This window comes from Neisseria sp. HMSC075C10 (genome assembly GCF_001815615.1).
In the GTDB taxonomy this organism is placed as follows: domain Bacteria; phylum Pseudomonadota; class Gammaproteobacteria; order Burkholderiales; family Neisseriaceae; genus Neisseria; species Neisseria subflava_A.
Genome location: NZ_KV821234.1, coordinates 1 through 41,530, shown reverse-complemented (window position 1 = coordinate 41,530; position 41,530 = coordinate 1). Strand labels below are relative to the sequence as shown.

General features: G+C 49.2%; 35 protein-coding genes and 2 pseudogenes. 19 read left to right on the top strand and 18 right to left on the bottom strand.

The window, feature by feature from the left end:
- Nucleotides 1-48: 48 nt before the first annotated feature.
- The 6 genes from aroD to gshA form a co-directional block, all read right to left on the bottom strand.
- Nucleotides 49-798 carry a type I 3-dehydroquinate dehydratase gene (gene aroD, locus HMPREF3047_RS00995; RefSeq protein ID WP_070711945.1) on the bottom strand — a complete coding sequence of 250 codons (750 nt, stop codon included), beginning with the start codon at nt 796-798 and terminating at the stop codon, nt 49-51.
- Nucleotides 799-825: 27 nt separating this feature from the next.
- On the bottom strand, nt 826-2,667 hold the full coding sequence (uvrC, locus tag HMPREF3047_RS00990) for an excinuclease ABC subunit UvrC (RefSeq protein ID WP_070711944.1): 1,842 nt from the start codon (nt 2,665-2,667) through the stop codon (nt 826-828).
- A gap of 64 nt (nt 2,668-2,731) precedes the next feature.
- Entirely contained in the window at nt 2,732-5,503 is a 2,772-nt protein-coding gene (gene gyrA, locus HMPREF3047_RS00985; protein ID WP_070711943.1) for a DNA gyrase subunit A, read from the bottom strand.
- Between the two features lie 127 nt (nt 5,504-5,630).
- The gene (locus HMPREF3047_RS00980) at nt 5,631-6,113 is read right to left on the bottom strand and encodes an acyl-CoA thioesterase (protein WP_003686444.1); all 483 of its coding nucleotides are present in this window, start codon (nt 6,111-6,113) and stop codon (nt 5,631-5,633) included.
- Nucleotides 6,114-6,227: 114 nt separating this feature from the next.
- Nucleotides 6,228-7,298, bottom strand: a complete 1,071-nt coding sequence (gene corA / locus HMPREF3047_RS00975; protein ID WP_070711942.1) for a magnesium/cobalt transporter CorA — start codon at nt 7,296-7,298, stop codon at nt 6,228-6,230.
- 108 nt (nt 7,299-7,406) lie between these two features.
- Complete coding sequence (gene gshA / locus HMPREF3047_RS00970; RefSeq protein ID WP_004520351.1) at nt 7,407-8,765, bottom strand: glutamate--cysteine ligase; 1,359 nt, start codon at nt 8,763-8,765, stop codon at nt 7,407-7,409.
- A 264-nt stretch (nt 8,766-9,029) separates the two neighbouring features.
- Here gshA and leuC point away from each other — a divergent pair, with 264 nt between their 5' ends.
- The 7 genes from leuC (at nt 9,030) to leuB (ending at nt 14,538) form a co-directional block, all read left to right on the top strand.
- On the top strand, nt 9,030-10,439 hold the full coding sequence (leuC, locus tag HMPREF3047_RS00965; protein WP_070711941.1) for a 3-isopropylmalate dehydratase large subunit: 1,410 nt from the start codon (nt 9,030-9,032) through the stop codon (nt 10,437-10,439).
- Nucleotides 10,440-10,563: 124 nt separating this feature from the next.
- The gene (locus HMPREF3047_RS00960; protein ID WP_070608961.1) at nt 10,564-10,818 is read left to right on the top strand and encodes a hypothetical protein; all 255 of its coding nucleotides are present in this window, start codon (nt 10,564-10,566) and stop codon (nt 10,816-10,818) included.
- Between the two features lie 103 nt (nt 10,819-10,921).
- Nucleotides 10,922-11,287: a VOC family protein gene (locus tag HMPREF3047_RS00955; RefSeq protein ID WP_049331002.1), complete on the top strand. Its 366-nt coding sequence runs from the start codon at nt 10,922-10,924 to the stop codon at nt 11,285-11,287.
- 45 nt (nt 11,288-11,332) lie between these two features.
- On the top strand, nt 11,333-11,974 hold the full coding sequence (gene leuD / locus HMPREF3047_RS00950) for a 3-isopropylmalate dehydratase small subunit (protein ID WP_003677355.1): 642 nt from the start codon (nt 11,333-11,335) through the stop codon (nt 11,972-11,974).
- Between the two features lie 64 nt (nt 11,975-12,038).
- Entirely contained in the window at nt 12,039-12,500 is a 462-nt protein-coding gene (locus HMPREF3047_RS00945) for a NanQ anomerase/TabA/YiaL family protein (protein WP_049322093.1), read from the top strand.
- A 38-nt stretch (nt 12,501-12,538) separates the two neighbouring features.
- Nucleotides 12,539-13,402: a DUF1444 family protein gene (locus HMPREF3047_RS00940; protein ID WP_070711940.1), complete on the top strand. Its 864-nt coding sequence runs from the start codon at nt 12,539-12,541 to the stop codon at nt 13,400-13,402.
- A 65-nt stretch (nt 13,403-13,467) separates the two neighbouring features.
- Nucleotides 13,468-14,538 (top strand): 3-isopropylmalate dehydrogenase, encoded by a 1,071-nt coding sequence (gene leuB / locus HMPREF3047_RS00935; protein WP_070711939.1) that lies wholly within the window; start codon nt 13,468-13,470, stop codon nt 14,536-14,538.
- A 57-nt stretch (nt 14,539-14,595) separates the two neighbouring features.
- Here the strand turns inward: leuB and HMPREF3047_RS00930 are convergent, their stop codons facing one another.
- Both HMPREF3047_RS00930 and HMPREF3047_RS00925 read right to left on the bottom strand, forming a co-directional pair.
- A complete protein-coding gene (locus HMPREF3047_RS00930; RefSeq protein WP_070711938.1) occupies nt 14,596-14,877 on the bottom strand; it encodes a hypothetical protein in 282 nt (93 codons plus the stop codon).
- 170 nt (nt 14,878-15,047) lie between these two features.
- Nucleotides 15,048-16,457 carry a DEAD/DEAH box helicase gene (locus tag HMPREF3047_RS00925; protein ID WP_070711937.1) on the bottom strand — a complete coding sequence of 470 codons (1,410 nt, stop codon included), beginning with the start codon at nt 16,455-16,457 and terminating at the stop codon, nt 15,048-15,050.
- Nucleotides 16,458-16,793: 336 nt separating this feature from the next.
- Between HMPREF3047_RS00925 and HMPREF3047_RS00920 the strand changes: the two genes are divergently transcribed.
- From HMPREF3047_RS00920 to gloB, 8 genes are all read left to right on the top strand, one after another.
- Nucleotides 16,794-17,738, top strand: coding sequence for a class I SAM-dependent methyltransferase (locus HMPREF3047_RS00920; protein WP_070711936.1), 945 nt, complete (start codon nt 16,794-16,796; stop codon nt 17,736-17,738).
- Nucleotides 17,739-17,850: 112 nt separating this feature from the next.
- Nucleotides 17,851-19,032, top strand: coding sequence for an aspartate aminotransferase family protein (locus tag HMPREF3047_RS00915; protein WP_070711935.1), 1,182 nt, complete (start codon nt 17,851-17,853; stop codon nt 19,030-19,032).
- A gap of 225 nt (nt 19,033-19,257) precedes the next feature.
- The gene (locus HMPREF3047_RS00910; protein WP_070711934.1) at nt 19,258-20,193 is read left to right on the top strand and encodes a dihydroorotate oxidase; all 936 of its coding nucleotides are present in this window, start codon (nt 19,258-19,260) and stop codon (nt 20,191-20,193) included.
- 90 nt (nt 20,194-20,283) lie between these two features.
- Nucleotides 20,284-22,284, top strand: a complete 2,001-nt coding sequence (gene rep / locus HMPREF3047_RS00905; RefSeq protein WP_070583946.1) for a DNA helicase Rep — start codon at nt 20,284-20,286, stop codon at nt 22,282-22,284.
- A gap of 308 nt (nt 22,285-22,592) precedes the next feature.
- Nucleotides 22,593-26,519 (top strand): phosphoribosylformylglycinamidine synthase, encoded by a 3,927-nt coding sequence (gene purL / locus HMPREF3047_RS00900; protein ID WP_070711933.1) that lies wholly within the window; start codon nt 22,593-22,595, stop codon nt 26,517-26,519.
- A gap of 222 nt (nt 26,520-26,741) precedes the next feature.
- Nucleotides 26,742-27,545: an HNH endonuclease gene (locus HMPREF3047_RS00895; protein WP_070711932.1), complete on the top strand. Its 804-nt coding sequence runs from the start codon at nt 26,742-26,744 to the stop codon at nt 27,543-27,545.
- A gap of 184 nt (nt 27,546-27,729) precedes the next feature.
- Entirely contained in the window at nt 27,730-28,815 is a 1,086-nt protein-coding gene (locus tag HMPREF3047_RS00890) for a hypothetical protein (protein WP_070711931.1), read from the top strand.
- A gap of 23 nt (nt 28,816-28,838) precedes the next feature.
- Nucleotides 28,839-29,588, top strand: coding sequence for a hydroxyacylglutathione hydrolase (gene gloB / locus HMPREF3047_RS00885; RefSeq protein ID WP_070711930.1), 750 nt, complete (start codon nt 28,839-28,841; stop codon nt 29,586-29,588).
- 70 nt (nt 29,589-29,658) lie between these two features.
- Here gloB and guaA read toward each other — a convergent pair whose 3' ends face one another.
- The 3 genes from guaA to dut all read right to left on the bottom strand — a co-directional run bounded on the left by guaA (nt 29,659) and on the right by dut (nt 32,338).
- The gene (gene guaA / locus HMPREF3047_RS00880) at nt 29,659-31,224 is read right to left on the bottom strand and encodes a glutamine-hydrolyzing GMP synthase (RefSeq protein ID WP_070461856.1); all 1,566 of its coding nucleotides are present in this window, start codon (nt 31,222-31,224) and stop codon (nt 29,659-29,661) included.
- 148 nt (nt 31,225-31,372) lie between these two features.
- On the bottom strand, nt 31,373-31,699 hold the full coding sequence (locus HMPREF3047_RS00875) for a hypothetical protein (RefSeq protein WP_039862324.1): 327 nt from the start codon (nt 31,697-31,699) through the stop codon (nt 31,373-31,375).
- A gap of 186 nt (nt 31,700-31,885) precedes the next feature.
- Nucleotides 31,886-32,338 carry a dUTP diphosphatase gene (gene dut / locus HMPREF3047_RS00870; RefSeq protein WP_003680707.1) on the bottom strand — a complete coding sequence of 151 codons (453 nt, stop codon included), beginning with the start codon at nt 32,336-32,338 and terminating at the stop codon, nt 31,886-31,888.
- A gap of 111 nt (nt 32,339-32,449) precedes the next feature.
- Here dut and pdxH point away from each other — a divergent pair, with 111 nt between their 5' ends.
- A complete protein-coding gene (gene pdxH / locus HMPREF3047_RS00865) occupies nt 32,450-33,082 on the top strand; it encodes a pyridoxamine 5'-phosphate oxidase (protein ID WP_070711929.1) in 633 nt (210 codons plus the stop codon).
- 159 nt (nt 33,083-33,241) lie between these two features.
- Complete coding sequence (locus tag HMPREF3047_RS00860; protein WP_070711928.1) at nt 33,242-34,300, top strand: pseudouridine synthase; 1,059 nt, start codon at nt 33,242-33,244, stop codon at nt 34,298-34,300.
- A 75-nt stretch (nt 34,301-34,375) separates the two neighbouring features.
- Here the strand turns inward: HMPREF3047_RS00860 and HMPREF3047_RS11485 are convergent.
- The 7 genes and pseudogenes from HMPREF3047_RS11485 to HMPREF3047_RS00830 form a co-directional block, all read right to left on the bottom strand.
- Nucleotides 34,376-34,447 (bottom strand): annotated as a pseudogene (locus HMPREF3047_RS11485) (dioxygenase); the annotation flags it as partial.
- Between the two features lie 402 nt (nt 34,448-34,849).
- Nucleotides 34,850-35,488, bottom strand: coding sequence for an RloB family protein (locus HMPREF3047_RS00855; RefSeq protein WP_049322076.1), 639 nt, complete (start codon nt 35,486-35,488; stop codon nt 34,850-34,852).
- Nucleotides 35,489-35,492: 4 nt separating this feature from the next.
- On the bottom strand, nt 35,493-36,809 hold the full coding sequence (locus HMPREF3047_RS00850; protein ID WP_049322073.1) for an AAA family ATPase: 1,317 nt from the start codon (nt 36,807-36,809) through the stop codon (nt 35,493-35,495).
- Nucleotides 36,810-37,058: 249 nt separating this feature from the next.
- Nucleotides 37,059-37,369, bottom strand: a pseudogene (locus HMPREF3047_RS10825) (DUF4143 domain-containing protein); the annotation flags it as partial.
- 68 nt (nt 37,370-37,437) lie between these two features.
- The gene (gene rlmB, locus HMPREF3047_RS00840) at nt 37,438-38,187 is read right to left on the bottom strand and encodes a 23S rRNA (guanosine(2251)-2'-O)-methyltransferase RlmB (RefSeq protein ID WP_003680716.1); all 750 of its coding nucleotides are present in this window, start codon (nt 38,185-38,187) and stop codon (nt 37,438-37,440) included.
- A gap of 62 nt (nt 38,188-38,249) precedes the next feature.
- Nucleotides 38,250-38,558, bottom strand: a complete 309-nt coding sequence (locus tag HMPREF3047_RS00835) for an AzlD family protein (RefSeq protein ID WP_070711927.1) — start codon at nt 38,556-38,558, stop codon at nt 38,250-38,252.
- Nucleotides 38,555-39,265, bottom strand: a complete 711-nt coding sequence (locus HMPREF3047_RS00830) for an AzlC family ABC transporter permease (RefSeq protein WP_070711926.1) — start codon at nt 39,263-39,265, stop codon at nt 38,555-38,557. Before HMPREF3047_RS00830 ends, HMPREF3047_RS00835 begins: the two co-directional genes overlap by 4 nt.
- A 102-nt stretch (nt 39,266-39,367) precedes the next feature.
- On the opposite strand from HMPREF3047_RS00830, the gene HMPREF3047_RS00825 reads away from it, so the two are divergent.
- Both HMPREF3047_RS00825 and HMPREF3047_RS00820 read left to right on the top strand, forming a co-directional pair.
- Complete coding sequence (locus HMPREF3047_RS00825) at nt 39,368-40,342, top strand: PhoH family protein (protein WP_004520317.1); 975 nt, start codon at nt 39,368-39,370, stop codon at nt 40,340-40,342.
- A gap of 121 nt (nt 40,343-40,463) precedes the next feature.
- Nucleotides 40,464-41,450 (top strand): malate dehydrogenase, encoded by a 987-nt coding sequence (locus HMPREF3047_RS00820; protein WP_070711925.1) that lies wholly within the window; start codon nt 40,464-40,466, stop codon nt 41,448-41,450.
- Nucleotides 41,451-41,530: the final 80 nt, after the last annotated feature.

The window sequence follows — 41,530 nt, the reverse complement described above, 5'->3', positions numbered from 1 at the left end:
GCCGTCTGAAAAATATTTTTCAGACGGCCTTGAATATTAATAATTAAACTATCCCAAAATCGCTAAGATTTTCCTTAATTCGTTGGCATCAATTTGGCCGGGGGCCGACGTTTTTCCTGCAGCACCAAAGGTAACGGCCGAGCCGAAAGTCGAGCCGGCCAAGCGGCTGACGGCTCCGGTTTGACCCATGGACATAGTAATAATCGGGCGGTCGATAATTTGTGAAACATCATATGTTGCCTGCAATAAAGTCAATACATCTTGCGGCGATTGCGGCATGACGGCAATTTTGCAGATATCCGCGCCCCACTCGGCCATTGTTTTCAGACGGCCTGTAATGTCTACTAAAGACGGCGTGGCCTGGAAATCGTGATTGCAAAGTAAGGCGGCAGTCTGATACTCATGCGCCAAAGCAATGGTTTGTTTTACGCCGCCTTCCTCGGCAAAAAGCTCGATGTCGATAATATCGGCTTGTTTGGAACGGATGATTTTTTCCAATAATTCAAAATAATAGTCGTCAGAACAAGGCATATTACCACCCTCTTGCGCCCTTCTAAACGTAAACAGCAAAGGCTTGTCAGGAAAAGCCTGTCGGACAATGCCTAATTGCTCGACAATAAAATCGGCATTAAGCGCTTTTTGGAAAAAATCCGCACGAAATTCAATAATGTCAAAAGCCGTCTCTTTCAATACGCGCAAAGCCTGCTCCAATTCCTGCGTATTGGCAGCCACCAGCGGCACGGCAATTTTAGGCAGACCTTTGCCGATCTCGATATTTTTGATGATGACAGATTTCATATTGTTCCTTTTTGCTGTTCAAGCCAATCAGTGCAGATGCTCGTAAATGGTTTCCGCCAAGGCTTTGCTGATACCTTCCACTTTTTCTAAATCCTCGCGGCTGGCTGCAATCACGCCGCGCAGGCCACCGAATCGGGTAAGCAATGCTTGGCGGCGTTTGCTACCGATACCGGGGATTTCGCTGAGTGAGGAAGTAACGCGCGCTTTGTCGCGTTTTTTGCGGTGGCCTGTAATGGCAAATCGGTGCGATTCATCGCGTACGGTTTGCAATAAATGTAAAGCCGGGCTGTTGGGCGGCAGGCGGAAAACTTCTCCGGTAAAAGGCAGAATGAGTTCTTCCATGCCGGCTTTGCGCTCGGGGCCTTTGGCGATACCGACCAAAGGAATGTGTAGCCCGAGTTCTTCCCATACCGATACGGCTACGCCGATTTGCCCTTTGCCGCCGTCAATCAACACGACATCCGGCCATTTGACGGCCTCGCCGTTGGCTTCGGCTTCCTGCATTTTGCCGTAACGGCGCGTCAACACTTCGCGCATGGCGGCGTAGTCGTCGCCGGGTTTGGCGGTGGTGATGTTGTAGCGGCGGTATTGCGAAGGCTGGATGTTTTGTTCATCGTACACAACACAAGACGCAATCGTGGCTTCGCCTTGCGTGTGGCTGATGTCGAAGCATTCAAGGCGATTGAGGCCGTCTGAATCCATGCCGAGGATTTTGGCCAGTTCGTCGATGCGGTGTTGCTGGCTGCTTTGTTGCAGGCGGCGTTGGGCAATCGCCATTTGTGCATTTTGCTCCGCCATTTTCAACCAGACTTTGCGTTCGCCTATGGTTTTGGTGACAAATTGCATCTGTTTGCCGTGTTCGCCTTCCAAAGCCTCTTTCAGCGCATCGGGAATGGGAAAGTTGCTGATGATGATGTCGGGTTTGCTTTTGCCCAGATAATGTTGGGCGACAAAGGCTTCGGCGTAATCTTGTCCGTTTGGTTCGGGATCGTTTTTGGTGTCGGGGAAAAAGCTTTTATCACCGACGTGCCGCCCGCCGCGTATGCTGACCCAGTGTACACAGACCAGGCCGTCTGAAACCGCCAGTGCGAGCAAATCGATATCGTTTGGATTGTTCGGATTTTTGCTGTCGATAAACTGATTACTCTGCATGATGCCGAGCGCTTGGATTTGATCGCGGTAACGGGCGGCTTCTTCAAACTGTAAATTCGCGGCGGCAGTTTGCATTTTGTGTTGCAAGGTGCGCGTCAATTCATCAGTTTTGCCATTGAGGAAAGTCGCGGCTTCACGCACGCTGTCGCGATAATCTTCTTCGCTGATGTGGCCGACACAAGGCGCGGTACAGCGTTTGATTTGGTAAAGCAGACAAGGACGGTCGCGATGCTCGAATACGCTGTCTTCGCAGGTACGCAGCATAAAGACTTTTTGCAACACCTGAATGCTGTCGCGCACGGCGTTGCTGTTCGGATACGGACCGAAATATTGATTAGGCTTTTTCAGCGTGCCGCGGTAATACGCCATTTGCGGATATTGATGGCCGCTGAGCATCAAATAAGGATAGCTTTTATCATCGCGGAAAAGGATATTGTATTTCGGCGACAAGGCTTTGATGAAGTTGTTTTCGAGGATCAGCGCTTCGGCTTCGGAACGCGTGATGGTGGTTTCGATATGGTGAACCTGTTTTACCATCAATGCGATGCGCGGCGAATGGTCGTTTTTTTGGAAATAGCTGGAAACGCGCCGCTTGAGATTGACCGCTTTGCCGACATACAAAACATTGTTGTCTTCGTCAAAAAAACGGTACACGCCCGGCAGATTGGGCAGATTTTTCAGAAAAAGAGGTAAATCGAACGGTTCGGTTGCGCTCACGGGATTTTCTTTTGGAATAAGCAGGCCGTCTGAAAACTTTTCAGACGGCCTTTTTCATTGACGTTTAAGATTCTTGAGACGAAGTATCTTCAGCTTCTACCACTTGGTTTTCGGCTGCATCGCTTTCTAAAGGGGATTCATCTTCAGCCTCTTCGGCCACACGCTCCAAGCTGACCAAGGTTTCGCCTTCATCCAGATTAATCAGACGCACGCCTGCGGCAGCTCGGCCGGTCTCGCGGATTTGCTCAACTTTGGTACGAATCAGGACACCGCCGCTGGTAATCAGCATCAGGTCGTCAGTTTCGCTGACCAAAGTGGCGGCAACCAAATCGCCGTTGCGCTCGCCGGTATTGATGGCGATATTGCCTTGGCCGCCTTTGTTTTTACGGCTGTAATCGGCAATCGGGGTACGTTTGCCATAGCCGTTTGCCGTAGCGGTCAATACTTGCAAGTCGCTTTGCTCGGCCTCGGGGGCGAAGGTAATCAAGCTGACAATCTTGCCATCGGCCGGCAGGCGCATACCGCGCAAACCGCCGCTGCCGCGACCGGACGGACGGACACCGTGTTTGCCGCTTGGCAATGCGTTTTCGGCATTTTCATCATCCAGGCCGTCTGAATCTTCGTTTTCGGTTTCGATATCTGCATCTTCTGCTTCATCGTTACCGGATTTTTCCCAATATTCGTTAAAGCGGATGGCTTTGCCCAAGTTGGAGAACAACATAATGTCGTCCGCACCGCCGGTTTGCGCTGCGCCGACCAAGTAATCGCCTTCTTTAAGCGCGATGGCTTTGATGCCTTGGCTGCGGACGTTTTTAAACGCAGACAGCTGGACTTTTTTCACCATGCCTTGTGCAGTAGCGAAGAAGACGTATTGGTCTTCCGGGAACTCGCGGACGGCCAAGATGGCGCTGACTTTTTCGCCTTCTTCCAATTGGATAACGTTGTTAATCGGACGTCCGCGGCTGTTGCGGCCACCTTCCGGCAGTTTGTACACTTTAATCCAATGGCACTTGCCCAAGTTGGTGAAGCACATCAAATAATCATGCGTGTTGGCAACAAACAGGGTTTCGATAAAGTCTTCGTCTTTGGTTGCCGCTGCCTGTTTGCCGCGGCCGCCGCGACGTTGCGCCTGATAATCGGTAGTCGGCTGGGTTTTGATGTAGCCGCCATGAGTCAGGGTAACGACCATTTCGCGTTGCGGAATCAGGTCTTCATCGGCGATATCGCCGCCAAACGGATTGATTTCGCTGCGACGCTCATCGCCGAAGTTGGCTTTGATGTCTGCCAATTCTTCGCGGATGATTTGGGTAACGCGCTCTGGTTTGGAAAGAATATCCACGAAATCAATGATTTTACTCATCAGGTTTTTATATTCGCCGACAATTTCTTCCTGATCGAGGCCGGTCAGGTTGCGCAGGCTCATGCGCAGGATGGCATCGGCTTGCAATTCGCTCAGATAATAACCTTGACTGTGCAGACCCAAATTTTCAGGCAAGCCTTCAGGACGCATCATTTGCAGGTCCAAATCCGTACGGCTGAGCATATCTTCAACCAAGCTGCTGCGCCATGGGCGGGACAGCAATTTTTCTTTGGCTTCCGGCGCATTGGCAGATTCTTTGATCAGACGGATGATTTCGTCGATATTGGACAAGGCCACCGCTTTACCTTCGGCAATATGGCCTTCATGACGCGCTTTTTTCAGGCGGAACAAGGTGCGACGGGTAACGACTTCGCGACGGTGGCGCAGGAATTCTGACAGAATTTGTTTCAGGTTCAGCAAACGCGGCTGGCCGTCAACCAAGGCCACCATGTTGATACCGAAGCTATCTTGCAGCTGGGTCAGTTTGTAGAGTTGGTTCAAAACGACTTCGGCATTCTCATTGCGTTTTAATTCGATTACGACACGCATACCGGATTTGTCGGACTCGTCGCGCAGGTCGGATACGCCTTCCAGCGTTTTTTCGCGCACCAATTCGCCGATTTTCTCAACCAGCTTGGCTTTGTTTACTTGATATGGGATTTCATCAATTACAATGGCTTCGCGCTCGCCGTTTTTGCCGATAGGCTCGATATGGGTTTTACCGCGCATGACCACGCGGCCGCGGCCGGTTTTATAGCCTTCGCGCACGCCGCTCAATCCGTAAATAGTTGCGCCGGTCGGGAAATCGGGCGCTTGGATGATGTTGATCAGCTCGTCGATTTCAGTTTCAGGCTCATCCAACAAACGCAGGCAGGCATTGATGGTATTGCCCAAATTGTGCGGCGGGATATTGGTTGCCATACCGACGGCAATACCGGATGAACCGTTTACCAACAATGCAGGGAAACGGGTCGGCAATACCAGCGGCTCATGTTCGCTGCCGTCATAGTTGGGACCGAAATTGACGGTTTCTTCTTCGATATCCGCCAGCATTTCATGGGAAATTTTTTCCATGCGGATTTCGGTATAACGCATGGCTGCTGCGGCCAATCCGTCGACAGAACCGAAGTTGCCCTGACCGTCAATCAGTACATAACGCATGGAGAAGTCTTGCGCCATGCGGACGATGGTGTCGTAAACGGCTATATCACCGTGGGGGTGATATTTACCGATAACGTCGCCGACGATACGCGCCGATTTTTTATAGGCGGAATTCCAGTTATTTTTCAACTCGTGCATCGCGTACAACACGCGACGGTGTACCGGCTTGAGACCGTCGCGGACATCCGGCAGGGCTCGACCCACAATCACGCTCATGGCGTAATCGAGGTAGCTCTTGCGCATTTCGTCTTCAAGGCTGACAGGCAGGGTTTCAAGTGCAAATTTATGGTCGTTGCGGATGGTTGCGTCGGTCATGATTATCTGTAATTTCGTATGGCAAAAATCTTGTTGATTCTACCACAAAACAAGCGGTTTATGGCTTTTGCGTGAAGGCCGTCTGAAACAGGATTTCAGACGGCCTTCGTTATTTAATAAATTTAATTTAGTTGCAGCCAGAATCTTCGTTCGCAGCCTGCAAACTCAACTCTTTACGCTTTTTAGCCCTTTCATAACGGCAGCGTTGGCGCTGTGTATTGATTTCCAAAGGTGGTACAGGAACCGGCTTACCGTCTTCAACGGCAACCATGGTGAAGTAGCAGCTGTTGGTATGACGCACTTCGCCTGTGTGGATGTTTTGCGCCTCCACACGGATACCGACTTCCATAGAAGTACGGCCGGTGTAGTTGATACTGGCGTAAAAGGTTACCAGTTCGCCGACATGGATAGGCTCTTTAAACAATACTTTATCAACAGACAGAGTAACGCAATAGGTACCGCTGTAACGGCAGGCGCAGGAATATGCTACTTGGTCGAGCAGGCGCAGAAGATCGCCGCCGTGAACATTTCCGCTGAAGTTTGCCGTATAAGGCATCATCAGTTCGGACATAATCAGTTCATGGGAAGGTAGTTGGCGTTCCGGTTTCATCGTTTATTCTCCTTTTGATATTTATTTTAAAATTGTCTGAAAACTTCAGACTGCACGTGTGCAAAATCATTCTACCGTTTTTAATCGTTGAATTTCAACCCATTGCCTTCCTGTTTACAGCCATTTTCTACGTGAGAAGAAAATCAGCAGTCCGATAATAATGCACAGCATCATACCCAAAACCATGAAGTAGCCGTAATGCCAATGCAGCTCGGGCATATTGTCGAAGTTCATGCCGTAGATGCCGGTGATGACGGTCAGCGGCATAAAGATGATGGTGATAACCGTCAACACGCGCATTTGCTGGTTCATGCGGTTGGATTGGAAGGAAAGGTAAATGTCCATCATGCTCAACACCATATCACGCGAGGCATCAAGCGATTCGATAAGTTGCATATTGTGGTCGTACACGTCGCGCAGATAGACGGTCGACTCGCCTTTGAAAATGGCAAAATCGCCGCGCACGGCCAGTTGATAGAACACATCGCGCAATGGTAAAAGCGTGCGTCGCAGACGGACGGCATCTCGCTTGAGGCGGTGAATCTTACTGAGAATATCGCTGTTTTCATTTTTAAACAGGGACTTGTCTATGACTTCGACGCGGTTGTTGTATGACTCCAAAACAATGAAATAGTCGTCCACAATACGGTCAAGCAGGCAATAAGCAAGAAACGCCGTATTTTTGTTCAAAATATTGTGCGGATTTTCGTGCATCTGCCGACGGAGATGGCTGAACAAGCCCAACGGTTTTTGTTGGAAAGACAACACAAAATCTTTGCCGATAATCACATACACTTGGTCAGAATGGAGTTCGCCCGTAGAGGTATAGTGGTATACCTGTGCGGCAGTAAATACATAGTTGCCGTAGTCTTCGATTTTCGGACGCTGCTTGCGGCTGAGAATATCTTCAATAACTAGCTCATGAATACCATAAGGTTCAAGCGCGTGTTTGAGCAAGACGACATCATTAATACCGACAAAATGCAGCCAGTTGATTTGACCTTCTTGCGGATGGGCAATATCGGGCAAATTTTTTCCGGCAAGATAATCATGCTGAACAAAGGTATCGGCGGAATACAAGGTTTGATGGATAGCAGAACGCGGCGCATTGTCGGTATTGCTGCGCTGCATGGTTTGGTCTTGCAGATTGTCGGTTGTCTCAACTGGATTGGCTGGTTTGCTCATAAAAATAAATCATGTTTTTTAGTTAGAATGAATTGTACAGACAGAAAAGGCCGTCTGAAAACAAATTTTCAGACGGCCTGACAATATCGATCAACGCTTTATGCTTTATTAGGCTTGAGGCGCGGTTTTCTCCAATTCCAATGCGGCAGCAAGCAAGGACAGGCGCGCCATTACGCCGTAAACGTAGAGGCGGTTGTGTTCATTGTCGACGTCGCAGTCTTTTTCAGAACGTGGCATGCCGAGCGAGTCCCATTGTTCAAATACGCGCTTGCAGGCTTCGGGCGCTTCTTGGGAATTGTCGCCGCTGCCGGTGGGGATGCTGTTGGACAGCGGGACGAATACCATGCCGCCGGCGTTGAGGTTTTCGTCTGCACCACGGCCTTCGTGTACACGGAAGAAACCGCCGATAACGAAACGGTCCATCATATAAACGACAGGTTCACACACGGCGCCGTTCATGGTTTCGTAGGTATAAATACCTTCTTGGACAATGACTTCGCTAACTTCTAAACCCTCTTTGACTTTCGCCATTTTGTTGCGGTTTTTACGGTTCAAGCCGCGCACTTCATCCGCAGATTTAACGCTCATCACGCCCATGCCATAAGTACCTGCATCGGCTTTCACAATAACGAAAGGCTGGTCGGTAATGCCCAATTCATCGTATTTGGCTTGAATTTTCGCCAATACGCGTTCTACCGCGTCTGCCAACGCATCCTCGCCTTCACGCTCTTGGAAATCCAAACCGCTGATTTTTTCAAAATAAGGATTGATTTGCCATTCGTCGATATCAATCAACTTGGCAAAGTCGGCAGCAACTTGGTTGTACGCGCCGAAATGTTCGGTTTTACGGCGAGTCGTCCAGCCGCCGTGCAATGGAGGCAAAACGGTTTGGTTGATACCTTTAAGGATTTCAGGAACACCCGCAGACAAGTCATTGTTCAACAAAACAACGCAAGGCGAGAAACCGTCGGCAAGATGTACACGCTCACGGGTACGCAATAAAGGTTCAAGCAAAATTTTGTTGCCTAATGCGGTTTCAAACTCGGTTGGCTCAGTCACTTCAGGATTCAAGCTGCCCAAGCGCACTTCGTATCCTGCCGAACGCAAAATCTCGCTGAGGGCGTAAACGTTTTGCAGATAGAATGTGTTGCGCGTGTGGTTTTCAGGAATAATCAATACGGATTTTGCCGTTTCACATGCGCGCTGTACCGCATCTTGCGCGGCAACCGCCGCCAGCGGGATAAAGTTGGGATTCAAATTATTGAAGCCGCCCGGAAACAGGTTCATATCGATAGATGAAATTTTGTAACCGGCATTACGGATGTCAACCGAGCCATAAAACGGCGGACGGTGTTCGTTCCAATGCGAACGGAACCATGCTTCGATTTTGGCATGATTGGCAAGGACTTTTTTCTCAAATTCCCGTAATTGAGTCAGATGCTCAGGAGCCATTACCGGTAATTTCATTCTCTATACCTCTTGGTAAGTGTGGATGTTGAGTGAGAATGATAGAACTTTTTAGTGCATTTCGACAAGCATTCTTTCAGATAAAATGCATCTTTTTGTCAACAATTCTACAATTTGTCTAATTTTTAATAAGAAATTTTGAAACTTTACGACAAATTTTAAAAATTGGACAAATTTCTATTGCACAGCCCCTATAAAAAGCCTAAAATCCGCCCATAAACACAAACCATCATTCATACTTACCAATTAGCAAAGAAACTCATCATGAGCGCACAAACCCTTTACGATAAACTTTGGAACAGCCACGTCGTCCGCGAAGAAGAAGACGGCACTGTCCTGCTTTACATCGACCGTCATTTGGTTCACGAAGTTACCAGCCCGCAGGCATTTGAAGGCTTGAAGATGGCCGGCCGCAAACTCTGGCGTATCGATAGCGTGGTTTCCACCGCCGACCACAATACCCCGACCGGCGACTGGGATAAAGGCATCCAAGACCCGATTTCCAAACTGCAAGTCGATACTTTGGACAAAAACATCAAAGAGTTTGGCGCACTCGCCTACTTCCCGTTTATGGATAAAGGTCAAGGCATTGTGCACGTCATGGGCCCGGAACAAGGTGCCACCCTGCCCGGTATGACCGTCGTTTGTGGCGACTCGCACACCTCTACCCATGGCGCATTCGGTGCATTGGCTCACGGTATCGGTACTTCCGAAGTCGAACATACCATGGCAACCCAGTGCATTACCGCAAAAAAATCCAAATCCATGCTGATTTCCGTTGAAGGCCGTCTGAAACCCGGTGTTACCGCTAAAGACGTAGCGCTTTATATCATCGGCCAAATCGGTACGGCCGGCGGTACAGGCTACGCCATCGAGTTTGGCGGCGAAGCCATCCGCAGCCTTTCTATGGAAGGCCGCATGACCTTGTGCAATATGGCGATTGAAGCCGGTGCGCGCTCAGGCATGGTTGCCGTCGACCAAACCACCATCGACTATGTAAAAGGCAAACCTTTCGCACCTAAAGGCGAAGCATGGGACAAAGCTGTCGAATACTGGCGCACGCTGGTGTCTGACGAAGGCGCAGTTTTTGATAAGGAATATCACTTCAAAGCCGAAGACATCGAGCCTCAAGTAACCTGGGGTACCTCGCCCGAAATGGTTTTGGACATCAGCGGCAAAGTGCCGAACCCTGCCGAAGAAACTGATCCGGTCAAACGCAGCGGCATGGAACGCGCCCTAGAATACATGGGCTTGGAAGCGGGTACGCCATTGAACGAAATCCCTGTCGATATCGTCTTTATCGGCTCTTGTACCAACAGCCGTATCGAAGATTTGCGCGAAGCCGCCGCTATCGCCAAAGGCCGTAAAAAAGCGGACAATGTACAACGCGTATTGATTGTTCCAGGCTCCGGTTTGGTTAAAGAACAGGCCGAAAAAGAAGGCTTGCACGAAGTATTTATCGAAGCCGGTTTTGAATGGCGCGAGCCGGGCTGCTCTATGTGCCTCGCCATGAATGCCGACCGCCTGACCCCAGGACAACGTTGCGCCTCCACCTCCAACCGTAACTTTGAAGGCCGTCAAGGCAACGGTGGACGCACCCACCTCGTCAGCCCTGCCATGGCAGCTGCAGCCGCGGTTACCGGCCACTTTACCGACATCCGCACTATGGCTTAAAGTATTTTCAGACGGCCTTTATTGATCAGGCCGTCTGAAACAATACCTTGCTCAAGTAAGTTTTCCTATTGCGCAAAACGTCCGAAAACCTTCTTAATCATTGATAACTTGAAAGGAATCTAGTATGAAAAAACTGTTTGCATTAGCTGCCGCAGCCCTCATCCTGTCAGCTTGTTCCAGCACTTGGTCCGGCGCAAAAAACGATACCAACCGCAATTGGGACAAAACCAAAGAGACTGCCGAGCGCGTAGCCGATAAAACCAAAGAAACCGCGGAACACGTTGCCGAAAAAACCGGCGAAGCCGTTAAAAAAGGCGGCAATGCAGTAGGCCGCGGCATGAGCCATGTTGGAGAAAAAATCGAAGCCGCTACCGAATAATTCGGTAAATCAGGCCGTCTGAAGCTCCTGACTCCGTTTCAGACGGCCTGATACATTATTAATTTTTCAGACATTTTCACGATTCCAAGCAAAGGAAGAAACAATGAGTAATCCGTCAAGCTGGTTTGGTATTCACGCTCATGATTTGGATCGCGCCAAAGCCTTTTACGAATCCGTATTCGGTAAGCCCCTGCAAGACGTTGGCGGCAACGGATTCCGTTTCATCATTTTCCCAGCCGATTACACCCAACACGGTACGGCCGGCATGATTTGGCACGACAGCAATGCCCAGCCCGGCCACGGCGGTACAACCATTTTCTTCAATTGCCCGGATTGTGCCGAAACAGCAGAAAAAGCCGTTGCAGCAGGCGGCAAACTGTTACAAGAAAAATTCCGCATTGCCAACGGCTTTGCAGCATTTATCGAAGACACAGAAGGCAACCGAATCGGTTTGCACAGCACACGCTAACCCGAATAGCCATAAAATTTCCCATTATTACTATAAGAATCTGACATGAAAGCCTTTACCAAAATTACCGCCATCGTCGCCCCGCTCGACCGCAGCAACGTCGACACCGATGCCATCATCCCCAAACAATTTCTGAAATCCATCAAACGCAGCGGCTTCGGCCCCAATGCTTTTGATGAATGGCGTTACCTCGACCACGGCGAACCGGGCATGGACAACAGCAAACGCCCGTTGAATCCGGATTTCTCCCTGAACCAGCCACGCTATCAAGGCGCACAAATCCTGTTGACGCGTAAAAACTTCGGTTGCGGCTCTTCACGCGAACACGCCCCTTGGGCATTGGACGACTACGGCTTCCGCGCCGTCATCGCCCCCAGCTTCGCCGACATCTTCTTCAACAACTGCTACAAAAACGGCCTTTTGCCTATCGTTTTGACAGAAGAACAGGTTGACCAGCTTTTCAAAGAAGTTGAAGCCAACGAAGGCTATCAGCTCTCCATCGACCTTGCCGAGCAAACCCTGACCACCCCTAGCGGCGAAACATTCACATTCGACATTACCGAACACCGCAAACACTGCCTCTTAAACGGCTTGGACGAAATCGGCCTGACCCTGCAACATGCTGACGAAATTCACGCCTTTGAAGAAAAACGCCGCCAAAGCCAGCCTTGGCTGTTTAACGGTTGATATAAAAAAGGCCGTCTGAAAAATTTAAGTGTTTCAGACGGCCTTTAATCTACAAAAATATACCATGATTACCGACACCATAAGCAATGCCACCCGCTACGCTGCCTTGCATCCCGACTTTGCCGAAGCCTTCCACCTATTGCAGACCTTGGATTTTGCCAAGCTGCCGGACGGCCAGGTGCCATGCGAGAATCCCAATATCCGTATTTTTATCGGCAGCGAGCCGATGAGGACGCAGGGAGAAGCCCAGCCTGAAGCGCACTTAAAACATATTGATATTCAAACGCCGATTGATGGCAGCGAAACATATGGCTGGATAGACAGAGGCCGTCTGAAAAACGGTTTGGGCTACAACGAAAAGCGCGATATCGAGTTTTTCGACTGCGAGCCGGAAACCTGGCTGACCTTGGAGCCAGGTGAATTTGCGCTATTTTTCCCGAATGATGCGCATGCCCCATTGGTCGGCGACAGGGCGAACATACGCAAAGTTGTTTTTAAAATCCGTGTTGAAACCGAGCGTCTATAATTTTTCAGACGGCCTTATCCCCTTATTCAGGACACAATATGTCTTTTTTCAGCAGGTTGTTCCGCTCCAAACCTAAATTAATGACTTGGCAGGAATTTGTCGAATACTTTGCCCGCCGTATCCAAGAAGAATTGGATCTTGAGGCAAAAATCGACTGGGGCGAAAATATTGCGTCTTCGCCGATTATCGTCCATTTTTCCGAAGACGATGAAGCATCATTCAGCACATATTTGAACAACCATTACACAAGTTATCTGCAAAATCCCGAGGCCTTGGAGGCTATTGTTGCAGCCAATTTAGCGGTTATCTATAAGATTCAGGACGCTGATGCCAGTGTTTCAGCACAACAAATTCTTCCGACGATTAAAAATACGATTTATCTGGAAAACGCCAGACTGATTACAAATACGGACGAAGCCGAACCTGCCGATTATCTGGTATACAAACCGATTGCGGGCGATATCATGGTGCTTTATATGGTGGATACGGAAGAATCCATGCATACGCTCAATCGTGAGCATATGAAAGAGGCCGGTATTGAAGATGAGGACGCCTTGTATCGTACCGCCATGGATAATCTGCGCCAACGAATGAATGGACGTGTTCAAATTCATCATGCCGAAGGTTGGTCATTGGCTCAAATCCATTTGGACAACGACTATGATGCTTCCCTGATTTTGCTTTTGGACGAAGTACTTAAAGACGATCCTATGCTGCCGGCCAACCCCGTTTTTGCAGTCCCGGCGCGCAACGCCCTGCTCGTTTGCAGCCCATCCGATGAAGAAGCTTTGCAGACGATGGCGAATATTGCCCTGCAGGCATTTGAAGAATCTGCCTACGCGATTTCTACCCAGCTTTACCAGTACCATAATGGTACAATCAGCATTTTCAGAGCAAATTGATTTAAGGCCGTCTGAAAAACAGACGACCTACCTTTACCTAAAACCTTCCCATAAGGAAACCCGAAATGACCAAACATATCGCTATCTTGCGCGGCGACGGCATCGGCCCTGAAATCGTTGCAGAAACCGTCCGTGTACTCGACAAACTTATCGAACAAGGTTTGGATGTCAGCTACGAATACGCACCTTTGGGTGGCGAAGCCTATGACGAATACGGCCATCCTTATCCAGAATTCACGCAAAACCTTTGCCGTAAAGCCGATGCGGTCCTGCTTGGTGCAGTCGGTTCTCCTCAATACGACAATCTCGACCGTCCGCTGCGCCCTGAACGCGGCTTGTTGGCCATCCGTAAAGACTTGAATCTGTTTGCCAACCTGCGTCCTGCCATTTTGTATAAAGAGCTGGCCAATGCTTCCACTCTGAAACCGGAAATCGTCGCCGGCCTCAACATCCTCATCGTACGCGAACTCACCGGCGATATTTACTTTGGCGAACCGCGCGGCATCCGTGTTTTGGAAAACGGCGAACGCGAAGGCTACAACACCATGAAATACAGCGAAAGCGAAATCCGCCGTATTGCCCACGTTGCCTTCCAATCTGCCCAAAAACGCAGCAAAAAAGTCTGCTCCGTAGGCAAAGCCAACGTTTTGGAAACCACCGAACTGTGGCGCGAAATCTTTGAAGAAATCGGCAAAGAATACCCTGATGTCGAGCTTTCCCATATGTACGTTGATAACGCAGCCATGCAGTTAGTACGCGCACCTAAACAGTTTGACGTGATTGCCACCGGCAACATCTTCGGCGATATCCTCTCCGACGAAGCTTCCATGCTGACCGGCTCTATCGGTATGCTGCCTTCCGCTTCTTTGGACGAAAACGGCAAAGGCCTGTACGAACCGTCTCACGGCTCTGCTCCTGACATTGCCGGTCAAAACAAAGCCAATCCGCTGGCGACCGTATTATCTCTTGCCATGTTGTTGCGTTACAGCCTGAACGACGAAGCACGCGCTCAACAAGTTGAAAACGCTGTACAAAAAGTACTGCAACAAGGCTTGCGTACCGGCGACATTTACGAAAAAGGTACTAAACTGGTTTCCTGCTCCGAAATGGGCGATGCCGTATTGGCCGCTTTGTAAGAGGCCGTCTGAAAAAAGCGTGAGTTTTAACTCACGCTTTTTTATTATTAATCTATTTTATTTATATCCATCAGGTACAACTGGTGCAGAAACAACAACTCCATCTTTCACAACCATTGACAGAGTTTTAATAGATCCTGTCATTCCATTAACATGTGTCCAAACATAAATCAGTCCTTCAGGAGATGACCTTACTGCACTTGGAGTACCCATTAATGCAACAGCTTCCTTTTCATTCATTCCCTGCTTAATTTGCCGTGCATTATCCCAATTAAAATTAGTACCAGCACATCCTGCTAATAAGACAGAAACAAAAGCAGTCAAAAATAATTTCTTCATTTGTTCATCCTTTTTAAAATATAGTAAATAGTAATATAATTATGCCACAGTATTTAAAATTTGCCATATATTCTTCATAATCGTATCATCTATAATTCTTTATTTATAAAAAAAGGGCGTGTTTTCACACGCCCTTATATCTTTTTCAGACAGCCTTAAGATTGAAGCAATCAACCTTTTTTATGTTTGCCGCCAAAGCCGTCGTTAGACTTACGTTTGCCTTTAAAGCCTTCGCCGCCTTTTTTGAAACCGTCAGCTTTTTTGAAACCGTCTTTTTTAAAGCCATCTTTCTTGAAACCGTCTTTTTTATGGCCTTCGCCGCGAGCTTTACCGCCGAAACCTTCTTTAGCCGGTTTCTTATCGCCGCGCCAGCCGCCGGATTTACGATCGCCCCAGCCGCCTTTGCCTTTCGGTTTGCCGCCGGCAGATTTGCGTTTGCGTGTCGGCTCCATGCCTTCGATGGTCAGCTCAGGCAATTTGCGGCCGATGTATTTTTCAATTTTGTGTACTTTGACGTATTCGTTCACTTCGGCAAAAGTAATCGCAATACCGGTACGGCCTGCGCGGCCGGTACGGCCGATGCGGTGAACGTAGTCTTCTGCCTGTTTCGGCAAGTCGTAGTTGATAACGTGGGTAATGGTCGGTACGTCGATACCGCGTGCGGCTACATCGGTGGCAACCAAAATTTTGCAGCGGCCTTTGCGCAAATCCATCAGCGTGCGGTTACGCCAGCCTTGCGGCATATCACCATGCAGGCAGTTGGCGGCAAAACCTTTTTCGTACAATTCATCCGCGATGACTTCGGTCATGGCTTTAGTGGATGTAAAAATCACACATTGATCGATATTGGCATCGCGCAAGATGTGGTCGAGCAGGCGGTTTTTATGGCGCATATCGTCGCAGTACAATAGCTGCTCTTCGATTTTGCCTTGATCATCCACACGCTCAACTTCGATGGTTTCAGGGTCTTTGGTCAGTTTGCGCGCCAGTTTGCCTACTGCGCCGTCCCAAGTGGCAGAGAACAACAAAGTCTGACGATCGCTCGGCGTTGCTTCCACGATGGTTTCGATGTCGTCGATAAAACCCATGTCCAACATACGGTCGGCTTCGTCCAGAATCAGCACTTCCAAACGATCAAAATCAACTTTACCGCTCTGCATCAAATCCATCAGACGGCCCGGAGTAGCGACAATCAGGTCAACCGGTTTGCTCAAGGCGCGGGTTTGGTAACCGAAAGATGCGCCGCCGACAATGCTGACAGTACGGAACCAACGCATATTTTTAGCATACGCCAGCGCGTTTTTTTCCACCTGAGCCGCCAGTTCGCGGGTCGGGGTCAATACCAAAGCGCGCGGGCCTTTGCCCGGTTTTTCGCTGCGCTTGGTCAGTTTTTGCAAGGTAGGCAGCAAGAAGGCTGCGGTTTTGCCTGAACCGGTTTGTGCCGAAGCCATAATGTCGCGGCCGTCCAAAGCAAACGGAATTGCTTGCGCCTGAATCGGGGTTGGGCTTTCATAACCCTCGCCGCGTACGGCAGACAAAATGTTTTTATCAAGGTTCAAATCGGCAAATTTAATAGACATATCTATCCTAAGAGACAACAACGCGCACGCCTGAACAATTTCAGACGACCTGAAGCAAAGGAAAGTAACGATACGGGAAATGTGAAGTTACAGGGTTGTCGCAAGCATCTTGCTTGTGGTTAACATCGACGACAACCTGCACAGAAAAGGCTTTGCAAATATGCAAGCAATAAAAGAAACGCGCCCGAAACGGCGGTTTAGGTTGGATGACGATGGCTTCGTATCAAAAGACGAACGGCGGATAATATAGATTTTATGGATAACAGTCAAGCAAAAAGACATCAAGTACGTTAAAATCCAAACCCTTCCCAATACTTATTCAGGCCGTCTGAAACCATGACCGACATTACCCCCTTTGCCAACCGCTTGGGCAAAAACATCAAACATCTTATGAAATGGGCCAAACGCAACAATATTGAAGCCTGGCGCATTTACGACCGCGATATTCCCCAATTTCCCTTTGCCGTCGATGTTTACGGCGACCAAATCCATCTTCAGGAATACGATACCGGCTGGCTGATGCAGCCCGAAGAGTATGAAGCATGGCTTGCCGATGTATTGGAAGCCATCGGATTTGTTACCGGTTTTGCGCCCGAACAAATCCACCTCAAACGCCGCGAACGCCAAAAAGGCTTACAACAGTACGAAAAAACCGGCAAAACCGGCGATGATTTCGTCATCACGGAAAACGGCCGCAAATTTTGGGTCAACCTCGACAAATACCTCGATACCGGCCTTTTCCTCGACCACCGTAACACGCGCAAAAAAGTCGGCGAAACCGCAGCGGGCAAACGCTTCCTCAACCTGTTTTCCTATACCGGCAGCTTCACCGTCTATGCCGCCACCGGCGGCGCAACGTCCAGCGAAACCGTTGATTTATCGAATACTTATCTCGATTGGGCGAAACGCAATTTCGAACTCAACGGCATCAGCCTCGAACAACACAAAATCGTCCGCGCCGATGTGTTCCAATATCTGCAAAATGCCGCAGACGAAGGCAAAAAGTTCGACCTGATTGTCATGGATCCGCCCAGCTTTTCCAACAGCAAAAAGATGCTCGACATTCTCGACATCCAGCGCGACCATAAAAAGCTGATTGACGGCGCGATGAACCTACTCGCTTCAGACGGCATTCTGTATTTCTCCAACAACCTGCGCAGCTTTGTGTTGGACGATTCGGTCGCGGAACAATACGCAGTCAAAGATATTTCCAAGCAGTCCGTTCCCGACGATTTCCGCAACAAAAAAATCCATCAATGCTGGGAAATCAAGCATAAATAAGCATCAGGCCGTCTGAAAGCCAGTTTTCAGACGGCCTGATTACCATATTGAATCTCTCAATCAATAGGCGCATAATTGAAGAGATTGTTGACAATATCAAAAGGAAAAGAACATGCAAAACTACCTGACACCCAATTTCTCATTCGCCCCCATGATTCCGGAACGCGCGCTCGGCAGCCGGGTTTGGGATACCGAAGGACGAGAATACATTGATCTGTCAGGCGGTATTGCTGTGAACGCGCTGGGTCATTGCCATCCCGATTTGGTCGCAGCCTTGGCCGAGCAGTCGCAAAAACTCTGGCACATTTCTAATATCTATACCACCCAACCGGCTCAAGAATTGGCCAAAAAATTGGTCGAAAATACCTTTGCCGACAAGGTGTTTTTCTGCAATTCCGGCGCAGAGGCCAATGAAGCCGCGCTGAAACTGGCGCGCAAATACGGCCGCGATCATTTTGGCGAGCATAAAACCGAAATCATCTCCTGCCTCAACAGCTTCCACGGCCGCACCCTGTTTACCGTATCCGTCGGCGGCCAGCCCAAATACAGCAAAGACTACGCGCCGCTGCCGGCCGGCATTACCCACGTTCCCTTCAATGATGTTGTCGCATTAGAAGCAACCATCAGCGACAAAACCTGCGCTGTGATTATCGAGCCGATTCAAGGCGAAAGCGGCATCCTGCCTGCCACCCAAGAATATCTGCAAGCCGCACGCCGTTTATGCGACAAGCACGGAGCATTGCTGATTTTGGACGAAGTGCAAACCGGCATGGGGCATACGGGCAAACTGTTTGCCTACGAGCATTACGGCGTAACACCCGATATTCTCAGCTCCGCCAAAGCCTTGGGCGGCGGCTTCCCGATTGGCGCAATTCTGACCACCGATAAAATCGCCCCAACCTTCGGCCCCGGAACACATGGCTCAACCTTTGGCGGCAATCCGATGGCGTGCGCAGTCGGCAGCCGTGCATTTGACATCATCAATGCGCCCGAAACATTGGCACACGTTAAACAACAAGGCCAAAAACTTCAGACAGCCTTGCGTGAAATAGGCGAAAAGACCGGCGTATTTAAAGAAGTCCGCGGCATGGGCTTACTGCTTGGCTGCGTGTTGGCAGACGAATACGCAGGCAAGGCATCGGAAATCACCGCCGCCGCTTTGAAACACGGCCTGATGGTACTGGTTGCCGGCGCCAATGTCGTGCGCTTCGCCCCCAGCCTGCTGCTGAACGATGAAGATATGGCCGAAGGCTTGAAACGTTTTGAAGCGTCTTTAACCGAATGGTTGGCCTGATTTTTAAAACCCAATATCCAAATCAGCCGACAGCTTTTGGTTCTATTAATGCCATATAGTGAAAGCCGTCTGAAAGACCGTTTGAGTTTTTCAGACGGCCTTTTTTTAATATTGAAAACAACATCCGCCTACATGCTTTGTCATTTGATGTTTGTTAAAAATCGTGACACCTCTTCGTGCTACGCTTGTCAAACAATTTGATTTTACGAAGAAAAGGAGCAGGAGATGATATCGTTGAAAACCCAAATTGCCGGTTTTTCTTTTGACAACTGTCTGATGAATGCGGCAGGTGTTTTATGTATGACTGTTGAGGAATTGGAAGCGGTCAGACAGTCTTCGGCAGGCACTTTCATTACCAAGACCGCAACGCTTACCCCGCGTCAAGGCAACCCAGAGCCGCGTTATCGGGACGTGCCTCTCGGCAGCATCAATTCGATGGGTTTGCCGAATCAAGGCATTGATTACTATCTGGATTACCTGCTTACCCTTCAAGAATCTGAGCCGGAACGGACATTTTTCCTATCATTGGTCGGTCTATCGCCCGGCGAAACACATATCCTGTTGGAAAAAGTGCAAAATAGCGGGTTTAACGGCATTACCGAACTCAACCTATCCTGCCCAAACGTCGCCGGCAAACCGCAAATCGCCTATGACTTTGAAACAACCGAGATGATTTTGGATAATACGTTTACCTACTTCGACAAGCCCTTGGGCATCAAATTGCCGCCGTATTTCGATATAGCCCATTTTGATCAAGCGGCGAAAGTGTTCAACCGCTATCCCCTAAAATTCGTCAACTGCGTTAACTCCATCGGCAACGGCATGTATATCGAAGACGAATCCGTCGTCATCCGCCCGAAAAACGGCTTCGGCGGCATAGGCGGCCAATACATCAAACCGACTGCGCTCGCCAATGTCCACGCGTTCTATCAAAGACTGGATCCGTCTATCCAAGTTATCGGAACGGGCGGCGTTTACAGCGGCCGTGATGCGTTTGAACACATCTTGTGCGGCGCAAGCATGGTGCAGATCGGCACGGCGCTACACCAGCAAGGCGTAGACATTTTTGAACGGGTTTCCCTTGAATTAAAAGCCATCATGGTGCAAAAAGGCTATGAGAAGCTGGAAGACTTCAAAGGCAAATTGAAATATTTTGCATAAGGTTTACTCTAAAAAACGCCCAAGGCCGTCTGAAAATTTCAGACGGCCTTGTTGTATAATTGCTCCCCACATTACCCGTCTTCCCCTTCAATGAAACTCAACCCCCAACAGCAAGCCGCGGTCAAATATCTAGGCGGCCCCCTGCTCGTCCTTGCCGGTGCAGGCAGCGGAAAAACCGGTGTGATTACGCAAAAAATCAAGCATTTGATTGTCAATGTCGGCTATCTGCCGCATACCGTCGCCGCGATTACCTTTACCAATAAAGCAGCTACGGAAATGCAGGAGCGCGTCTCCAAAATGTTGCCTAAGTCGCAAACGCGCGGGCTGACGATTTGCACCTTCCACTCTTTGGGTATGAAGATTTTGCGCGAAGAAGCCGATCAAATCGGTTACAAAAAAAACTTTTCCATCCTCGACTCTACCGACAGCGCCAAAATAATCGGCGAGCTTTTGGGCGGTACGGGCAAAGAAGCCATATTCAAAGCGCAACATCAAATTTCCCTTTGGAAAAACGATTTAAAAACGCCTGAAGAAGTAGTTCAGACGGCCGCTAATGTGTGGGAACAACAAACAGCGCACGTCTATGCGAGTTATCAGGAAACCCTGCAAAGCTATCAGGCAGTGGACTTCGACGACTTAATCCGCCTACCAGCCGTACTCTTGCAGCAAAACAGCGAAGTGCGCAACAAATGGCAGCGGCGGCTGCGTTATCTGCTGGTTGACGAATGCCAGGACACCAACACCTGCCAATTTACCCTGATGAAGCTCTTGACCGGCGCGGAAGGCATGTTTACCGCCGTCGGCGACGACGACCAGTCCATCTACGCATGGCGCGGCGCAAACATGGAAAACCTGCGTAAAATGCAGGAAGACTATCCGCAGATGAAGGTCATCAAGCTGGAGCAAAACTACCGCTCCACCGCGCGGATTCTCAAAATCGCCAACAAAGTCATCGAAAACAACCCCAAACTCTTTACCAAAAAACTTTGGTCGCAGTTCGGCGAAGGCGAAATCGTCAAAGTCGTTGCCTGCCAAAGCGAGCAGCACGAAGCCGACTGGGTCGTCAGCCAAATCGTCAAACAGAAGCTGGTCGGCGGCGACAAAACCCAATACGCCGATTTCGCCGTGTTATACCGCGGCAACCATCAGGCGCGGATTTTTGAAGAATCCTTGCGCAGCGCGCGTGTTCCCTACCAACTCTCCGGAGGACAAAGCTTTTTCGACAAAGCCGAAATCAAAGACGTTTTGTCCTATTTGCGCCTGCTTGCCAACCCCAACGACGATCCCGCCTTCCTGCGCGCCGTGACCACGCCTAAACGCGGCATCGGCGACGTTACATTGGGCAAGCTCAACACCTACGCGCACGAACACGAATGCAGCCTATATGAAGCCGCGCAAACCGAAGAAGCGCTTGCCCTATTGAACCATACCAACCGCCAACACCTGCAAGCCTTCATGGATATGATTGAAAACTACCGCACCAAAGCCGAAACCAGCGAAGCAGGCGAGCTTATTCATAACCTGCTAAAAGAAATCGACTACGAAAACCACCTGTTGGCCAATGAGGAAGGCAAAGCAGGTGAAATCAAATGGCGTAACGTTACCGACCTGACCGGCTGGCTGGAACGCAAAGGCGAGCAAGACGGCAAAAACATCATCGAGCTTGCCCAAACCATCGCCCTGATGACGCTTTTGGAGGGCAAAAGCGAAGAAGAAATCGATGCCGTCAAACTCTCAACCCTGCACGCTTCCAAAGGTTTGGAATACCCCTACGTTTTCCTTGTCGGTTGCGAAGAAGGCATCTTGCCGCACAACGACAGCATAGAAGAAGACAATGTCGAAGAAGAACGCCGTCTGATGTACGTCGGCATTACCCGTGCCAAACGCCAGCTTATACTGACCCACTGCCTCAAACGCAAAAAGCAAGGCACATGGCAGTTCCCCGAGCCGAGCCGCTTCATAGACGAAATGCCGCAGGAAGACATCAAAATCCTAGGCCGCAAAGGCGGCGAGCCGATTGTGAGTAAGGAAGAAGGAAAAAGCAATCTGGCAGGATTGCTGGACATGTTGGGAAACAAAAGAAAAGGATAAAGCAAGGCCGTCTGAAAGTAAGGTTTCAGACGGCCTTATTGTCAGCAAAATATCAAAGACAACAATTAAATAATTTTTACTTTATTCCTTTATGCCTATCCGTCCCCATTCCTCCCGATTCTTCAAAAAAAAAACAAAAATAATCGAATAATCAGGTGCAAAAATAAAAAAGCAGGTGACACGATTGCCTTATTCCCCTTCAATTCACACGCAAAAATTGTCAACACTTGAAGTATAAATTCACAAGCAAAATTGCATTTTTCAGGTATAATAATGGATTCCCCAACTGCATTTTGTGAGCTGAATCCATGTCTGTTGTTCTGCCCTTGCGCGGTGTAACCGCCCTTTCCGATTTCCGTGTTGAAAAACTCTTCCAAAAAGCAGCCGCCCTCGGCCTGCCCGAAGTCAAATTAAGCAGCGAATTTTGGTATTTTGTCGGTAGCGAAAAAGCACTTGATGCCGCGACAGTCGAAAAACTGCAAGCCTTACTGGCAGCGCAAAGCGTTGAACAAACGCCCAAAGCGCGCGAGGGCTTGCATTTATTTTTGGTAACGCCCCGTTTGGGCACCATTTCTCCTTGGGCTTCCAAAGCAACCAATATCGCCGAAAACTGCGGTTTGGAAGGCATTGAACGTATCGAACGCGGCATGGCCGTATGGTTGGAAGGTGCGCTTACCGACGGGCAAAAACAACAATGGGCAGCCCTGTTGCACGACCGCATGACCGAAAGCGTGTTGACCGACATCGATGCGGCGGCGCAACTGTTCCACCATATCCAATCGGAAACCTTCTCCAGCGTAGATGTATTGGGCGGCGGTAAAGAGGCATTGGTCAAAGCCAATACCGAAATGGGCTTGGCGCTTTCAGCCGACGAAATCGATTATCTGGTCGAAAACTACCAAGTTTTAAACCGCAATCCGTCCGATGTGGAATTGATGATGTTCGCGCAGGCAAACAGCGAACACTGCCGCCACAAAATCTTCAACGCCGACTTCATCCTCAACGGCGAAAAACAACCGAAATCCCTTTTCGGCATGATTCGCGACACACACAATGCGCATCCCGAAGGCACGGTCGTTGCCTATAAAGACAATTCGTCCGTGATCGAAGGCGCAAAAGTCGAACGTTTCTATCCAAATGCGGCAGAAAACCAAGGCTACCGTTTCCACGAAGAAGACACCCATATCATCATGAAAGTGGAAACACACAACCACCCGACCGCCATCGCGCCGTTTGCGGGCGCGGCAACGGGCGCGGGCGGTGAAATCCGCGATGAAGGCGCAACAGGTAAAGGCTCACGTCCGAAAGCAGGCTTGACCGGCTTTACCGTCTCCAACCTGAATATCCCTGGCTTGGAGCAACCTTGGGAACAAGCTTACGGCAAACCCGGCCATATTGCTTCTCCTTTAGACATCATGATTGAAGGCCCGATCGGCGGCGCAGCGTTCAACAACGAATTCGGCCGTCCGAACCTCTTGGGCTACTTCCGTACTTTTGAAGAGAAGTTCGACGGTCAGGTTCGCGGCTATCACAAACCGATTATGATTGCCGGCGGCTTGGGCAGCATTCAGGCACAGCAAACACACAAAGACGAAATCCCCGAAGGCGCATTGCTTATCCAACTGGGCGGCCCGGGTATGCTCATCGGCTTGGGCGGCGGCGCAGCCTCTTCCATGAACACCGGCACAAACGACGCATCTTTGGACTTCAACTCCGTACAACGCGGCAACCCCGAAATCGAACGCCGCGCGCAAGAAGTCATCGACCGTTGCTGGCAGCTTGGCGACCAAAACCCGATTATCTCCATCCACGATGTCGGCGCAGGTGGCTTGTCCAACGCCTTCCCTGAACTCGTCAACGATGCCGGCCGCGGCGCGGTATTCAAACTGCGCGAAGTACCGCTGGAAGAACACGGCCTCAGCCCATTGCAAATTTGGTGTAACGAATCGCAAGAGCGTTATGTGTTGTCGATTTTGGAAAAAGATTTGGACACCTTCCGCGCCATCTGCGAACGCGAACGCTGCCCATTTGCCGTGGTCGGCACGGCGACCGACGACGGCCATTTGAAAGTGCGCGACGACTTGTTCTCCAACAATCCTGTCGATTTGCCGTTGAACGTTTTGCTTGGCAAACCACCCAAAACCACGCGCACCGACAAAACAGTTACGCCGTCTGAAAAACCGTTTAACGCCGGCGATATCGACATTACCGAAGCCGCCTACCGCGTTCTGCGTCTGCCTACCGTAGCTGCTAAAAACTTCCTAATTACCATCGGCGACCGCAGTGTCGGCGGCATGACCCACCGCGACCAAATGGTCGGCAAATACCAAACCCCCGTAGCCGACTGCGCCGTTACCATGATGGGCTTCAATACCTATCGTGGCGAAGCGATGTCTATGGGAGAAAAACCGACTGTCGCCCTGTTTGACGCGCCTGCTTCGGGCAGAATGTGCGTCGGCGAAGCCATCACCAACATCGCGGCAGTCAACATCGGCGACATCGGCAATATCAAACTCTCCGCCAACTGGATGGCGGCATGCGGCAACGAAGGCGAAGACGAAAAACTTTACCGCACCGTCGAAGCCGTCTCCCAAGCCTGTCAGGCATTGGATCTGAGCATCCCCGTAGGCAAAGACAGCCTGTCAATGAAAACCGTGTGGCAGGACGGCGAAGAGAAAAAATCTGTCGTCTCGCCGTTGAGCCTGATTATCTCCGCGTTCGCGCCAGTTCAAGACGTACGCAAAACCGTTACGCCCGTATTAAAAGACAATGCCAATTCATTCGCTATTCTGCTGATGATTGACTTAGGCAACAACAAGTGCCGTATGGGTGGGTCTGCACTGGCTCAAGTGTATAACCGAAGCGGCGGCGAAGCACCTGATATTGATGCAGGCCATCTGAAAGCGTTTTATCAGTTAATTCAGCAACTCGTTCAAGAAGATAAGTTGCTGGCCTACCACGACCGCAGCGACGGCGGTTTGTTTGTGACTCTGGCAGAAATGGCATTTGCTTCTCGCCGTGGCATGAATCTCGACCTGCTGACAATGGTAAGTAAAAATATTAACGTTCAAAACGAGTATTACTCGTCTCAAGAATGGCAAAAATTTGTCCTAACTACCCTGTTTAACGAAGAATTAGGAGCCGTTATTGCTGTTCACGCTGCCGACCACGAATATATTTTCAATTTGTGCGAGAAACTGAATCTCACGCTGCACCATTTGGGAGAGTTTGCCGACAGCGGCCATATGGTCATCAATGCAGGAGAAGAATTTTTCAATCAATCCCTTACCGACCTGCAACGCGCATGGCAGGAAACCAGCCACGCCATTCAACGTCTGCGCGACAACCCTGCCTGCGCCGACAGTGAGTTTGCCCTGATTGACGACAACGACCGCAGCGCATTGTTTGCCGACGTGAAGTTCGACGTGAACGAAGACATCGCCGCGCCTTTCGTCAACAGCGGCGCGAAACCCAAAATCGCCATCCTGCGCGAACAGGGCGTGAACGGACAAATCGAAATGGCCGCCGCCTTCACCCGCGCCGGATTCGATGCTTACGACGTGCATATGTCCGACCTGATGGCAGGCCGCGTCCACCTTACCGACTTCAAAATGCTGGCGGCGTGCGGCGGCTTCAGCTACGGCGACGTACTCGGCGCAGGCGAAGGCTGGGCGAAATCCATCCTGTTCCACCCTGCTCTGCGCGACCAATTTGCCGCCTTCTTCGCCGACCCGAACACGCTGACATTGGGCGTGTGCAACGGCTGTCAAATGGTCAGCAACCTTGCCGAGATTATCCCGGGCGCAGAAACATGGCCGAAGTTCAAACGCAACTTGAGCGAACAGTTTGAAGCGCGCCTGAGTATGGTTCATGTTCCAAAATCCGCATCGCTGATTCTGAACGAAATGCAAGGCTCCAGCCTGCCTGTCGTGGTCAGCCACGGCGAAGGCCGCGCCGACTTCGCACTTCACGGCGGCAATATTTCCGCCGATTTGGGCATTGCGCTGCAATATGTGGACGGTCAAAACCAAGTGACCCAAACTTATCCGCTCAACCCTAACGGCTCTCCTCAAGGTATCGCCGGTGTGACCAACGCCGACGGCCGCGTCACCATCATGATGCCCCACCCCGAACGCGTGTACCGCGCCGCACAAATGAGCTGGAAACCGGAAGACTGGACGGAACTGTCCGGCTGGTACCGCCTCTTCGCCGGAGCAAGGAAGGCTTTGGGTTAACCGGCAGGCTGATTTGATTCGGCTTTAAAGAAAAGGTCGTCTGAAAACGATTTAGTGAAACCTGCTATATCTGTTTTCAGACGACCTTTATGTTCTTTTGCGTATAAGACCGAGCCGACCGCCGTCATTCCCGCCTGCGCGGGAATGACGGCCTAGATTTTTTGTCCCGAACCTATATACAAATAAACTTAATTGAATTTATAGAAAGATTTGGAGAAGCTTATGTCTAACATAGTAATTTTTAAAAACATGCCGAATGATGATGACTATATTAAATGGATTGATGAAAACCCAAATGGATTTGTATTAAATATAGATCAAACTAAAGACCCTTCTAAGATTTGGAAAGATTATCCCAAAATACATTTTGCTAATTGTAACCAACTAAATAAAAGGCCGGGGCGCACAACTGGAAAATATTTCAAAGTTTGCTCAAACTCAATTGAAGAACTTGAAAAATGGAGCCTGGATGAATACAGGAGAGAACTAACTCCATGCGGAACCTGTAAGAAAAACGGATTACTGGTAGGACGGCTCATGGGAATACCAAATTTTCAGGTAGCTTCTACCCTGTCCTTAAAATCTGATATAGACGAACTCGAAGAATGTTTAGCCTCCGAGACTAATCCAGAAAAGCGAACCGAAATTGAAACTTTGATAAAAGCCCGTCAAGGGCAAGGCAGATTCCGGCAAAAACTACTCGAACTGTATCCGAACTGCCCGCTAACAGGTCTAGATGTTCGGTCTTTACTTATTGCCAGCCATATCAAACCTTGGAGCAAATGCAATAATGAAGAGAGGTTAGATCCCTTCAATGGACTGATGCTCGCACCCAATATTGACGCATTATTCGATAGCGGACTGATTACGTTTGATGCCGACGGTACGATAAAAATCAGTCCGAAAATCGATCTGGAAAATCAAAAGCGGCTTGGAATTTCTCCCGATATGAAATTAAAAATCGAACCTGAAAGCGAAAAATATTTCGAGTATCACCTCAACCATGTTTTCCAAAAAGAAGAATAAATAGTGTTGAACAGTCCGTTGATTTAAGGTTGTCTGAAAACGATTTAGCGAACCTCGCTATATCCGTTTTCAGATGACCTTTTTGCGTCCTTTTGCGTATAAAGACCAAACTCGTCGCCGTCATTCTGTATAATTGCCACTTTTAAACTATAATCGACATATTCAGACGGCCTTTCCCGACATTATGACTCGACAAGCCTTTATCCTCAGCGATTGTGAATTTTCCGAATGCGGAGAAAAGCCTTACGCCCTGTTGACTGCGAATCCGACGAAGGAACACCACTTCATCGCCCAAACCGAGCAGCGGCAGCATGCGCATAATCCGCAGGTCAGCCCGCAAAACCAAAACGTTTACCGCCTGCCTCTGTCAATGTTTCATACTGGCGAAAAAGCCCGTAGCAAAGAACAAAACCGCAGCGAAGCGATAAGCGTCAACATCATCGGCAACTTGGCGGCGAAAAACCTCTATACGCTGACCTTTGTCGAAGACTCCGCCAACCAATACAATCTGGAAAGCTGGTTCAACCGTCATGAAAGCGGCTACGAAGAGGCCTGCAATCATCTGCGCACCTTACCTGCAGGCCGTCTGAAAACAACTACGGCAAATGCCGATACCGTCAAAGTACCGGATGCCTTGTGGCGGATATTGCGACTGAAATTCCTCGGTATCCTGCGCAATCCGCACAACCATAAAAACCTGTTTGCCCACCGACTGCATCAAACACTGCGGGCGCGGCTGCCGGAAGTCGGTTTTGAATTTGTCCGCTTGATCAGCAAACGCGACCCCAAGCGCATCGAAGCCATTATGCAGGACTACCGTTTCACTTTTCTCGGCTATGTCGATTGGCTGGGCGGACTTTACGGTATGTTGAGCGAAGGCGTGGCGCAGCCGTCGTTGTTTGAACGGCTGTTTTGCAACATCTTTGCCGAACCCGAAGCCGTGAAAATCGAATTGTTCCGCTATCCGGAAAACACGGGGCTGTGCCTGTTTGGCGACAGCAGTTTCTGCCTGCAAGCCTCGGCCAAGCTATTCAGCGTCGGCGTTAATATCTCGCACGATATGTTTGCCGTCGTCCATCTGCAAACCGACCGTTGGCACGCGTTTAAGAATACCTTTCATCACGACGCGCCCAAACTGCAAGGCCAAGTGCGGATTATCGACGGCGACCAAACCCAAAGATTGCTGTTCAACCGACTGTGCATCTATCAAGCCCATGAAGCTGTGTTCGGCCAAAGCCCGAATATCAAAGATTATCTAGAGGCCGTCTGAAACCCCAAACCAGAAGAAAGCATATGAAAATCACGCCAATCCAAGCCCTAAACGACAACTACATCTGGATGATTCAAGAAGGCAACCATGCTGCCTGCGTCGATCCGTCCGATGCCACGCCCGTTTTGAAATTCCTCGTCCACAACCGCCTGATGCTGGCACAAACATGGATTACCCATCCACACCCCGACCATACCGGCGGCGCGAAAAGCCTGTTCCACGGCTTTTTAGAATCCCCAATCTATGGCGAAAGCGACATCAACGTAGCGACGCATACCGTTACCGCAGGTACGCAGTTCTCGTTTGGAGAAGGCTTGGTTACCGTTTGGGCAACTCCCGGCCATACCGACCGCCACATCAGCTATCTGCTGGAAAATTCAGACGGCCTGCACGTTTTCTGCGGTGATACCTTGTTCTCAGCAGGTTGCGGCCGCGTATTTACCGGAACGATTGAGCAGCTTTACGACAGCTTCCACCGATTCAACCAGCTGCCCGAAGAAACGCTGTTTTATCCGGCGCACGAATATACCGCCTCCAATCTGCGCTTTGCCCAGCATATCGAGCCGGACAACGCCGATATTCAGACAGCCTTGGCCGCTGCCGAACACACGCCGACGCTGCCTGTCAGCCTGGCGCACGAACGCAAAGTCAACCCTTTTTTACGCGTTCACCTGCCCCAAGTTCAGGCACGCGCCGAAGAATTGAGCGGACGAAAATTAAACAGCGAACTCGAAGTCTTCGCCGCTTTGCGTGAATTAAAAAATCAATTTTAATTGGGCTTAGTTCCCAAAGAATAAGGCCGTCTGAACAATATCTGTTCAGATGGCCTTTATTATTTAGGGATTATTCCCATTCAATCGTGGCAGGCGGTTTGCCGCTGACATCGTAAACCACACGGTTAATGCCTTTGACTTCGTTGATGATGCGGTTGGACACGCGGCCAAGCAGCGAGTAAGGCAGCTCAGCCCAGTGCGCGGTCATGAAGTCGCTGGTGATGACTGCGCGCAGTGCGACGACGTAGTCGTAAGTGCGTCCGTCGCCCATTACGCCAACGGATTTCACAGGCAGGAATACGGCAAAGGCTTGGCTGGTCAGGTCGTACCAAGATGTGCCGTTTTCGTCGGTGGTGTTGCGCAATTCTTGAATGAAAATATCGTCTGCCTGACGGAGCAAGTCGGCGTATTCTTTTTTCACTTCACCCAAGATACGCACGCCCAAACCTGGACCCGGGAACGGATGACGGTACACCATTTCACGCGGCAGGCCCAAAGCGACGCCCAATTCGCGTACTTCGTCTTTGAACAAATCACGCAAAGGCTCAAGCAGCTTGAGCTTCATGTTTTCAGGCAGGCCGCCGACGTTGTGGTGGGATTTGATGGCGTGGGCTTTTTTGGTTTTTGCGCCTGCGGATTCGATTACGTCAGGGTAAATCGTACCTTGCGCCAACCATTTGGCGTTGGTGAGTTTTTTCTCTTCAGCATCAAATACTTCGATAAATTCCGCACCGATGATTTTGCGTTTTTTCTCTGGGTCGGTCACGCCGGCAAGTTTCGCCAAAAACTGCTCTTCGGCATCAACGTGAATCACGCGTACGCCCAAGTTGCGGGCAAACATGTCCATCACCATTTTGCCTTCGTTCAAACGCAACAGACCGTGGTCAACAAACACGCAGGTCAGTTGGTCGCCGATGGCACGGTGAATCAGCGCGGCCGCTACGGAAGAGTCCACGCCGCCGGACAGACCTAAAATCACTTCATCGCTGCCGACTTGTTCGCGGATTTTGGCGACGGCTTCTTCGATGTAGTTCGGCATGGTCCAGCTGGGTTGTGCACCGCAAATATCCAAGACAAAGCGGTTCAACAGGGCGCGGCCTTGTTTGGTGTGTGTCACTTCAGGGTGGAATTGGATGCCGTAGAATTGTTTCTCGGCGTTTTCCATCATGGCAATCGGGCAAGACGGGGTATCGCCGATGACAGAGAAGCCGGTAGGCAGTTTGGAAACTTTATCGCCATGGCTCATCCATACGTCGAGCGTGTTTGGCGCATCGTCTTGAATGCCGCGTGTCAGCTCGCTGTCAATGGTTTTAACTTGCGCATAACCGAATTCGCGTTGGTTGCCCGGGGTAACTTCGCCGCCCAAGTGGTGCGCCATAAATTGCATGCCGTAGCAGATGCCCAAAACCGGAATGCCCAAATCAAAAATACCGGTATCGGCTTGATAATCGGATTCGTAAACGGAATTAGGGCCGCCGGAGAGAATGATGCCTTTGGGGTTGAAGGCTTTGATTTCTTCCAAAGGCATGTCGAAAGAATGCAGTTCGCAGTAAACATGGGCTTCGCGCACGCGGCGGGCGATCAGCTGGGTAACTTGCGAGCCGAAGTCGAGAATAAGGATTTTGTCTTGGGTCATGGCGGAAACTTTGCAAAATGTAAGAAAACGGTGCGGCCGTAAGGGCAAATTTTAAATTTAAACCACAATAAAAAAGGCCGTCTGAGTCGGCGGATTATACCATTGTTCAGACGGCCTTTATAGGGCAAAACCCAAATCTCTCATCTTTCTATTTTGTGTGTTTTTCAGGAATCATATCGCTACGCGAGAGCAACAGCAGGCAACCCAACACGACCATGCCGATGGCCAATAACGGCGAGAGGTAAATCCAGTAGCTCATGTGCAGATAAATGGCTGTACCGATATAAACCAGCATCGGACCGGAAACGATGGACTGTTTATTGATGCCGTCCATAATCAACACGGCAAAGCCCAAAATAATTAATGCGCCGGCAATCATGGTTGATGTCGCAGGCAAAATATCCGTAGCACGTAAAAACCAAATCGCACCAAAGATAATCAAAAACAAAGGCAGAAAAAGTGAGGGGCGGGACATAACAACGCTCCGTAAAGGTTTCAGACGGCCTGTATTATTGGGTGCGCCGGCCATGCAGGCAAGATATAAAAATGCAATCTTGTGTGTAATTATGCAAAGGTTGGCACAACAAAAAGGCCGTCTAAACAGTGGCAAATCGAAATCGAATATTTCAATTTATCCCGTTTCAGACGGCCTTTTAAATCATCAGGCTTTGCCGGTGCTGCCGAATCCGCCTTCACCGCGCTCGCTGGCGGCAAACTCGTCCACAACCTTAAACGCGGCTTGGACAACCGGCACAATCACCATCTGCGCGATACGCTCCATCGGCTCGATGGTAAACGCTTCTTTACCACGGTTCCACAGAGAGACCTTCAATTCGCCTTGATAATCCGAGTCAATCAAACCGACCAAATTGCCCAAAACAATACCGTGCTTATGACCCAAGCCGGAACGCGGCAACAAAACGGCTGCATACGCAGGGTTGGCCAAATGCACCGCCAAACCGGTCGGCACGAGATACACATCGCCCGGCTGCAATACAACAGCTTCATCCAGGCAGGCACGCAAGTCCAAACCGGCAGAACCGGGCGTTGCATAAGCAGGCAGGGAATCGGCCATTTTCGGATTTAAGATTTTCAGTTCGACTTCGGTTTGCATGACAGGACTCCGTATTGTTCTATATTGGAAAGGGCTACGATTATACACAAATGCCCTTGAGGCCGTCTGAAAAAACGGGGTATGATTCAGTCAAACCTAAGGAGAAAAATCATGGATCTGCACAATATCCGCGAAGATTACAGCAAACGCGAGCTGTCGGAAGCCGAATGCCACGCCGACCCGATTGTCCAATTCGAGCAATGGCTGAACGAAGCGATTCACGCCGAAGTCAACGAGCCGACAGCGGTCAATGTTGCCGCCGTAGGCGAAGACGGCAGGCCCAACAGCCGCATGGTACTGCTGAAAGAAGTCAACCCCAAAGGCTTTGTTTTCTTTACCAATTACCACAGCCGTAAAGGACGCTCCTATACGACACACCCTTTTGCCGCCATGACTTTTTTCTGGCCGGAACTCGAACGCCAAGTGCGCATTGAAGGACGCATTGAAAAACTCGACGCCGCCGCTTCGGACGAATATTTTGAAAGCCGTCCGTATACCAGCCGTATCGGCGCATGGGCAAGCGCACAAAGCGAAGTGATTTCCAGCAAAGCCGTATTGGTGGCCAAGGCCGCGGCCGTCGGTGTCAAACATCCCCTGCATGTTCCCCGCCCGCCGCATTGGGGCGGATACCTCGTTATTCCCGACCGCATCGAATTCTGGCAAGGCCGCCCCAGCCGCCTGCACGACCGCATCCAATACCGCCTGGTTGACGGCAACTGGATACGCGAACGCCTTTCACCATAATTTTCGGATTTTCAAACAAAAATTTACTGGTTGAGTTACAATACAGCCTTTCATCGGCAGGCCGTCTGAATCTGATTTTCAGACGGCCTTTTCCCCCAATCCAACCCCTGCCGCAACCGCCGCAGAAGAACCGCTTTTTCAAGCGAGTTAGGAAAAATCATGTCCAAACAGCCTTCCAGCAAACGCCAATGGCGCGACGGCGTATCATCTACCGCCCAAAAACCCTCCAAACCGGCCAAATCCTTTGCCAATAAAAAACGTCCCGACGACGAGCGAAAAACATCAGGCAAACCTTACGGCCAAAAAGTTTCAGACGGCCCTAAAGCTCAAAATACCGCGCCTAAACAACGTGCTGCCAAAGCCAAAAAACTGGTTGTCCGCAACCCCAACCAAAAAATCATGGAGCACGCCCGCGATTTGAAAGAACGCCGCAGCGACCTTTCCCGCTTCGAACCCGAGCGCCTGCAAAAAGTCCTGGCTGCTTCCGGCGTCGGCTCACGCCGCGAAATGGAAGAATGGATCAGCAACGGCTGGGTAACGGTCAACGGCCGTGTAGCCCAACTGGGTGAAAAAGTTACGCCCGACGATCATGTTACCGTCAAAGGCAGCATCATCAAACTCAAATGGGCAGACCGCCTGCCGCGCATCATCCTCTACTACAAACAAGAAGGCGAAATCGTTTCCCGCGACGACCCGCAAGGCCGCGTCAGCATTTTCGACCGCCTGCCGCAAGCAGCCAGCAGCCGCTGGGTAGCCATCGGCCGGTTGGACATCAATACCAGCGGCCTTTTGATCCTGACCACTTCAGGCGAACTCGTTCAACGCTTTGCCCACCCCAGCTTTGAAGTCGAACGCGAATACGCCGTACGCGTATTGGGCGAGTTGACCACCGAACAAATGCGCGTCCTAACCGAAGAAGGCGTGATGCTCGAAGACGGTTTGGCAAAAGTAGAACGCATCTACGAACAAGGAGGCGAAGGCGCAAACAAATGGTATAACGTGGTCATCAAAGAAGGCCGCAACCGCGAAGTACGCCGCATTTTTGAAAGCCAAGGCCTGACCGTCAGCCGTCTCGTCCGTGTAGGCTTCGGCCCTATCGGCTTGCCAAACCGCCTCAAACGCGGCCAGTTCTATGAACTCAATCCGGCAGAAGTCGCCAACATCATCAAATGGGCAGATATGCTGCTGCCGGGCGAACGTCGCCGGAAGAAAAGTTAATGTAAGATAAATCGGGGCTGAGGCCTTTACAAAATCGTCTCAGCCCGACAAAATCTTGCACAAGTCATAAACATAGTGGGTATTGAAAGGATTTTCTTTATCCAACACATTCATCGGACTGCCATGTCCGACAAATAATACAGGCATTTTTTCATCGTTGCCTCCTTAATATCTGATGAGGCGGATTGTACGGATAAATGATTAAGCAATAAATCTCAATTTATGAACAACATATTTTCCCAGTAGGAAATGATGAAATATTCTTTGGGTTTGCTGCAAAGTTAAAAAGAGGTCGTCTGAAAATGGTTTCAGACGACCTCTTGGTTTTAAATAACAAGGATACATTACATACACAAAAGTAATGCACTCGCGCATTAAATTCATGGTTTGTTGCGGCATATTCGGCTTCTTAAGTTTATACGTTTAAAAACATGAACGCATTTTAAAGGGAACGATAGGGAATATCAAAGAATAGCCATTTCTTTAAATTGCAGAGTTTCGGCGAATAGACAGAAGACTTTTAAGATTTCGAAGCGATTTTTCATAAGATTACTGCTTAATTTTCCTTAATTTATCAACCAAGTCATGAACTTCGGTAGATGGATTCAACTCATCATCTGTTTGCGCTTCTCTAAAAGCCCTTCTTGAGTTTGCTATTGCTGTTTCTATATAAGGTAACAAAGCCCTATAAACACCTTGCTGCGCCTTATTGTAATTCATTGAAAAATTTGCTTTCCATTCGTTATTAAGTAAAGCAACACAATTATCACCAGCACTTTTATCGCCTGTTTTCACAATAGGTGCGCGAGAATATTTAAAATGGCAAAGATACCAATATTCAAAACTTGGGTAAGATACAATCAAATTTATATTGTGTTTCTTCGCCAACTTTTGGGCATCATCAAAGGTTTGATGCGCATCTCTATCAATGACACAATAAACTTCATCAAATTCTAAATGTTGACTTTGCTTATCTTTTTCTTCAATAGCAGTTTCAACCACTGATTTAGGATCAGAACCGCGTCCAGAATAAACTTGAACATTTACCGAAGAAAGGTTTTCAGTAGAAATCAAGTCTTCAAAATAAAGTTTTTCCGTTTTCTCACCTTCGCAAACGATTAAAATGGTTTTATAAGCTTCTCGTTTTGGTGCTTTACGGGATAAATCTCGAGCTTTCCGTTTTGCCATAGCCTTAATCCTCCCAAAAAGAGAATGGGAAATTAAAGTCTTGGAAAATAGGTTTTGCCCCATATTTACCGCTCAAATAATATTCTTCAATATCTTCACGATTGATATGCGGTTTAAAATCTGTTAATGGATAAAGCATTGTTGATCTATCCTTATTTTTTTCACAAAACCAAATTTGATCCCGACGTAATAGATTTTTCCTTAACACAGATGTTTCATGTGTTGTAAAAATAAGCTGGGCATTTCTTTGGTTAATTGGGGAATTGAATAGTTTAACCAAAAATCTAACCAGATCAGGATGTAGGCTTTTATTTAATTCATCAATAACCAAAGTATCGCCATTATGCAAAACCTCCAGAATCAATCCTGAAAACTCAAATAATTTTTGCGTACCATCTGATTCGTCTCTTAAATTTATTTTTTGTGGTTTATTTTCATTATCCAAATATACAAAAAAAGTCTCGTGTTGGGCAATGATGTGCCGTTGTAAATCTTGCAGTATTTCCTTTTTAATGAAATCAGGAATATCATCAGGAAGTTCTTCAAAATTTACTTTAGGCTTTTCAAAAACAATATCATCTAATTCGATACCTGCAGAACGCAATAACTGAATCATGATCTTTTTATCTTTTTCAGATTTTTTACATTGCTTTTTTGCCATCTCATTGCTGATTCTATCTGTGCTAATAATTGGAATTCTATTGATGAGGCTATGAAAAATAGGTTTGATTTGTTCACTATTTAAATGTGCTGCACTAGATAAGAATAGCTGATCCGGTCTGGTTTGATTTCTCCAACTCACTCTTTCGCCTTTGAAATAATCAGACATTTTCCAATCGTAGCTTTCGGTCTGCTGGTTATACTCACGGGAATACCAGTTTTGTTCGCGACCTTTTGGATAGACACTTAACCATTCTTCATGGATTTTTTTGTCATCAGCAATAAAGCCATAATCCACTCTAGTAGGTTGCAAACTACCTTCATCATTGAGTAAATCCACAACAAATGAAATGTCATAATGTGTTGGATTGTTTTTGTATGTTTCATCAAAAAGAAAAGATTTAGTTCTGATTGGTTCTTTCTCTTTCTTATTGAAGGAATCCGAAAGAATTTGAATCATTGAATATAATGCCTTGATTACATTGGATTTGCCTGAAGCGTTGGCTCCATAAATAACGGCAGATTTTAATAAAGACGGTGTAGCGGGCGCATTACTATCAAAATAGTTGTCCGGCATTTCCGTTCCTGAATCACGAACCAACGAAAGCGTCTGTTCTTGTTTGATTGAACGATAATTTTCAACAGAAAATTGGATTAACATAATAAGCCCTTTTTTATTGCAATTTTAGGTAAAAAAAACCTGATTTGGCCATCTTATCACCTTATGGTTTTCCTCTCAACTGTTATAAATAACACATTGGTCTACACTCCAAAATTCAGACGGCCTTTTTCCCGAGCTATTTAGAGCGAAAATAAACGTTAGTTAATGGAGAGCTTAATTCAAGCCCTCGGAAATCCTTACCTTCGTAGATGATTGACATTAGTGCAATAATGGAAAACCATAAATTTATTATTTAGTAATTAAAAAACCATACAACGGCACATTCACCAGCCAATCTTGTTCCCGATAATCTGCCATGGAAAATCGAATTGCTTGCTCAGGTTGAAATTGTTCTGCATACACTTTCAAACTTTTCGCTTTTAAATTTTCTTCTACTTTGACTTCAATCGGAATCACAGCTTGCTTACGTTGCACAACAAAATCAACCTCTGCCGTGACTTTTTCAGTTGCCCAATAGAAAACAGAGTTTTCCTGTGTGGCAATAGTTGTTGCAGCACATATTGTTTGGTCATTACGCCTTTGGATTCGATGAAAATTCGGTAAAAACGTCGTCTGAAAACCAAACTTCCAGTTTTCAGACGACGTTTTCAGTTCATAAACCTAAGCGTTATTTCTCTGCTTTCAACACCCGTTGACGGCGGGTTTCGCTCAATACCATGCCTGCGCTGACGGAAACGTTCATGCTTTCTACCGTGCCAAACATCGGAATCGATATCAGCATATCGCAATGTTCGCGCGTCAGGCGGCGCATACCTTCGCCTTCGTTGCCCATTACCCAAGCCACGCTGTCAGGCAAGTCGCAGTGGTAAAGGTCGGAGTCGCCACCCATGTCCGTGCCGACAATCCAAATGCCGTATTCTTTCAATTCACGCAAAGTACGGGCAAGATTGGTTACGGTAATATACGGCACGGTTTCCGCCGCGCCACAGGCAACTTTACTGACGGTCGCATTCAGACCGGCACTTTTGTCTTTGGGCGCAATCACGGCATGCACGCCCATCGCATCGGCAGTACGCAGGCACGCGCCGAGGTTGTGCGGGTCGGTAATGCCGTCCAATACCAGCAAAAACGGGGGTTCGCTCAGGTTTTCCAACACATCTTCCAAGTGAACATGGTTTTTGGAAGCATCGATAAACCCGACCACACCCTGATGGCGTGCCCCTTTGCTGATGGCATTTAGGCGGTCGGCATCGGCAAAATGCACGCGCACGTTTTCAGAGGCCGCTTTATCCAATACATCGCGGGTGCGCGCATCGGATTTGCCCTCTTGGATATAGAGTTCGGTAATCGATTTCGGGTTTTGCCACAAACGGGCATTGACGGCGTGAAAGCCATAGATGAGTCGTTGGTTTGCCATGTTTTTGCTTTATCAAAAAATTCAGACGGCCATTATAACAAGTAAGGCCGTCTGAAAATTTTTTATTTCATCAAATAACCGAGTATGCCCGAAGTGCCAACACCGATTAATACCGTCATCAACATCGAAAACCGGCTGGCGGCCAATACCGTCAAAGCAATGGCAATCAGCTCATGCGGTTTGTCCGACACAAAATAAGGCGCAATCACGGAAATCAACACGCAGCCTGGCGCGGCTTCCATAACCACTTGCGCACGACGGCTCAACGTACGGTTGCGTAATGCAAAAAAGCCGATTAATCGGGTTGAATAAGTAACGGCCAACATGCTTAAAAACAGCAAAAACGATTGCAGCGACAACAAATCCTTCATTTTTGCTCTCCCCACAAATACGCCACCAACAGGCCCGATAACGTTCCGGCCGGAACATACCATGCGCCATCCACGGTCAAATAGGTTGCGCACGCCACAATCAGGCTGACAAACCAAGGGCGCGAAGCCGCAAAGCTCTTCCACATCCCGCGCAGCAACACCAAAAACACCGCAGGAAACGCCATGCCGAAGCCCCAAGCCGCCACATCGCCGAACATCGGTCCGACTACCGCGCCAAATGCCGCAAAAGCAATCCACGTTACATACAAAATAAAACACACGCCGGCATAAAACGGCATATTGAATGCAGGCAAACCTGCCGCCTTACGCTTTTGAATTTCAGCAAACGCCATTGCCCAGCTTTCATCACACATAAAAAACAGCGCGGGCATTGCCTTTTTCAGCGGCATATCCCTCATATACGGCGCAATCGCCGCCCCCATCAGGATATGGCGCGAATTGATCATAAACGTAACCGTTGCAATCAGCATAATCGGCAAAGGATTTGCCCACAAATTGACTGCGGCAAATTCCGAACCTCCGGCAAAGTTCATGCCCGTCATCAGCAGCATTTCCAGCCAACTCATGCCTTTCTGCCCACCCTGCATGCCCAAAATCAGCGCCCACGGCAACAAGCCGATCAGCATGGGGGAACATTCTTTGATACCGCGCAGAAATTCCGATTGAGGAGAAGCAGTCTGATTCATTTTGATTGAAACGGTTTATTAAAAAGAAGCGACGTATTATAAAGCAGGCCGTCTGAACAAGGGTATAATACGGAAAAATTAGATTTATTTACGGAAACCGATATGACCCACACCGTCCATCTACAGTTTGAAGAAATTGACAATACCGTGTTGCAACGCCTGTGCGGCGCGCTCGACAGCAATCTCGAAGCCTTAGGCAAAGCCCTTGATATCCAAATCAGCCGCCGCTTCGAACATTTCACCTTCATGGGCGAACTGGCACACGCCGGCCGTCGCGCCTTGCTGTCGCTTGCCGAAGCCGCAGAAAAAGGCGACTTGGACGACAACGCCATCAGCCTCGCGGCCGTCGAAGCCAAAACCGCAGATGAAAAACACGAAGAAAAACACCACGACCAACAATACTATTTCCGCACCAAACGCGGCAGCATCGGCGGCCGTACCCCGCGCCAAAACGGCTATATCCGCGCCTTGCTCAACCATGATGTCGTGTTCGGCTTAGGCCCTGCCGGTACGGGCAAGACCTATCTTGCCGTTGCCGCCGCAGTCGATGCCATGGAAAAACACCAAATCGAACGCATCGTTTTGGTACGCCCTGCAGTCGAAGCAGGCGAAAAATTAGGCTTCCTGCCGGGCGATTTGGCGCAAAAAGTCGATCCCTACCTGCGCCCGCTTTATGATGCGCTTTATGACTTGATGGGCTTTGACCGCGTCACCAAACTGATGGAAAAAGGTTTGATTGAAATTGCGCCGCTGGCCTATATGCGCGGCCGCACCTTAAATGGCGCGTATGTCATTTTGGACGAAGCGCAAAACACCACCCCCGAACAAATGAAAATGTTCCTAACCCGTATCGGCTTCGGTGCCAAAGCAGTCATTACCGGCGACATCAGCCAAATCGACTTGCCGCGCAACATCAAATCTGGCTTGAAAGATGCACGCGAAAAACTGCGCGATGTAGAAGGCCTATATTTCCACACCTTCACCAGCGAAGACGTTGTCCGCCATCCTTTGGTGCAGAAAATCGTTGAAGCCTATGAAGCAGCAGAAGAACAAGCTGAAAAGAAAAACGGCGAATAATCTTTTCAAACACTTCAGGCCGTCTGAAAATCAAATTTCAGACGGCCTTCTTACATCATTTGCCACATAATACTGCTATAATCCGAAAACCAAGTAAAACAACGACTTCAAAAGGAAAAATATGACCCTCAAGCCACCCGTCCGAATCGCCGTTACCGGCGCGGCAGGCCAAATCGCCTACGCCACCCTCTTCCGTATCGCCGGCGGCATCATGCTCGGACGCGACCAACCCGTTATCCTGCAGCTGCTCGACCTGCCGCAGGCACAACAGGCATTGCGCGGCGTGATTATGGAAATGCAGGATTGCGCCTTCCCGCTCCTTGCCGACATCTTCGCCACAGACGACCCCGAAGTCGCCTTCAAAGATGCCGACATCGCCCTCTTGATTGGAGCGCGCCCGCGTACCCAAGGCATGGAGCGCGCCGACTTGCTGCACGCCAATGGCGAAATTTTCAAAGTACAAGGCGCGGCGTTGAACAAAGTTGCCAATCGCAACGTTAAAGTCCTCGCCGTCGGCAATCCAGCCAATACCAACGCCTACATCGCCATGAAATCCGCACCCGACATCCCGCCGGAAAATTTCACCGCCCTGATGCGTCTCGACCACCACCGCGCTGTCAGTCAAATTGCCGAAAAAATCAACCGCCCGATTACTTCCATCGAGCAAATGTGCGTCTGGGGCAACCACAGCCCGACCATGTACGCCGACTACCGCTACGCCACCAGTAACGGCGAGTCCGTCCAAGACATGATTACCGAACCCGACTGGAACACCGAAGTCTTCATGCCGAAAATCGCCGAACGTGGTGCCGCCATTATTGCCGCACGCGGTTCATCATCCGCAGCTTCCGCCGCCAATGCCGCCATCTACCACCTACGCGACTGGTTGCTCGGCAGCAGCGGTAAATGGATAACCATGGGCGTTCCATCCGACGGCTCTTACGGCATTCCCGAAGGTTTGATTTTCGGCTTCCCCGTCATTTGTGACGAAGGCAGCTACCGCATCGTCCAAGGCTTGGACTTGTCGGATGAATTCAGCCAAAAACGTATTGCCGCCACACTGGCCGAATTAGAAGAAGAACGTTCAGCCATCCAGGATCTACTCTAAAACAAAGGCCGAGACCTTTGCAAAAAAGTCCTTCCCCCGACAGCCGAAATCTAAACAAAGATTTTCGGCTGTTTTTGTTT

Bases quoted from the DNA above. Each gene is read 5' to 3' on its own strand.
- leuC (WP_070711941.1), top strand. From the start codon at position 9,030: ATGAGCGCACAAACCCTTTACGATAAACTTTGGAACAGCCACGTCGTC.
- gshA (WP_004520351.1), bottom strand. From the start codon at position 8,765: ATGAAATTACCGGTAATGGCTCCTGAGCATCTGACTCAATTACGGGAA.
- HMPREF3047_RS00945 (WP_049322093.1), top strand. From the start codon at position 12,039: ATGATTACCGACACCATAAGCAATGCCACCCGCTACGCTGCCTTGCAT.
- rep (WP_070583946.1), top strand. From the start codon at position 20,284: ATGAAACTCAACCCCCAACAGCAAGCCGCGGTCAAATATCTAGGCGGC.
- HMPREF3047_RS00910 (WP_070711934.1), top strand. From the start codon at position 19,258: ATGATATCGTTGAAAACCCAAATTGCCGGTTTTTCTTTTGACAACTGT.
- HMPREF3047_RS00915 (WP_070711935.1), top strand. From the start codon at position 17,851: ATGCAAAACTACCTGACACCCAATTTCTCATTCGCCCCCATGATTCCG.
- HMPREF3047_RS00940 (WP_070711940.1), top strand. From the start codon at position 12,539: ATGTCTTTTTTCAGCAGGTTGTTCCGCTCCAAACCTAAATTAATGACT.
- HMPREF3047_RS00860 (WP_070711928.1), top strand. From the start codon at position 33,242: ATGTCCAAACAGCCTTCCAGCAAACGCCAATGGCGCGACGGCGTATCA.
- corA (WP_070711942.1), bottom strand. From the start codon at position 7,298: ATGAGCAAACCAGCCAATCCAGTTGAGACAACCGACAATCTGCAAGAC.
- guaA (WP_070461856.1), bottom strand. From the start codon at position 31,224: ATGACCCAAGACAAAATCCTTATTCTCGACTTCGGCTCGCAAGTTACC.
- pdxH (WP_070711929.1), top strand. From the start codon at position 32,450: ATGGATCTGCACAATATCCGCGAAGATTACAGCAAACGCGAGCTGTCG.
- HMPREF3047_RS00960 (WP_070608961.1), top strand. From the start codon at position 10,564: ATGAAAAAACTGTTTGCATTAGCTGCCGCAGCCCTCATCCTGTCAGCT.
- HMPREF3047_RS00920 (WP_070711936.1), top strand. From the start codon at position 16,794: ATGACCGACATTACCCCCTTTGCCAACCGCTTGGGCAAAAACATCAAA.
- HMPREF3047_RS00955 (WP_049331002.1), top strand. From the start codon at position 10,922: ATGAGTAATCCGTCAAGCTGGTTTGGTATTCACGCTCATGATTTGGAT.
- purL (WP_070711933.1), top strand. From the start codon at position 22,593: ATGTCTGTTGTTCTGCCCTTGCGCGGTGTAACCGCCCTTTCCGATTTC.
- HMPREF3047_RS00890 (WP_070711931.1), top strand. From the start codon at position 27,730: ATGACTCGACAAGCCTTTATCCTCAGCGATTGTGAATTTTCCGAATGC.
- HMPREF3047_RS00835 (WP_070711927.1), bottom strand. From the start codon at position 38,558: ATGAAGGATTTGTTGTCGCTGCAATCGTTTTTGCTGTTTTTAAGCATG.
- gloB (WP_070711930.1), top strand. From the start codon at position 28,839: ATGAAAATCACGCCAATCCAAGCCCTAAACGACAACTACATCTGGATG.
- leuB (WP_070711939.1), top strand. From the start codon at position 13,468: ATGACCAAACATATCGCTATCTTGCGCGGCGACGGCATCGGCCCTGAA.
- HMPREF3047_RS00925 (WP_070711937.1), bottom strand. From the start codon at position 16,457: ATGTCTATTAAATTTGCCGATTTGAACCTTGATAAAAACATTTTGTCT.
- HMPREF3047_RS00820 (WP_070711925.1), top strand. From the start codon at position 40,464: ATGACCCTCAAGCCACCCGTCCGAATCGCCGTTACCGGCGCGGCAGGC.
- HMPREF3047_RS00850 (WP_049322073.1), bottom strand. From the start codon at position 36,809: ATGTTAATCCAATTTTCTGTTGAAAATTATCGTTCAATCAAACAAGAA.
- dut (WP_003680707.1), bottom strand. From the start codon at position 32,338: ATGCAAACCGAAGTCGAACTGAAAATCTTAAATCCGAAAATGGCCGAT.
- HMPREF3047_RS00930 (WP_070711938.1), bottom strand. From the start codon at position 14,877: ATGAAGAAATTATTTTTGACTGCTTTTGTTTCTGTCTTATTAGCAGGA.
- HMPREF3047_RS00980 (WP_003686444.1), bottom strand. From the start codon at position 6,113: ATGAAACCGGAACGCCAACTACCTTCCCATGAACTGATTATGTCCGAA.
- gyrA (WP_070711943.1), bottom strand. From the start codon at position 5,503: ATGACCGACGCAACCATCCGCAACGACCATAAATTTGCACTTGAAACC.
- HMPREF3047_RS00895 (WP_070711932.1), top strand. From the start codon at position 26,742: ATGTCTAACATAGTAATTTTTAAAAACATGCCGAATGATGATGACTAT.
- HMPREF3047_RS00875 (WP_039862324.1), bottom strand. From the start codon at position 31,699: ATGTCCCGCCCCTCACTTTTTCTGCCTTTGTTTTTGATTATCTTTGGT.
- HMPREF3047_RS00830 (WP_070711926.1), bottom strand. From the start codon at position 39,265: ATGAATCAGACTGCTTCTCCTCAATCGGAATTTCTGCGCGGTATCAAA.
- aroD (WP_070711945.1), bottom strand. From the start codon at position 798: ATGAAATCTGTCATCATCAAAAATATCGAGATCGGCAAAGGTCTGCCT.
- HMPREF3047_RS00825 (WP_004520317.1), top strand. From the start codon at position 39,368: ATGACCCACACCGTCCATCTACAGTTTGAAGAAATTGACAATACCGTG.
- leuD (WP_003677355.1), top strand. From the start codon at position 11,333: ATGAAAGCCTTTACCAAAATTACCGCCATCGTCGCCCCGCTCGACCGC.
- rlmB (WP_003680716.1), bottom strand. From the start codon at position 38,187: ATGGCAAACCAACGACTCATCTATGGCTTTCACGCCGTCAATGCCCGT.
- HMPREF3047_RS00855 (WP_049322076.1), bottom strand. From the start codon at position 35,488: ATGGCAAAACGGAAAGCTCGAGATTTATCCCGTAAAGCACCAAAACGA.